Here is a 57,671-nt window from a genome sequence, read left to right as displayed (position 1 = left end):
TGAAAAAATTATCACCTATCATATCAGAAAATTTGCAGAAGTCCCATGCTCATAAATTTGTTATAACTTGACACAAAATTGTGTTCCTGTTGAAATGAGAGTCATAATAAATAAAAGGAGAAATTTATCTATGGCGAAAGTAGTTAATACCGATAAAGCCCCTGCAGCTATTGGTCCTTATGTGCAAGGTATTGATTTGGGCAATATGTTATTTGCATCAGGTCAAATCCCAATTAATCCAGCAACTGGTGAGATACCAACTTGTGTGAAAGAACAAGCTAAGCAAAGTTTAGCTAATGTTAAAGCAATTGTTACTGAGGCGGGTTATCAAGTTAAAAATATCGTTAAAACAACTATTTTTTTAGCTGATATGAATGATTTTGCTGATGTTAATAGTGTCTATGAAGCATTTTTTACCGAAAATCAAGCAAGCTTTCCAGCGCGTTCTTGTGTGCAAGTAGCTCGAATTCCGAAAGATGCTAAAGTTGAAATAGAAGTTATTGCTGTTAAATAAGTTTGCCAAAGTGATTAGCACCAATAGGTGCTAATGAAGCAAAAAAGTTGAGGAAAGGTTTTTTTGTGGCTTTTTTTGCTAAATATCCCTATTTTTTGTCACCAATTATGACGTTTTTCTATCTGAATCAGACTGTTAAACAGTCGATTTTATTTGCCTAAAATTATTTATATTTAAACTGTTATTTTGTGATTGATTGCCAATTAAGTTGGTGCAATAATCTACAATTATACATTGCTATTTATTGGTTAATTAGGTAGGAAAAATGTTTGAAAAAGTAGAGTCGTATGCTGGTGATCCAATTTTGTCATTAGTCGCAGAATTTAATAATGACAATCGTCAAGATAAGACTAATTTGAGTATTGGTTATTATTATGATGAAAACAGTCATGTTCCACAATTATCATGTATTAAAACGGCTCGTGATTATATTTATCAACATCAACAAGGTGCACAACTTTATTTACCAATGAGTGGTTTACCTAGTTATTGCCAAGCAATTCAATCACTGCTTTTTGGTGAAGATAATCCTGCTATTCTAACTAAAAGAATTGCGACTATTCAAACGCTAGGTGGATCAGGAGCCCTTAAAGTTGGTGCTGATTTTCTTTATCACTATTTTCCTAATTCTCAAGTATGGGTTAGTGATCCAACTTGGGAAAATCATATTGCTATTTTTAGTGGTGCAGGCTTTAAAGTAAATAAATATCCTTATTTTGACCCAGCAACTTGTGGTGTAAAATTTGACGCTATGCTAGATACATTAAATAGCTTGCCGGCTAAAAGTATCGTGCTATTACATCCTTGTTGTCATAATCCTACTGGCGTCGATTTAACACAGCAGCAGTGGGATAAAGTGATTGAAGTTTTACAAAATCGTGATCTTATCCCATTTATGGATATTGCTTATCAAGGTTTTGGTGAAAGTATCGAAAGCGATAGTTATGCAATCAAAAAAGTCGCTGAGAAAGGATTATGTGGTTTGATTAGTAATTCTTTTTCCAAAACGTTTTCACTGTATGGAGAACGGGTAGGTGGATTATCCGTATTATGTGATGATAACCAAGCGGCCAACCGAGTGTTTGGCCAATTACAAGCAACCGTTCGTCGAAATTATTCCAGTCCAGCTGCGTATGGTGCGCAACTGGTCTCATATGTATTAAATAATACGGAACTTAAAGCTTTATGGTTTAATGAAGTTCAAACCATGCGCAACCGTATTGTAACCATGCGTTCAACGCTAGTCGATTTATTAAAAACAGCCGTACCGACACAAAATTTTGATTATTTAGTTAAACAAAGAGGTATGTTTAGTTATACAGGTTTTTCTAAAGAGCAAGTCACACAGCTAAAAGATGATTTCGCCGTTTATTTGGTGGGCAGCGGAAGAATGTGTGTGGCGGGATTAAATCACCATAATATACATCGTGTAGCAGAAGCATTTGCCACAATAAAATCATAATGTGACTAACTAGAGGAGAATCACATGTTACGTAAAGTATTTATTTTAATGGTAAGTATTGCGATGACAACAATGGTAGTTGGTTGTAACACGTTTAAAGGTGTCGGTAAAGATGTTCAATCTGGCGGTAAAGCAATTACTAATACTGCTGAAAATGTTAGTGAAAAGATGTAAATAGTAGCTGGAGTTACTTATAAATATTTTATAAGTAAACAATAAATAATGATGTATCGTATTTTTAATATTTTCTTTATATTTTTACTTGTAGGGTGTGGTTCGTTGAATTTTCGAACTGCACCTTTAACAATGGAAAATTGCCAGTATCAAAATCGTTCTGGTATTGAATTTAAGCTAAACCAGCTTGAACCCAATCTTACAGAATATCCCCATATTTATCTCTCACAAAGTCGAGCGAGTAATCATTTACCAATAATTTATGTTGGTTTAAAAGGCAAATTAACCGGTCAAACTTTTGAGCGCGATTATCCAAAAGAGACATTTTGGCGGAGTCCTAATATATTTGAACGAGCATCAATGTATGATGATGGTTATGACGATTTGTATATCAGTGTTAAACAGAAAGAAGCTCGTGATCGTAAGGCAAAATTTGTGGTCAAAGAAGCGGTATTAGAAAACTGTCAGATTATCTATATTTCCATTGATTCTTTAGCTAAAGACAGGGATAATCCTTCATTAATTCAATCTGAGGATTTATCTATTTTAAATTAAGGATATTTGTATGTCTGATAACTTAACTCTCAAAGGATTAGGTGGTTGGCTCATTGTTGTTGCGATAAGATTATTTTTGAGTTGTATCACTAGTTTATTTTTGATTCTTTTTAGTAGTATTACCTTTATAAAATTGGCTAATCTTACTAATTCTATTTTTTATATTGAAAATCTTAATTGGATTTATCCATTAGAAATCGGTATGAATTTGATTATTATCTTTTTTAATATCTACTTACTTTATCTCTTTTTCACTAAAAATTATAAATTTCCATCTTTGATGATTTGTTTTGAACTGTTAGTTATTGTATTTATGCTTTTAGATCAGTTTATTACTCATCAATTTACCTCATTTAAAATTGAAAGCCGTGATTTGTTTCATATAGCCAAAAACATTATTTTGAGCATTATTTGCATTTCCTATATGCTTAATTCAAAGCGAGTTTATAACACGTTTGTTAATGGACATCGTAGAGAGGAAAATTATAACAATGTTATTAGTTAATTTATTTTTTTAAGGAATTAAAATGTCATTAAATTTAGAACCATCTTTAAACGGAAAAGTAAAAAAAGCGGTTATCCCTGTTGCTGGTCTTGGTACAAGGATGTTACCTGCAACCAAAGCGATTCCTAAAGAGATGTTACCCGTGGTTGATAAACCACTTATTCAATATGTAGTCAAAGAGTGTATTGCAGCAGGAATAACTGAAATTATTTTTGTTACACATTCGTCTAAAAATTCGATTGAAAACCATTTTGATACCAGCTTCGAGCTTGAAGCCATGTTAGAAGCCCGAGTTAAACGTCAACTCTTGCAAGAAGTGCAAGGAATACTACCAAAACATGTCACTATCACAAGTGTTCGCCAAGGTTTAGCTAAAGGGCTTGGTCATGCGGTGCTTTGTGCTTATCCCTTAGTTGGTGATGAACCTTTTGCTGTTGTATTACCTGATGTAATTATTGATGAGTATGATAGTGATCTTACTCAAGATAATTTAGCGGCGATGATTCATAATTATCATGATACTAAGCATAGCCAAATCATGGTTGAGCCAGTTCCGAAAGATCTTGTTTCATCTTATGGTATTGTTGACTGCCGTGGTGAGGAGCTATCAGCTGGTAATGTAACACAAATGTATAGTGTAGTTGAAAAACCGTCAATTGAAGATGCGCCATCTAACCAATCTGTGGTAGGCCGTTATGTGTTGTCTGAAAAAATTTGGCCTTTATTAGCCAAAACACCATTAGGTGCTGGTGGTGAAATTCAATTAACTGACGCAATTGCGATGTTACTTGCAGAAGATCCTGTTGATGCATATTGCATTAAAGGCCGAAGCCATGATTGTGGAAATAAATTAGGTTATGTCCAAACTTTTGTTCAATATGCAATGCGTCATAAAAGCTTAGGTGATGATGTTAAAGCGTGGTTAAAAACGATTTAATTTTTTGCCTAATCAACTGATATAAAAAAGACGCCAATCGGCGTCTTTTGCTATTTGTTTAGAATTCATCGGAAGTGTATTTTTTATCATTAAACTTCTGACTGTTCATTATCCAAGGTCACGTTAGGATCGTTGTAGATATCCATATTCATTAATCCAACCTCGTGATCCGTTGCTATTGCTGCGGTCATTGCTCCAGATACGTTAGCTAAAGTTCTCGCCATATCAATAATTGGATCGACGGCTAGCACCATGCCGATTAAAGGGAAGTATTCTGCCATCCCCATACCTGATAGCACGACTGTTGCTGCAACAGTTGCGGTACCGGGAATACCAGCGATACCAATCGAACCAATAACCACCACAATCACTAGCATAATATAAAATTGGATATCAGTATTAATGCCTACCATATGGGCTACCATTACGGCAAGCAGCGCAGGGAAAAATCCAGCACAACCGTTCATTCCCATTGTACTGCCTAATGATCCTACCAGATTAGCAGTACCGCTATTTACCCCCATTCTGACGGTCAATGTTGATATTGTCATAGGTAATGTACCAACTGATGAACGGCTGGTAAAAGCTAGTAACCATGTACCAAGCGCTTTTTTAATAAATATGATTGGTGAAACTCCATGCACCATCACAATCACGATATGTACTGCAAGCATTAATATGGTTGCAAGGTAAATCGCTAATACAAAGCTTGAAACTTCAATAATTGCAGGTATGCCATTTGAAATAATGGTACGAGCAAGTAAGGCAATTACCGCATAAGGCATATATTTGATGACCGTCATGGCAATTGACATGATGATTTTATAAAGCGCTTCAATAAAAGTTTTAAAAAGAGCTATAGGTTGTGGATTCTTTTTTTCCATGCGGTTAGCGGCAAGCCCCATTAATGCCGAAAAGATAACTAAACCTACGATATTCTCTTTTACCATAGAAGCAATAATATTACTTGGAATAAGATTGACAAATGTATCAATAATATTAGTGTATTGTTTGGCAACCGCAGTTTTGGTTGAGGTTGAACTTAGTTCACCTAATGATAATACATTAGCTAAGATAATCCCGATAATACAGGCAATTGCTGTAGTGAACAGTAGCCAAAAAATACCTCTAAATGCGATTTGTGGTAAATTTTCTTTACCAGAAAAATCAATAATCACTTTTACAATTGAGACGAAAATGAGTGGGATAACCAGCATGCGTATAAAAGCGATAAAGGCTCGGCCGAATAAACCATACCATGTTGCGGTTTCTTGCATCCAAACTGTTGAGTCAGTAGGAAAACCGGCTACGGCTTGGATACCTAAACCAAGAACGGCACCAAGTATCAATCCGACTAACATTCGAATGGAAAAATTAACTTTTTTTGTTTGTAGTGGCCGCATGATAGCGAAAAAGCAAAGCAGTAATAAGCCAATGCCGATTAAGGTTTGATAATGAGTGATAGATAAGAACTTTTCGAAAAAAGTGCCCTGAAATATGGCATCTGACATGTTTACCCCCAGCGTTTGGATAAAATTAAATTAATTTTGAATAATCTGTTTTTGGGTTGGATTAACCATTTAAATTAACCCAACTGCCCATTCTGAATGTTAATAACTAAGCAAATATTTATTATGCTTAAACTCTATTTAGCGATACCTCCGGCGATATTTAAAATATCCCACGGTCTTGAAAAAGGTGGCGCATATAAAAAGTCCATCATCGCTAATTCATCAATTTTCATATTTGCCCAAATGGCTGTGGCTAAACTATTGGTTCTTAGTGCAGCGCCATTCCCTCCTGCTATTTGTCCACCTAATAAAATACGAGTTTCGGCGTGATAAATGAGTTTAGCGATGATGCCAGTTTGCCCTGCAACATAGTTACTATGATTTTTATCTTTAACTATCACTGTTTTGTAGGGGATACCTGCTTTGATAGCTTGCTGTTCGGTGAGTCCTGTTCGGCCAGCTTCAATATCAAACACTTTTAATGCTGATGTACCAAGAGTACCTGGAAATTGGTTATTTCCACCAGCTAAATTGTCACCAACCACCTTACCGAGTTTGTTGGCGCCAGTAGCTAATGGTATATAAGTCATTGATTGACTAACTCGATGATATAGTGCGACACAGTCGCCCGCGGCATAAATATCAGCAATATTAGTTTTGCCATAACTATCAATGACAATAGCGCCATTGCTAAGTGTTTCAAGCTCTAAATCTTTATATACTTTGCTATTAGGTTTTACCCCTGTAGCTATAATGACAATATCCGCCGCATATTTAGCTTTATCGGTAATAACATGGGTAACTTTTTGTACACCTTCAAAACCTTGTACTCGTTCTTGTAGGTGTAAATCACAATGTTGTTTTAGGTTTTCTTCAATTATCTCGGTAAGTTCCGGATCGAAGGCGTCGACCAATACTCTTTCATCTAATTGAATTAATTTTACATTTTTGTTTAATGCCACTAAAGATTCAGTTACTTCAAGCCCTATGTAGCCAGCACCAATGACTACAACATTGGTATTTTGTGGATTCGTTAAGGCATTTTTTATTGCCAGACCATCATATATATCACGCAAAGTGAAAATATTTTCCAGTTGGTGATTTTCTAAAGGTGGAATTATTGGTGCTGCTCCAACCGCAATAAGTAATTTGTCATAATCATCATCAAAACAGTTATTGGTGTTAAGATCTTTGACTGTAATTTTTTTTAATTTTGCATCAATAGCGATAACTTCATGTAACGTTTTGATTTCAATCCCATCTTTTGCAAATTGATTTGGTGTTCTGGATATCATTTCGTTTTCATCTTGAAAATGATTGCCAATAAAGTAAGGTAATCCACAAGCACCAAATGAAACAATATCTGATTTTTCATAGATGCGAATTGTCGCATTGGGATCCTTTCTTCTGGCTTTAGCCGCGGCACTTGCACCAGCAGCTTGAGCGCCAATGATGATTATTTTCATCGAGTATTCTCCTTTGAGCGCAAATAATTTTTAATTATCATCCTAACACAGGTTAATCACACTAGTTAGATTAGTTGGTTATTTAGCTTTAATATTAATCAATTTAAAGTTGTGCCGATAAGATTTGATTTTTGTTAAAAATAAATCTTAATCAGTTAAAATTTTTTGAGGAAAGGGGTTTTTTCAACTATATTTTTGATTAATTTAACCTGTAATGGTGTATCGTTTAGGGCTGGGATATAATAAAACTGTTTACCGCCAGCATTTAAGAATATTTCTCGATTTTGTTCGTCAATTTCATAAATAGTTTCAATACAATCTGCCGAAAAACCTGGACAGATAACCTGCACATGTTCAGTACCGGTTTTAGCCAAGTTTGCTAATATATCGCTGGTGTTGGGTTCAACCCATTTCCCTTTACCAAATTTTGATTGATAAGCCATTTTTATGGGTAAGTTGATGCCATTTTCTTGGCATTTGTTTGTCAACAATTTAGCGGTTAACTGGCATCTTTGCACATAGTCGTCTTGGCGGTTATCAATATAGCGTTCAGGAATACCATGATAGGAAAGGAGCAATACATCCGGTTGCCCTTGGGCTGAAAACGCTTGCTGAACTTGCCAATAAAGTGCATCAATATAACTTGGGTGGTCGGCATAATCACGAATATAGCTAAGGTTAATTTTGATATTATTGTCAGCAATAAGTTGCTTTACTTTAGCTAATACCGCTTGAGTTGTGGTGGTCGAATATTGCGGAAATAACGGTAATAAAGTGACTTTTTCACATGATTTTAAATTATTTAGTGCCGACAGTAAGTTCGGTTCCCCATAGGTCATGGCTAATTCGCATTGCATGTCAGGTAATGCGGGTTGTAATTGATTGATCAAGCGTTTACTGTAATGGAGTAATGGTGATTCACCCTCTATCCATATCTTTTGATAATGGTTGATGATATAGGGGACACGTTTAGGCAGTACTAGGTATTTTAAAATTGGATACCAAATAAAAGCAGGCAGGTCGACAACATGGCGATCGAGTAAAAACTCGGTCAAGTAACAACGAATCGCCATTGGTGTTACGGCACTTGGTGTGCCTAAATTAACTAGCAATAACCCCTGTTTTTTATTCACAAGCCATCCTTATGATTTTTCAAGATAGTGATGGATAACCTCAAGAAGGCGGTTTAGCGCGCCTTGGTTATTTTTTAAAATTTGATAGGCATTTTCGCCAATTTGCTGACAACGACTTTCATCATTTAATAAGCTGTTAATGGTGGAATAGAGCGAATCAGCAGAACTATCACATACCAGCATGCCATTAGCCTCAATTAACTGTTCACCAATAACTTTAAAGTTAAAAAAATGTGTACCGCTAATAATTGGAATATGGTGTAGAGCCGGTTCCAGTGGGTTATGTCCGCCATGCTCAATTAAACTACCGCCAACAAAAGCAATATTAGCCAAACCATAAAGTTCCAGTAATTCTCCCATGGTATCACCCAAAATCACTTGTGTCTGATCTGTAGGGGGTTGTTTGCTACTGCGTGTAATATAATTCAAGCCATTATCGGTAATTAGCTTTTCAACGGTTTTAAAACGTTCAGGGTGACGAGGGACTAAAATAAGTAATAAGTTGCCATGATTTTTAAGAAGCTGTTGAAATGCTGATAAAATGATTTCATCTTCGCCTGAATGCGTGCTGGCAGCGATTAGTACTGGTCGATGTAATTGCCATTGCTGTTTTAACTGCGCAAGATTCTGTTGTTGCTTAGCCGTGAGTTCAATATCAAACTTAATACTACCCGTTACCGCTAAATGATCTGCCGGTAGACCCAATGAGATAAATCTATCACCGTCTTGTCTATTTTGGGCGGCAACAGTGCTGATTTTAGCTAATAGTTTACTAATAGCATGTCCTAGTTTATGGTATCTTTTGGCTGAACGTTCAGATAAGCGGGCATTAGCAATGATCAATGGAATTTTTTTGCTATCACATTGGCTAATTAAGTTTGGCCAAAGCTCTGTTTCCATAATTATGACTAATTTGGGCTGAACTGTTTTTAGAAAGCGATGTATTGCACAAGGCAGATCATAAGGCAAGTAGACATGACTAACACTCTCTTTGAGTATTGATTTAACTTGTTTAGAGCCAGTGGGGGTCATGGTCGTCACCGTAATCGGTAACTGTGGATATTCGCTTTGCAGCGCTTTAATCAATGGAATTGCGGCTAACGTTTCGCCGACAGAAACCGCATGTACTAAAATTCCACCTGATTTGACTTTATTTTTGCAAAATCCATAACGTTCCAACCAGCGTTTACGATAATCTGGCGCTTTACGGCTGCGCCAAAGTAATCTCAGCCAGACTAGTGGCTGAATTAGATAAAGTAAAATCGTATATATAATACTCATGATCATTCATTAGTAAGATTAAAAAAATGTTGTCGGTAATAAATTAATTCGGCGATAGAGTCGCGAATATCATCTAAAGCTTGGTGAGAACTCTGTTTACTGATATCTTTTAATATTTCTGGTTTCCAGCGTCTGGCTAATTCTTTAATCGTACTAACATCTAGATAACGATAATGAAAATATTTTTCTAAATTTGGCATGTAATTAAATAGAAAACGGCGATCTTGACCAATGGTATTACCACAGATTGGTGAACTGTTTTCTGGCACCCATTGTTTTAAAAATTCAATGGTTTGTTGTTCAGCTTGTTGTTCGCAAATGGTACTTTGACGCACACGATCAATTAATCCGGATTTGCCATGCGTTCTTTGATTCCAATCATCCATAAGCGCAAGTTGTTCATCTGATTGATGGATAGCAATGACTGGGCCTTCAGCGAGGATATTTAAATTAGAATCAGTTACGATGGTAGCGATTTCGATAATCCGATCGCTATTTGGATCAAGACCTGTCATTTCAAGGTCAATCCAGATAAGATTATTACTGTTTATATTTGATTGTGTAGTCATAATTTGCGGTATTAATTTTCTTTTTAATGCCGAGTAGTGTAGCATAAGTACCAAACTGTTTGAGCAAAAAATTAGTTACTGTGGCGAAAAATCAACTCTCAAAAAATCAAAAAAGGCGTATGGCCGCTAAGCATCAACAGCGTTTAGAAACTAAGTTAGATGACAATCTGGCTAATTTTTCTGCGCCTCGTGATGGCGTGGTAGTGAGTCGCTTTGGCAAATCAGCGGATGTTGAAGATAATGCTGGCAAAATCTACCGATGTAGTATTCGTCGTACTTTACCATCATTAGTGACCGGCGATAAAGTATTGTGGCGTGAAAGTTTAGAACCGAATACTAATGGTATTATAGAAGCCGTGCATCCTCGTCATTCCGAGTTAGTACGACCTGATTTTTATGATGGCGTTAAACCTGTTGCCGCCAATGTCGATCAAATTGTTATTATTTCTGCGGTATTACCTGAATTATCATTTAATATCATCGATCGTTATTTAGTTGCATGTGAAGCGACTAAAATTACCCCAATTATCGTATTAAATAAAATTGATTTGCTTGATGAACAAAAAAAACAAGAGATTGAACAACAGTTTCTTATTTACAGCAAAATTGGTTATCAAGTTTTATATGTCTCTTGCCAATCACAGCAGGGTATAGAACCTTTACAAAAGGTACTGGATGACAAAATATCTATATTGGTTGGCCAATCTGGTGTGGGTAAATCGAGTATTATCAATTTGCTATTACCTCATGACCAAGCTACGCTAACTGGTGAAGTGTCTGAAATATCGGGGCTTGGCCAACATACCACAACTTCAACTCGGCTTTACCATTTACCTAATGGCGGTGATATTATTGATTCGCCGGGAATTCGGGAGTTTGGTTTATGGCATTTAGAACCTGAGGAAGTTATTGCCGGTTTTGTCGAATTTGATGATTATTTAGGTGGTTGCCAATTTAGGGATTGCAATCACTTAGATACACCAGGGTGTCTATTGCAAAAAGCGGTATCAGAAGGAGTAATCGCACCATCAAGATTAGATAATTATCATCGAATTTTGCAATCAATGCGTGAGGTTAAAGCGAAAACCAATAAGAGTTATAAATAGCCATTGATAATTAACAGATTTTTATTTTTGATATGTTGCCGAATATTGCTCACAAGTTGTGTTGTGAGCAATAAGATAAACTATCGCTATTTAGTGATTTTTTAATGCGAAACCAATAGCAATATAGGCAAAACCTTGGAAAACTAGATCGATACCTAAAAACATTCCTAATACCCAAACACTATCATATGGCCAACCAGCAATTAGCATTAGCCCTAAAATGATGTTAATAATTCCCGAAAAGACTACCCATCCCCAACGAGGGATATTGCGATTACTCATCGCAGCAAAAATTTGGCTAAATCCACTAATAGTCAATAATAATGAAATCAGTAAAGTTAGTGCTGATGAAACGGCAATCGGTTGGAAAAAAGCCATCCCACCAATAAAGATATATAAAATCCCCATGATTGCCCATAAGGCAGTTTGGCCCAAACCTTTGATATTAAATGCGTGTACAACTTGGATGATGCCGGCGATTAACAGCAATGAACCAATAAAATAAACAGAAAAAACGGTAGCTATGAATTGATAACCCAATGCCAAGCAACCGAGAACAATCAAAATCACACCAATTACAATAAACCAATTCGCTTTATGTTTAACATATTGAATAGTGTTTTCATTAGTTGTCATATTAATTTCCTATTTTTGTTGTTAATGTAAAGAATTAAACAAATACTATCTTGCAAGGTTAACTTTTACTTATATTATTTTAAAAAAGGGCAGGGTATATAGGTGATACAAAATACTTAGTGAAAATCAGAGACTATATTTTCACTAAGTATAATATTTAACCAATATAATAAAACGAATTTCGCACTTAAATTTTATCTTTCAGTGCTTCATCTAAAGTTGAATAAAACATTAATTTGTTTGGAATTGGTACAATTTTTGCTCGGGCTAAAGTTTTTAATGGTTGAAATTGTAATTCACAAATTGAGAGCTCCACCTTCGCAGGTAATTCATCAATGAAGTGAATAAGCGCATTTAAGCCACCAGCATCAAGAATAGGTACTGCATCCCACTGTAGAACAATGTTTTGATAACCATTAATTTTTTGGTATAACTCTAAAAAGGTACGCTCAGCAGCGGCAAAGAACAATGGACCACTAATACGCAGTACTAATGTTTTCTCATTTCCTTGATTTAATTCGACTAAACGAGTCATTCTTGCAATACGACGCATAAATAAGATAGAAGCTAATACAATACCAATTGTTATAGCAATAACCATATCGAATAATACAGTCAGTGACATGCAAATAAGCATGATTATAATATCATCTTTAGGTGCGCGTTTAATGATATAAATAACTCGCTGTACGGCACTCATATTCCATGCAACAATTAATAATAATGCTGCCATTGCTGATAATGGAATAAAGGATAATAGTGGCGCAAAACAGATGAGTGCCAATAAAACAATTAACGCATGCAATACCGCAGCAATGGGTGAAGTCGCTCCAGCTTTTACATTTGCTGCTGAACGTGCAATAGCGGCTGTTGCTGAAATTCCACCAAAAAATGGGGCGATAATATTACCTAGACCTTGGCCAATCAATTCACTATTCGAATGATGTTTAGTATGTGTCATTTCATCTAAAACTACGGCACAAAGTAGTGATTCAATAGCACATAACATTGCCATAGTGATTGAGATTGGAATTAATGCACTGAATGTTGTCCAATCCCAAGTAAAACCAGCATGTTCCCATGGTAAGATAAATTCTGGTAAAACTGGCGGAATACCATGACCAGTAGTATTATCTGCCAATGTATACGTGAATCGTGAACCAATTGTTTCTATTTGATAGCCAAATTGATTGAAGATTAGCATTATTAATATACCTGCGACTAATGCTGGTAAATGGCCAGAAATTTTCATTCGAAATTTTGGCCAAACAATTAGCACAATAAGTGTTATTAATCCTACTGATGTATCGGCGATATTAATCGTTGGCAACGTCTTCACTAGTTCAATAACTTTATTGATGTAGTTTTCCGGCATATGTTCCAGTGTTAAACCAAAAAAGTCTTTAATTTGCATTGTTGCAATTGTTATTGCAATACCAGAGGTAAAACCTAATACCACAGGTAGAGGAATATATTCTATTAAGCGGCCTAACCTAATTATGCCCATTAATATTAAAAATATGCCTGAAAGTAAGGTAGCAATTAATAGACCTGATAAACCAAATTGTATCGAAACCGGATATAAAATTACCACAAAAGCTGCTGTTGGGCCGGAAACACTAAAACGAGAACCACCTGTCAGTGCTATCACGAAACCAGCGATAATCGCAGTATATAAGCCATGTTGAGGTGCAACACCACTTGCTATAGCTAACGCCATAGCAAGCGGAATAGCAATAATGCCAACAGTTATTCCAGCAATCAAATCTTTAAGAAAACGAGTCGTATTATAAGGGGTGTTAATGCATGCCGAAATAAATGCACTACTAATTTTAGTACCAGAAAGGCCATATAATTTCATTATGTTTTAAATCAATTAAATGAGTTGGAAAAAATACATAATAAGATAATCCTTTTTTCAAAAATTAAAAGAGTGTTATTAAAATAATTGCATTATTTTCAGTTAAATAATGTTATTAATGAGATAAAATAAGCTTATAAGTATTGGCCTGTTATTTTGCTCTTATATTATTAATTATAGATAGGGGTAATTATGTCTTTTATAAAAAAAAATTTTTCTATTACTCAACCAGCAAATCAGATATTAACCATTATGCTTACGCTTTTTACGCCATTGAGTTTTTCTGGAATGATGATTTCTGGTTCAAAGACTGCATATCAATATGATGCAAGACAATCTCTTACTCCTGCTCCTAGTGGTTATCAAGCGTTTTATATTGATCATATTGGTCGTCATGGTTCCCGTTATATCAGCAAAGCTAAATATGAAGATATTGCTTATAAAATTTTGGTATTGGCGGAAAAAAATAATCAATTAACTGAAAAAGGGAAATTATTATTAACGCAAATTACTACTATTAGAGAACTTAATAAAGATCATTATGGTGAACTTAGTGATCTTGGGCGAAAAGATATAAGTTTAATTAGTCAACGGATGTTAAAGAATAATCCAACAGTGTTTAAAGGTCAAAAAATAGCGGTTATTTCATCAACCTCTCCACGGGCTAAAGAAACGGCTGAAATCTTTATTAATACATTCAAAACCAAATATTCCAAGCTAAACGTTAATCAACAACTAGAAGATCAGCAAACGTTGTTACGTTTTTTTGAATATTCGCCTGCTTATGCTAAATATAAGAAAAATAGAATAATTAAAAATACACTAAAATCTTTAGAAAATGATACTAAATCAGTAGAGATGAGTGAAAATATCGCAAGTTTGATCTTCACATCTGATTTTATTCATCAATTAAATAATGGTATCTCGCTATCAGAAAATTCTTTAGTTAAAACGCAAAATTTTGTGCTTTCTGTTTATCAGCTTTATCAAGAATTATTATCCTTTTCACCACTAGTATTAGCTGATAATCATCTTGATTTTAGCGGTTACTTCACACAAGATCAGCTATTATGGTTTAACACTGTCGTCACAGCAAAAAATTATTTACAAATTGGTCCTGCTTTTGATAGTAATGGCATCCAAATTAAGATTGCTGCACCACTATTATTAGATATGTTAAAAACAGCTGATAGTGCGATAGCTAATAAGGATATTGATGCCAATTTGCGATTTGCTCATGCCGAAACTGTATCACCATTAGCAACATTGATGGAAATTGAAGGTACCAATATGGTAGCTAATCCAGTAACTGATTATCCTTCCGTTTGGCAAGCCGATAAAATTATTCCAATGGCAGCAAATATTCAATGGATATTTTATAGAAGTGAACAAGCTGATCAGCCTATATTAGTTAAAGTAATGTTAAATGAGCGAGAAGTCCATTTACCTTTAAAAACCAACAATTATCCTTACTACAAATGGGACGAATTGAAGCAGTTCTATGAAAATAAATTAAATAATTGGGGCCTTACCAACCAAGAAGTAGTATTAAAATGGCTAAATAAAATCAAATAAATGAGTTATATTTACTTAAAAAATTTAGAATATCTTTCCTTTAAGACCGCATAGTTAAACTTGTAGCCAAAATGTTACTGGGCCGTCATTAATCAGTGATACTTGCATATCGGCTGCAAATTGCCCTGTTTGTGTTTCAATATGCTGTTGGCACTGTTGGACAAAAAATTGGTAAAGCTCATTGGCCATATCTGGCGAAGCCCCTTTTGTAAAACTTGGACGCATACCTTTTTGAGTATCAGCGGCTAGTGTAAACTGAGAAACAACCAATAGTTTGCCATTTATTTGCTGAACATTGAGGTTCATCTTGCCATCATCATCACTGAAGATACGATAACCAAGTACTTTTTCCCGCAAACGTATCGCTTTTTGCTCATTATCACCTTGCTCAATACCAAGTAAAACAAGTAATCCCTGATCTATTTGACCAATAATTTGATTATCAACAGAAACTGATGCTTGTTTTACACGTTGAATTAGGGCAATCATAATTGATACTACTCCAGTTTAGGTGAGTACTTTAACAGTACTTTTCTTTGTTTATTAAAGTCAGTTAGGGTGGCTGCAAACTCAGCGCCAAATAGCACTATACACCACGAGCAATAGATCCAAACCAACATAATAGGAATTGAAGAAACTACGCCATAAATTAGTTGATAAGTTGGGAAAGAAGTAACATACAGCGCAAAAGCACGTTTACCAATTTCAAATAATATTGCGGCAACTAAAGCACCAATTGCCGCTTCTTTAAACGGTATTGATTCGGTAGGAATAATGCTATAAAGCAACCAGAATCCAACAACCGATATGATAAATGGTAAGGTACTTAGTAGTACATCACCGCTGGCTGCATCGGATAACCATTTTAGTGAAAATATATAAGAGCTTACAGCAACACTTGAACCAACTAAAATAGGACCTAAAGTCAAAATAGTCCAATACATAGTTAAGTTATACATGAACGAACGTTTCCGCTTAGTTCGCCAGATACGATTAAGTGCATTATTAATAGAGTTAATAAGTAATAGTGATGTCACTATTAAGCCGATAATTCCGACCAAGGTCATTTTTCTGGTATTGGCGATAAATTGCTCAAGATAATTTTGGATAGTATCACTAGCAGTTGGAACGAGATTACTATAAATGAGTTGCTTTAATGATTGACTCACCTCGTCAAACATAGGAAAGGCTGAGAGTAATGCAAAAATTACCGTTATCAGGGGGACTAATGCAAGTATAGTTGTGTAAGCTAGTTCTGCTGCTGAAGTAGTTAATCTATCATGATTTATTCGAGCCCACAACATTACTAAAAATGACTGCATATGCTTAAGTATATTCATAATATACCTTCATTTAGTTAGAAAGAATGCAATTATTGATCCCATTACCTTTTAATGTGTTTAATATTTTTTGTGCATCAGTTTTATTTGTATATGGGCCAACAGTAACTCGATATAACTGTTGACTGGAGGTTATATTACCACTAATACCGGTCATAGCTAGAGATGCTTTTAATGTGTCTGCATTTGTTTTTTCTTTAAATGCACCGCACTGTAGTAACCATTTATTATTTTCAGTATTGGTTGATGTAGTTGGTGTTGTAGAAGAATTATTGATAAAACTATCTAATATTTGTTGCCTTTCACTTGCAGTGGAATTAGTATCACTACTCGCATTCGGTGTTTCTAATTCTTTAAGATAGGTCCAACGTTCTTGTGGTTGTTCAGGTAAAGTTGCTACCGGCGACTCAGTTTTTACTTTTGGTCGCTCAATAGGTTTTTCTGGGTGATTTGTTGATAGTAAATATAAAATAGCAGAAAACAAAACAATAATGATAACTGCAAGAACTATCATTAACGATGGTAATATTCGTGACTTATTCTTTTTAGCTTTTGATTTTGATTGGCCCTTTTTTCTTACATAATCACGTTGAACCACAATATGCTCTCTTTTCTTTCATTCATATAAATTGAAATAACAGTATATAAATAAAAAAAGTGGCTTACACCACTTTTTTTCAATTTTCTTTAACTCTATTGTCAACAGATTAGAACATTAAGCTAGTGCTTTAATCTGTTTAATTAAATTCGCTTTATGACGTGCAGCTTTGTTTCTGTGGATTAGACCACGAGCCGCTTGACGGTCAACAACTGCTTGCATGTCTTTGAATGCTACTTCAGCTGTTTGTTTATCACCAGCTGCAACAGCTGCGTAAACTTTTTTAACATAAGTACGCATCATTGAACGGTTACTAGCATTATGTTTACGACGTTTTTCGGATTGAACCGCACGCTTTTTAGCTGATTTGATATTAGCCAAAGTCAACTCCCAAGTTTAAATAAAAATACATATTAATAAGGCGGGGAAATATGCCTGATTTTCTTTCCATTGTCAATGCTGTTACATAAAAAAATTTACTATAAAAAGTACAAAGCACAAATTTCGAGTAATGTTTACTATATAACCGATATTGATTGTAACCTAATTAGAAATTTTATGTTAGAATAGCAAAAATTTTATTGTTTTTATATTTATAAGAGGAAGTCTCATGTCTATCATTAGAATGCAAGATCTTGATCTAAAAGGGAAACGTTTATTTATTCGCTCAGATCTTAATGTGCCTGTTAAAAATGGTAAGGTTACTTCAGATGCGCGAATCAAAGCATCATTACCTACTATTGAAGAAGCCATTAAAAAAGGTGCTAAAGTAATGGTTACTTCTCATATTGGCCGACCAACTGAAGGCGAATATAACCCAGAGTTCTCTTTACAACCTGTGGTTGATTACTTAAAAGAACATGTTTCTTTCCCTGTTCGTTTAGTTAAAGATTACCTTGATGGTGTTGATGTTAACGAAGGTGAACTTGTCGTTCTTGAAAACGTACGTTTTAACGTCGGTGAAGGTAAAGATGATGAAACTTTATCGAAAAAATATGCGGCTCTTTGCGACATTTATGTAATGGATGCGTTTGGTACCGCTCACCGTGCTCAAGCTTCAACTCACGGTGCTGGTAAGTTTGCGCCAGTTGCTTGTGCAGGTCCATTATTGGCAGCTGAACTTGATGCATTAGGTAAAGCACTTGATAATCCAGCCCGTCCGATGGTTGCGATTGTTGCTGGTTCTAAAGTATCAACTAAATTAACAGTTCTTGATTCTTTATCAAAAATCGCTGATCAAATTATTGTTGGTGGTGGTATCGCTAATACCTTTATCGCAGCTGAAGGCTATAATGTAGGTAAATCACTTTATGAAGCTGATTTAATTCCTGAAGCGAAAAAATTAATGGCTAATTGTCATATTCCAGTTCCAACTGACGTTCGTGTAGCAACAGAATTTAGCGAAACAGCAACGGCAACTGAAAAATCAGTTAAAGATGTGAAAGAAAATGAACAAATCCTTGATTTAGGTGATGAGTCAGCAGAAGCGTTAGCTGATATTATCAAAAAAGCAAAAACCATTTTATGGAATGGCCCTGTCGGTGTGTTTGAGTTCCCTAATTTCCGTCGTGGTACTGAAATTGTTGCTAAAGCAATTGCTGATAGCCAAGGATTCTCAATCGCTGGTGGTGGTGATACATTAGCTGCAATTGACCTATTTGGTATTGAAGATAAAATTTCTTATATTTCTACTGGTGGTGGTGCATTCCTTGAGTTTGTTGAAGGTAAAAAACTACCAGCTGTTGCAATGTTAGAAGAGAGAGCAAAAGCTTAATATTCTATTTTGATAAGAAGGATGAGCCAATTACTCATCCTTTACTTTTTATATAAATAAATCTATAGGAATTAAAATGGCTACAAAGATTTCTGATGTCGTTAAACCTGGTGTTGTTACTGGTGATGATGTACAAAAAGTTTTTCAAATCGCGCGTGAGAATAATTTTGCTTTACCTGCTGTTAACTGTGTTGATACAAATACAATTAACGCAGTAATTGAAACTGCAGCTAAAGTTGGTTCAGCTGTAATTGTTCAATTTTCTAATGGCGGTGCTCAATTTATCGCTGGTAAAGGCTTAAAATTAGATGGACAAGAAGCTGCTGTTTTAGGTGCGGTTTCAGGTGCTAAACATGTTCACCTAATGGCCGAAAAATATGGTGTGCCAGTTATTCTTCATACTGACCACTGTGCTAAAAAACTTCTTCCATGGGTTGATGGATTACTTGACGCTGGTGAAGCTCACTTTGCTAAAACAGGTAAACCTTTATTCTCTTCTCATATGATCGATCTTTCCGAAGAAACATTAAAAGATAATATTGATATCTGTTGTCAATATCTTGCTCGTATGTCTGCGATGAAAATGACATTAGAGTTAGAATTAGGTTGTACTGGTGGTGAAGAAGACGGCGTAGATAATAGTCATATGGATAGTTCTGCATTGTATACACAACCAGAAGATGTTGCTTATGCTTATGAACGTTTAAGCGAAATTAGCCCACGTTTTACTATTGCTGCATCATTCGGTAATGTTCACGGTGTTTACAAACCAGGTAACGTGAAATTAACGCCAAAAATTTTAGATAATTCTCAAAAATATGTATCTGAGAAATTCAATTTACCAGCTAAATCATTAAACTTCGTTTTCCATGGTGGTTCAGGTTCAACACAAGAAGAAATTGCTGAAGCAGTTAGCTATGGTGTTGTTAAAATGAATATCGATACTGATACTCAATGGGCAAACTGGGCTGGTATTTTAGATTACTACAAAGCAAACGAAGCTTATCTTCAAGGTCAATTAGGTAACCCTGAAGGTGTTGATGCGCCGAATAAAAAATATTACGATCCACGTGTATGGTTACGTAAAGGACAAGAATCTTTAGTTGCTCGTTTAGAACTTGCATTTAAAGAACTTAACGCTATTGACGTACTGTAAAATTTTCTAATATTTTTTATTGTATATAAAGAAGCAGAGCAATAAACTCTGCTTTTGTTTTATCCTTCAACAAATAAATGTTGCATTTTTGTATTAGTTATAGGATAATTTCGCCCTCATTTAACTTAGGGGAGCTGTCTATTTATTAATAGCTATTATTAATAGAAGCGTTTGCACCCGAGAAAAGGAAACTAAAATGGCAAAAAAAGTACAAGCCTACATCAAGTTGCAAGTTGCAGCTGGTGCAGCAAATCCTAGTCCACCAGTTGGTCCAGCACTTGGTCAACACGGTGTGAATATTATGGAATTCTGTAAAGCATTTAACGCTAAAACAGAAAGCATGGAAAAAGGTTTACCTATTCCTGTAGTTATTACTGTATATTCTGACCGTTCATTCACTTTTGTAACTAAGACTCCTCCTGCTGCAGTATTATTAAAGAAAGCGGCTAAAATCAAGTCTGGTTCTGGTGAACCGAATAAGAAAAAAGTCGGTAAAGTAACTAGCGCTCAAATTCGCGAAATCGCTGAATTAAAAGCTGCTGATATGAATGGTGCAACCATTGAAACGATGATGCGTTCTATCGAAGGAACTGCACGTTCAATGGGCTTGGAAGTGGAGGGTTAATTCATGGCTAAATTATCTAAGAAAGCTAAACTTATCCGCGAAAAAGTAAACGCAACTAAACTATATGATATCAATGAAGCAGTCGCTTTATTGAAAGAACTTGCTACAGCTAAATTCACTGAAAGCGTTGATGTTGCTGTTAATTTAGGTATCGACTCACGTAAATCAGATCAGAATGTACGTGGCGCTATCGTTCTTCCACATGGTACAGGACGTAGTGTTCGTGTTGCTGTATTTACTCAAGGTGCAAACGCTGATGCTGCTAAAGAAGCTGGTGCTGAATTAGTTGGTATGGATGATCTAGCAGATCAAATCAAGAAAGGCGAAATGAACTTTGACGTAGTTATCGCATCTCCAGACGCAATGCGTGTTGTTGGTCAATTAGGTCAAATTTTAGGACCTCGTGGCTTAATGCCAAACCCTAAAGTTGGTACTGTAACACCTAACGTTGCTGAAGCGGTTAAAAATGCTAAAGCAGGTCAAATCCGTTACCGTAATGATAAAAATGGTATTATCCATACTACTATCGGTAAAGCTGATTTTGATGCAGATAAACTTAAAGAGAATTTAGAAGCATTACTTGTTGCTTTAAAACGTGCAAAACCAGCATCTTCAAAAGGTGTATTTGTGAAGAAAGTTAGTCTTTCTACTACAATGGGCGCTGGTGTTGCTATCGATCAAGCAACTTTAAATGCATCTGTTTAATTAACAATTAAACAAAGAATCGGTTGGTGTCTGGCCTTAACCAGACCCCGTCCAAGACCGTAGGTGTAATTGATATTTAATTACTTAATTTTCCTACGTAGACGGTGACAGAACCTGATAAGATATAATACAGGAATTCTGCTCATCGTGATTGTGCTAGCTACATTTGTAGTTAGTTAAAGTAATTCTAGGCTTTGCCTAGTTTAATCCAGGAGCAATACCAATGGCACTAAATCTTCAAAATAAACAAGAAATTGTTGCTGAAGTTAATGAAATAGCCAAAGGTGCGCTATCTGCAGTTGTTGCTGATTCTCGTGGCGTAACTGTAGAAAAAATGACTGCATTACGTAAATCTGCTCGTGAAGCTGGTGTTTATATGCGTGTTGTTCGTAACACCTTATTACGCCGTGTTGTTGAGGGAACTCAATACGAGTGCTTAAAAGATACGTTTGTTGGTCCAACTCTAATTGCGTTTTCAAATGAGCACCCAGGTGCTGCAGCGCGTATTTTTAAAGCGTTTGCAAAAGAAAATGATAATTTTGAGATTAAAGCCGCAGCCTTTGAAGGTGAGTTGATTACTGCAGCGAACATTGATCGCTTAGCAACATTACCTACTTATGAAGAAGCATTAGCTCGCTTGATGTCAACCATGAAAGAAGCCGCAGCTGGCAAATTGGTTCGTACTCTTGCAGCGGTTCGCGATCAAAAACAAGCTGCTTAATAGCAGTATGATTGTGAATTTTATTAATTAAAAAAATGTAAATTTGGGAAACTATATTATGTCTATCACTAAAGAACAAATTTTAGATGCAGTTGCTGAAATGTCTGTAATGGATGTTGTTGAACTTGTATCTATGATGGAAGAAAAATTTGGCGTTTCTGCAGCAGCAGCTGTAGCAGTTGCTGCAGCGGGTCCAGCTGAAGCAGCAGAAGAAAAATCTGAATTTGATGTAATCTTAAAAGATGTTGGCGCTAACAAAGTAGCTGTTATCAAAGCAGTTCGTGGTGCAACTGGTTTAGGCTTAAAAGAAGCTAAAGACCTTGTTGAATCAGCTCCAGCAACTGTTAAAGAAGGTGTTAGTAAAGCTGACGCAGATGAACTTAAAAAGGCACTTGAAGAATCTGGTGCAGTTGTCGAACTTAAGTAAGTTTATCGATAACAAGCTAACTGGCTGGGGGTTTTATACCTCCAGCCTTTTTGCGCTGTAATAAGTCAAAGAATTTTATTTGAAGATTATCAATAATAAGTAATAAAGAAATAATATATATATTAAGCCTAATCATTTGATATTTATAGATATTTTCGATGAGGTGTCAGGCGTTATTATTTCGTAGTACCCTGATGAATATTTAATCATGCTAAAATAGCAGATAAGCAAGTTGAGGAACTAATGGTTTACTCTTATACCGAGAAAAAACGAATTCGTAAGAATTTTGGTAAGCGTCCACAAGTCTTGGATATACCGTATCTTCTTTCTATTCAACTTGATTCGTTCCAGAAGTTTATTGAGCAAGACCCTGAAGGTCAATATGGTTTAGAAGCCGCTTTTCGTTCAATATTTCCGATAAAAAGTTATAGTGGTAGCGCTGAGTTACAATACGTGAGCTTTAAGATGGGCGAACCTGTATTTGATGTAAAAGAATGTCAAATTAGAGGGATCACTTACTCAGCACCATTGCGCGTTAAATTACGTTTAGTTATTTATGATAAAGATGCGCCAGAAGGAACAGTTAAAGATATTAAAGAGCAAGACGTCTATATGGGCGAAATTCCTTTAATGACTGACAATGGTACGTTTGTGATTAACGGTACAGAACGTGTTATCGTTTCACAATTACACCGTAGTCCAGGTGTGTTCTTTGATAGTGATAAAGGTAAAACACACTCTTCTGGTAAAGTTTTATATAATGCTCGGATTATTCCTTATCGTGGCTCTTGGCTTGATTTCGAATTTGATCCAAAAGATAATCTTTTTGCTCGTATTGACCGTCGTCGTAAACTTCCTGCAACAATCATTTTGCGTGCGTTAGGTTATGAAACTGAAGAAATTTTAGATATGTTCTTCGAAAAAACTATTTTCGAAGTGGGCAAATCAAAATTAAAAATGGATCTTGTACCAGAGCGTTTACGTGGTGAAACAGCGTTATTTGATATTGAATCAAAAGGCAAAGTTTACGCAGAGAAAGGTCGTCGTATTACAGCTCGTCATATTCGTGAGCTTGAAAAAGATAAAGTAACTAAGATCGATGTTCCAGTTGAATATATTGTTAATAAAGTATTAGCGAAAGATTATGTGAATCAAGAAACTGGTGAAGTTGTTGCTTTTGCTAATACACCAATTTCATTAGAACTATTGCTTGAATTAACTAATGCAGGCTATAAGAAAATTGAAACATTATTCACTAATGATTTAGATCATGGTGCATTTATTTCTGAAACCTTAAATGTTGACTCTACTCGAGATCGACTAGGTGCATTAGTTGAAATTTATCGAATGATGCGTCCTGGTGAGCCACCAACAAAAGAAGCAGCTGAAGCTTTATTTGATAACTTATTCTTCTCTGATGAGCGTTATGACTTATCAGCAGTAGGTCGTATGAAGTTTAATCGTTCTTTAGGACGTGACGATATTGAAGGCGAAAGTGTCTTAACTAAAACTGATATCGTTGATGTAATGAAGAAATTGATCAGCATTCGTAATGGTCATGGTGAAGTCGATGATATCGATCACTTAGGTAACCGTCGTATCCGTAGTGTTGGTGAAATGGCTGAAAACCAATTCCGTATTGGTTTAGTTCGTGTAGAACGTGCGGTAAAAGAACGCTTATCACTAGGCGATCTTGAATCATTAATGCCACAAGATATGATTAATGCTAAACCAATTTCAGCGGCTATCCGCGAATTCTTTGGTTCAAGCCAATTATCTCAGTTTATGGATCAAAACAATCCATTATCTGAAATTACGCATAAACGTCGTATTTCAGCATTAGGTCCTGGTGGTTTAACCCGTGAACGTGCCGGATTCGAAGTACGTGACGTACATCCTACCCATTATGGTCGTGTATGTCCGATTGAAACACCGGAAGGTCCAAACATCGGTTTGATTAACTCATTAGCGGTATATTCTCGTACTAATGAGTATGGATTCCTTGAGACTCCATATCGCCGAGTGGTTGATGGTGTGGTAACTGATGAAATTAACTATTTATCAGCAATCGACGAAAGTGAATTTGTTATTGCTCAGGCTAACTCAAATCTTGATGACGATGGTCGTTTTAAAGAAGATTTAGTGACTTGTCGTTTAAATGGTGAGTCTGGTTTATATAGCCCTGAACAAGTCCATTATATGGACGTATCAACACAACAAATCGTATCGGTTGGTGCTTCATTAATTCCATTCTTAGAACATGATGATGCTAACCGTGCATTGATGGGTGCAAACATGCAACGTCAAGCGGTACCAACGTTAAAAGCAGAAAAACCATTTGTTGGTACTGGTATGGAACGTGCAGTAGCTGTTGACTCTGGTGTAACTGCAGTTGCTCGTCGTGGTGGTACAGTACAATATGTTGATGCTTCACGCATTGTAATTAATGTTAACGATGATGAAATGTATGCTGGCGAAACAGGGATTGATATTTATAATTTAACTAAATATACCCGTTCAAACCAAAATACTTGTATTAACCAAATTCCATGTGTGGAATTAGGTGAAAAAGTTGAACGTGGTGATGTCCTTGCTGACGGTCCATCAACTGACTTAGGTGAGTTAGCTTTAGGTCAAAACATGCGTGTGGCATTCATGCCATGGAATGGTTATAACTTTGAGGATTCTATTTTAGTTTCTGAAAAAGTGGTACAAGATGACCGTTTCACTTCGATTCATATTCAAGAATTATCTTGTGTATCTCGTGATACTAAACTAGGTGCAGAAGAAATTACCGCAGATATTCCAAATGTGGGTGAAGCGGCTCTTTCTAAACTAGATGAATCAGGTATTGTTTATATTGGTGCTGAAGTTAAAGGTGGTGATATTCTGGTTGGTAAAGTAACACCAAAAGGTGAAACACAATTAACACCAGAGGAAAAATTACTACGCGCTATTTTTGGTGAAAAAGCATCAGACGTTAAGGATACTTCACTTCGTGTACCAAATGGTGTTTCAGGTACAGTTATTGATGTTCAAGTCTTTACTCGTGATGGTGTACAAAAAGATAAACGTGCACTTGAAATTGAAGAGATGCAACTTAAACAAGTTCGCAAAGACTTAACAGAAGAACTTAAAATCCTTGAAGCAGCGTTATTTGCTCGTATTCGTGATGTATTAATTTCTGGCGGTATTAAAGCCGACAAATTAGATGCCTTACCACGTGAAAAATGGTTAACTATTGGTATTGCTAATGAGAGCAAACAAGCGCAATTAGAGCAACTTGCTGAACAGCATGATGAAATTAAAGCTGAGTTTAACAAAAAACTTGAAGCTAAACGTATGAAGATCACTCAAGGTGATGATTTACAACCTGGTGTTCTCAAAATCGTTAAAGTCTACTTAGCTGTTAAACGTCAAATTCAGCCTGGTGATAAGATGGCTGGTCGTCATGGTAACAAAGGGGTTATCTCTAAAATCAACCCAATTGAAGATATGCCATATGATGATAAAGGTCGCCCAGTAGATATCGTATTGAATCCTCTAGGTGTTCCTTCTCGTATGAATATCGGTCAGATTTTAGAAACTCACTTGGGTATGGCGGCGAAAGGTATTGGTCAGAAGATCGATGCAATGTTAAAAGAACAGCAAGAGTTAGCTAAATTACGTGATTTCATCCAAAAAGCTTATGACCTTGGTTTAGGTGCAGCGCAAAAAGTCAATGTTGCTGAATTTACCGATCAAGAAGTGATGACATTGGCGCAAAATTTACGTAATGGTATGCCACTTGCAACACCAGTATTTGATGGTGCAAAAGAGCAAGAAATTAAAGCATTACTTGAACTTGGTGATTTACCAACTTCAGGTCAAATTACCTTGTTTGATGGTCGTACCGGTGAGCAATTTGAACGTCCAGTAACTGTAGGTTATATGTACATGTTGAAATTGAATCACTTAGTTGATGATAAGATGCATGCTCGTTCTACAGGCTCATATAGTTTGGTTACACAGCAACCGTTGGGAGGTAAAGCTCAATTTGGTGGTCAACGTTTCGGTGAGATGGAAGTGTGGGCACTTGAAGCATATGGTGCAGCTTATACCTTACAAGAAATGTTAACTGTTAAATCAGATGATGTGAACGGTCGTACTAAGATGTATAAAAATATTGTAGATGGTGATCATCGTATGGAACCTGCGATCCCAGAATCATTTAATGTATTGTTAAAAGAGATTCGTTCGTTAGGTATTAATATCGAGTTAGATGAAGAGTAATCTTAGCTAGCTAAAATGATTTCTATTTATAAGGGATAACTTATCAGTAATGATAAGTTATCTAATTGATTTAACTCCATAGGAGTCAATTGTGAAAGACTTACTAAAGTTTCTAAAAGCACAAACAAAAACTGAAGATTTTGATGCTATCAAGATTGGCCTTGCTTCTCCTGATATGATTCGCTCATGGTCTTTTGGTGAAGTTAAAAAACCTGAAACAATCAACTATCGTACGTTCAAACCTGAACGTGATGGCTTGTTTTGTGCGCGTATTTTCGGACCAGTTAAAGATTATGAATGTTTGTGTGGAAAATATAAACGTTTAAAACACCGTGGTGTTATTTGTGAAAAATGTGGGGTAGAAGTTACTCAAGCTAAAGTACGTCGTGAACGTATGGGGCACATTGAGCTTGCATCACCTACTGCACATATCTGGTTTTTAAAATCATTACCATCACGTATCGGTTTATTACTCGATATGCCACTTCGTGATATTGAACGGGTACTTTATTTTGAATCATTTATGGTTCTTGATGGTGGTATGACAAACCTTGAGCGCGGACAAATTTTAACTGAAGAACAGTATTTAGATGCGTTAGAAGAGTTTGGTGATGAGTTTGATGCACGTATGGGTGCAGAAGCTATTCAAGAATTATTACGTAATATTGATGTTCAATCTGAATGTGAAGTATTACGTGATGAACTATCAACCACTAATTCTGAAACAAAACGTAAAAAGTTAACTAAAAGAATTAAGATCATTGAAGCATTTATTCAATCAGAAAATAAACCTGAATGGATGATCTTAAATGTGTTACCTGTGTTGCCACCAGATTTACGTCCATTAGTACCATTAGATGGCGGTCGTTTTGCAACATCAGACTTAAATGATTTATATCGTCGTGTAATCAACCGAAATAATCGTTTAAAACGTTTATTAGATTTAGCTGCACCAGATATTATTGTACGTAACGAAAAACGTATGTTACAAGAATCTGTAGACGCATTGTTAGATAATGGTCGTCGTGGTCGTGCAATCACTGGTTCAAATAAACGTCCACTAAAATCACTTGCCGATATGATTAAAGGTAAGCAAGGTCGTTTCCGTCAAAACCTATTAGGTAAACGTGTAGACTATTCAGGCCGTTCAGTAATTACTGTAGGTCCATACTTACGTTTACATCAATGTGGTTTACCGAAGAAAATGGCTCTTGAACTATTTAAACCATTTATTTACGGTAAATTAGAGCGTCGTGGTTATGCAACAACGATTAAAGCTGCTAAGAAGATGGTTGAACGTGAAGATGCAATTGTTTGGGATATCTTAGATGAAGTTATCCGTGAACATCCGGTATTATTAAACCGTGCACCAACACTTCACAGACTAGGTATTCAGGCATTTGAACCTATCCTAATTGAAGGTAAAGCGATCCAATTGCACCCATTAGTTTGTGCGGCATTCAATGCTGACTTCGATGGTGACCAAATGGCGGTTCACGTTCCATTAACGTTAGAAGCGCAATTAGAAGCGCGTGCGTTAATGATGTCAACCAACAATATTCTTTCACCAGCAAGTGGTGAGCCTATTATCGTTCCATCTCAGGACGTGGTATTAGGTCTTTACTACATGACTCGTGATAAAGTCAATGCTAAAGGTGAAGGCATGGTATTAACCGGCCCTAAAGAAGCAGAAAAACTGTATCGTTTAGGTCTAGTTGAATTACATGCTAAAGTTAAAGTACGTATAACTGAAAGCCATCGTAACAGTATTGGTGAATGGGAAGATACAACTTCTGTAATTGATACTACTGTTGGTCGTGCTATCTTATGGTTAATTATGCCTAAAGGCATGAGTTTCTCAGTTATCAATCAGCCGCTTGGTAAAAAAGCGATTTCACGAATTTTAAATATTTGTTATCGCCAATTAGGCATGAAAGAAACTGTTATTTTAGCTGACCAGGTTATGTATACCGGCTTTGCTTATGCAGCTCGTTCTGGTGTATCGGTTGGTATTGATGATATGGAAATTCCTGCTAAGAAATTACAAATTATCAATGAAGCTGAAATCGAAGTTGCAGAAATTCAAGAACAGTTCCAATCAGGTTTAGTAACTGCAGGTGAACGTTATAACAAAGTTATCGATATTTGGGCAGCAGCTAATGAGCGTGTTGCTAAAGCGATGATGGATAACCTATCAACTGAAAAAGTTATTAACCGTGAAGGTAAAGAAGAAGTTCAATCTTCATTTAACAGCATCTATATGATGGCCGACTCTGGTGCTCGTGGTTCTGCAGCTCAGATTCGTCAGTTAGCTGGTATGCGTGGTTTGATGGCAAAACCAGATGGTTCGATCATCGAAACACCAATCACCGCAAACTTCCGTGAAGGGTTAAACGTACTTCAATACTTTATCTCGACCCATGGTGCGCGTAAAGGTCTTGCTGATACCGCATTGAAAACAGCGAACTCAGGTTACTTAACTCGTCGTTTAGTTGATGTGGCTCAAGATTTAGTTGTTATTGAAGATGACTGTGGCACGTTAGAAGGTGTGGTAATGACACCTGTGATCGAAGGTGGTGATGTTAAAGAACCATTACGTGAACGTGTCTTAGGTCGTGTAACAGCTGAAGATGTATTGAAACCAGGTAGTGCAGATATTTTAATCCCACGCAATACATTACTTGATGAAAATTATTGTGATCTACTTGAACAAGAATCTGTAGATAGTGTTAAAGTTCGTTCAGTAGTTTCGTGTGATACTGATTTTGGTGTTTGTGCGAAATGTTATGGACGTGACTTAGCTCGTGGTCACTTAGTCAACAAAGGTGAAGCAATCGGTGTTATCGCCGCTCAGTCAATCGGTGAGCCAGGTACACAGTTAACCATGCGTACGTTCCATATTGGTGGTGCGGCATCGCGAGCAGCAGCAGAATCTAGTGTTCAAGTTAAAAACAAAGGTAGTATTAAACTAACTAATGCTAAATTTGTGACTAACCCAGATCAGAAACTAGTTATTACTTCACGTAATGCTGAATTAACTATTATTGATGAATTAGGTCGAATGAAAGAAACTTATAAAGTTCCTTATGGCTCGATTCTAACTAAAGGTAATGGTGCAACGGTTGATGCAGGTGAAACACTAGCTAACTGGGATCCGCATACCATGCCGGTTATTTCGGAAGCGAAAGGTTTTGTTCGTTTTGTTGATATGATCGATGGTCAAACTATTACTCGTCAAACTGATGAGTTAACTGGTTTATCCTCTATCGTGATCTTAGATGTAGCAGAACGTACTGGTGTTGGTAAAGATCTACGTCCAGCAATTAAAATTGTTGATGCTAAAGGTAATGATATCTTTGTGGCAGGTACAGAAATGCTTGCGCAGTACTTCTTACCAGGTAAAGCATTAGTACAATTAGAAGATGGTGCGGAAATTAATGTTGGTGATACACTTGCACGTATTCCACAAGCATCTGTAGGTACTAAAGATATCACCGGTGGTTTACCACGAGTTGCTGATTTATTTGAAGCTCGTAAACCTAAAGAGCCGGCAATTCTTGCTGAAATTGATGGTATTATCTCATTCGGTAAAGAAACTAAAGGTAAACGTCGCTTAATTATTACTCCACTAGATGGTAGTGAACCATATGAAGAGATGATTCCAAAATGGCGTCAACTTAACGTATTCGAAGGCGAACAAGTTGGCCGTGGTGATGTGATTTCTGATGGTCCTGAATCAGCACATGATATTTTACGTCTACGAGGTGTTAATGCAGTAACTCGTTACATTGTGAATGAAGTTCAAGAAGTTTATCGTTTACAAGGTGTAAAAATTAACGATAAACATATTGAAGTTATTGTTCGTCAAATGTTACGTAAAGCAACTGTTATTCATCCTGGTGGTTCTCGTTTACTTGATGGTGAACAACTTGAAGTTTCACGCTTGAAGATTATTAATCGTGAGCTTGAAGCACAAGGTAAAGAACCAATTGTTTACTTGCATGATTTACTTGGTATTACTAAAGCATCACTTACTACTGAGTCATTTATTTCTGCGGCATCGTTCCAAGAAACGACTCGCGTATTAACTGAAGCAGCAGTTGCAGGTAAAAATGATGAACTTCGTGGCCTGAAAGAAAACGTTATTGTTGGTCGCTTAATTCCAGCTGGTACTGGTTATGCATATCATAAAGAACGTTTGCGTAAACGCGCAATGCCATCTGATGATGTAATTCAACCAACAACTGTTTCAGCTGAGGAAGCTACAGCTAACTTAGCGGAATTATTGAATTCAGCAGAAGAAAATCAATAGATTTTAGATAAATCGACTAAAGTAGCACGTGTTATCACGTGCTATTTTTTTGTCGAGTGTATGGTATATGAAAGGAGTATTAGATGTATATTGTCATGAATCGGTTTAAAATTAAGTTAGGTAGTGAAGACTCTTTTATTGAAATATGGCGTAATCGTGATAGCCATTTAAAAGAGATGAAAGGTTTTAATCGTTTTTATTTCCTTAAAGGTAAAACTTATGAAGATTACACATTGTTTTCATCATATGCTGAATGGGAATCAAAACAAGATTTTGAAAATTGGGTTAATTCTGCTCATTTCAAACATACTCACCGTAATACCGATAGCCGCCCAAATAACGCAGATATCTATTTTGAACCTGCTCAACTTGAATGTTTTGAAGTCATTATCTAAGTAATTTTTAAACTAAAAAATCAAATTTTAAAATAAGCATTGTGAGCAATACCAATAAAAAATTACCGATGATAATTCTTCGCAAATTGCATAAAAAAAGATATAATCAAATAAAATTACATGGGCATTATTAAAGAACCCGATCAGTCCATGTAAATTAAATCTACTATCTAAAAGTCTCTTCTTTGTATTTTATAGTTCATAATTATTTTTATAAAAAGTTGTAAAAATATATTCCTTAATTAAGCATTATAAGTTTGTTTAGTAACAAAATTTTTAGGCTACTGGTTAGTATTTTCTAATTATCATTGCTTTTTTAAGCTATTTGAAAGTTTAACTATTTACAGGGGCTCGTCATGAAATCCAAATTACTATTGCTTATTCTTATTTTAATTATTGTTGGTGGATTTTTCTTTTTTAAAGACTATAACAGTATTCAAACTCAAGACGAAAAAGTAGCGGCTTCTTGGTCAGAAGTTGTTAATCAGTATAAACGTCGAGCAGATTTAGTTCCGAATCTAGTCAATACAGTAAAAGGATATGCAACTCATGAAAAAGACGTTTTTACTCAGGTAACAGATGCAAGAGCGAAAGTGGGTTCTATCCAAATTAATGCAGATCAACTTAGTGATCCCGCTTTATTCTCAAAATTTCAACAAGCCCAATCAGAATTAAGTTCCGCATTAAGTCGTTTAATTGCTGTTAGTGAAAATTACCCAGAACTTAAAGCAAATACACTTTATCAAGATTTAATGAGCCAACTTGAAGGTACTGAAAATCGGATAACGGTTGCTAGAGGTCGATATATAGAAACAGTACAATCATTTAATACTTATATTCGTCAATTACCAACTAAATGGATTGCAAATATTATAGGGGTAAAACCAAAACAACAGTTTACGGTTGAAAATGAACAACAAATTTCTAATCCACCAGCAATCAATTTTGGACAATAAGCATAATGAAAAAATATTATCTGCTCTTTTGTTTACTGTTTTTCAGTTGTGTAAGTTATGCATTAACTGAAATTCCCTCTTTTGACCGGTGGGTTATTGATACCTCAAATACTTTATTACCTTCACAAATAGATGATTTGGAATCAAATTTGATTGCTTTTGAAAAGACGAGAACTGATGGTGCACAGATTGCGGTATTAATGATCGCCAAACTTGATAATGAGACGGTTGAACAGTATGCCGATCGGGTATTTATTCAGTGGAAAATAGGTAACAAAGAGCGAGATAATGGCATTTTATTATTAATTATTAAAGATGATAAATTGATGCGAATTGAAGTCGGTTATGGTTTTGAAGGCACCATTACCGACTTGATTGCTAGCCATATCATCCGCGAACAATTAGCACCACAATTTAGACAAAATAACTATTATCAAGGGATACATGATGCACTTTCAGTATTAATCAATCATTTGAATGATCCGCAACAGGTACCTGCGACCAACAGTGATCCTGATCTCAAAACGGTACTTGCTGGTGATTTTGGTGCCAACTTATTTAACTATGGGTTAGCATCCTTTTTTATCTGTTTCACTATTGCTAGCTTATTTTCGATTAGTTCCACTAAACGTAGTGCTAGCCGAAGTTTAGGTACTGGTTTACTAAATGGTATATCAGTTGGTGGTTTTACTTTGTTCAATGGTTATTCATTACATATTGTCTTACCTCTAATATTTTTAGCATTTGTTGCCAGTGCGATTTTAAGTGGAATTTTAACCATGAGTGGTGGTAGCGGGCGTGGTGGTCGAGGCGGCGGTTTCGGAGGGGGTAATGGTGGTGGATTTGGCGGAGGTTCATTCGGCGGATTTGGTGGCGGAGGCGGTGGCCGTAGTGGCGGTGGTGGTGCATCTGGCAGCTGGTAAACATTCTTAAAAAGTACCAAAAGAAATTGGCAATTTACTTTTTTAACAACAATTCTACCTAGGTTTATAGCCTCAATAACAAAAATAACTATCTTTGCTTGAAAAAATTTTGAGGAAAGGGGTTTTTTATATCAAAAAAATTTATTAATGATACTTTTAAGCAATAGTTTGTTTAAATTTAAAATCAATTTAGTTAATCTTCAATCATATCCTACATAATAATCCTTGTTTACAACAGCTTTCAGCTAGCCTGACAATAAATTTCCTTTTGCAATAGGAAAAAGTCTCTCTCCACATTGATAATTATTTCCTTTAGGCTAAGTCATCTTAAAAAGAAAAAAGAGAATTAGAATGACTATGCCACAAATACAATTCCGTATGATCGAAGATGATTTAGATCCCGAAGTTGTGACTGCGCAAACGATAGAAATCATTAATCGTTGGTTAACGGATCATCAAATAACCCAAAATGATGTGCAAAAAGCGATGTTGTTATCACATGTTAAAGCAATGGTTGAAAGAGCAAAAACGCGTGAAAAACTACCTGAGGTTGATCCTTCTCTATTTGATGAGCTCTCAGAGCAGTCCTTAGTGCTAGCACGTAAAACTGTACAATTATTCAATAGTCTACCAATGGAAGAGGCTTATTTACTGGCTGTTCATTATGAAGTAGCTATAGCAAATTAAACGAATTACTAAATTTAAAAAACAATAATTGATAGGAGAATAATTATGGCAGAAGTAATCATTGTCATCGGCGATAGAATGGGCAAAGGACAAAAAATTGCAGAGGGAATTAATTCTATTGAAGGGTGTCGTGCAATTGTTATTCCAGGTATGGCTGCTGATATGAAATTGGGTGACGTAATGAATAATGAGAATGCAGATCTAGGACTTTCGTTTTGTGGCAGTGGCGGTGCAGGCGCTATAACGGCACAAAATAAATATGGCTATTCTCAACGACACGGTATGCGTTCAATTGAAGAGGGTGAAACAGCCATTAATGACGGTTGTAAAGTACTAGGATTTGGTTTTATGGATACGGTAGAACTAGGCCAACGTATAGCCCAAGCATTTTTGAAAAAATATCCTCGTTCTTAAATAGGTTAGAAATATGAAAAAAACTGAGCAGATACAAGTAAGAGTAACTGGGCAAGGAGATTCGAAGCAGCGTGCGTTCGCTATAGCGCTAAATCAAGTGCAAAAGCAGGTACTTAAAAATACTAATAATGTTATGTTACGAATTGAACCGCTTGATATTAGTGTTGTTTCTGCTATTGAAAAGATAACTACAGAACGCTTTTTATTTATCTTTTTACCTAGAAAAAAGACATTTTATGACATCACACTCGATGTCTCAGTAAATGTTACGTTTATCGATCTGAACGATATTAAATTTATCTCTAAATAACGTAAAAGGAAAGTCATGGAAATTCTAATTATAGCATTGAAGTCCATTGTAATTGGTGGACTGTGTGGATTTGGAGTAGGCGCTGGTGCAGCTCGAATGTTTCATGCTCCAACTTATCAAGGTATGGGCGCCTTTCGTACCTTAGGTGAACTTAATTCTTGTGAGGGTGATCCTGCTGCACATTTTTCATTTGGCTTAGGATTCTTTTTTAATGCCTGGGCTTCGTCTGTTGCTGCTGGTTCATTTACCCAAGATGTTGATCATCGCATCATTCCAAACTGGGGTGCTGCACTATTGATGATAAAAAACCGAAATTTAGCACAAACGTTACATGATCCTAAGAAAATGGCCTTTGCTTGTGCATTTATCGGTGTGATTGTTGTGTTATTTTTAAATACAACCACCTCGGTTATTCCTGATTCTTTAAAAATTACTGCAACTAAAGTTTTAGTTCCAGCCGCAAATTTACTGGTCGCAACTGTGATGCCGGTTATTTTCTGGTTGGCAGCTTTAGATGCCGGTAGAAGAAGTGGTTTTTGGGGCACTTTGTTTGGTGGGCTAGCGCAATTAATTATGGGTAATGCAGTACCAGGTTTAGTGTTAGGTATTTTGATTGGTAAAGGAGTGGATGACAGTGGTTGGAATCGAGTGATGAAAATCATGTTAGTTGCGGTAATTGTTTTATTTGTCATGAGCGGATATTTCCGTGGATTTGATATGAAAATGATTAATTCATTCCGAGATGGTTTGTCTTATTGGTTTAAATAATATAGGGAACAACAGATTATGAATACTCAAACAACCATTAATAAAAGTTTTTGGTATGCCGATTGGTCATTCCCTATTCTTTGTGGATTACTCTCTGCAGGTATTTTTGCTGGAACGCATACTTTTTATGTATATGGGATTGGTGCTTTTAATGAAATAGCCTTTGTTGCAATGCTTAAATCAGGTATGACGACAGGCGATTATGGTGCAGTAGCAGCATTTGGTGCCAGTTTTTTATTTGCACGTGTCATTGAAGGATCGCTAGTTGGAATTCTCGATATTGGTGGCGCCTTACAAACAGGTATAGGTTTAGGTGTGCCAGCGTTGTTATTGGCTGGTGGCTATACATTGCCAATTGAAAACTTTTTTGTGGCGTTATTAACTGGTTTATTACTCGGTATGGCAATAGGTTTACTTATCATCCTTATCCGTAAATTTACGGTTAATAGTGGTGGTGGATCAACCTTTGGTGCTGATGTCATGATGGGTGCGGGAAATGCATCTGGTCGTTTTCTTGGTCCAATGATTATTTTATCAGCTATGGTTGCATCTATTCCTATTGGTATAGGGTCCTTGCTTGGTGCACTATTATTTTATGTATGGAAAAAACCTATTACTGGTGGTGCAATCCTAGGTGCCATGATTTTTGGTGGTATCTTCCCAATTATATAATGTTATGTCCCCTCTATCATGACTATGGTCGAGGGGTTGGATTAAATTATGTATGATTTAATTATAAAAAATGCCAAACTCATCGATAATTCAATAACTGATATTGCCATTCAACATGGCAAAATTGTGGAAATTGGCAAAAATATAATCGCAACATCAAATCAAGTGTTGGATCTAAAAAACCAACACTATGTAAGTGCCGGCTGGATAGATTCCCATACTCATTGCTTCGCACTCTCACCAATTTACCACGATGAACCCGATCTGATTGGTATTGAGGCTGGCGTGACGGCAGTGGTTGATGCTGGTAGTGTTGGAGCACTTGATATTGACGAGTTTTATGAATTAGCGATGCAGGCTAAAACTCATGTTTATTCTTTTTTAAATATCTCAAAAATTGGCTTAATAAGGCAGAGTGAGCTTGCTGATATGCAAGATATCGATGTGCCGTTATTTGACCAAACTTTAGTTAAATATCCTAATTTTATTATTGGAATAAAAGTTAGGATCAGTCGTAGCGTTGTTGGTGAAAATGGTATTTTACCGTTAATCAAAGCGAAAGAGATGCAGAAAAAGACGGGTTTGCCACTAATGATTCATGTAGGAAATAATCCGCCTGAACTTGATGAAATTGCTGATTTATTAACTAAAGGCGATATTATTACTCATTGTTTTAATGGTAAGCCAAACCAAATATTTGATAAGCAGAATAATCTGCGTGATTCAATTAAACGCGCCATTGAACGTGGGGTGATTTTAGATATTGGTCATGGTGGTGAAAGTTTCAGTTTTTCGGTAGCTGAGCGAGCTAAATGTTTAGATGTTTATCCAAACACTATCAGCTCTGATATATATTCTAAAAATCGTTTGCAAGGTCCTGTATTTAGCTTAGCAAATGTGATGAATAAATTTATCTGTCTAGGTTATAGCAAAACTAGAATTATTGATAGTGTCACTAAAAATGCGGCCCAAATTTTGCATTTAAACAATAAAGGGGAAATAGCTATTGGCTATGATGCCGATTTGACTATTTTTGATATAAAACAGCAAACCGTCTCTTTAACTGATTCAGAAGGTGAGCAGAGGGAATGCCATGAACAGTTTGTTCCTTTAGCCGCTATCGCAACAAATACAACCAAAAAAGTTACACACATTGAAATAACACAAGAAGGTAGTAAAAATGAGCTCAGAATCTCAAACTGAAAAAGAAATATACAGTAAATACCACTTGAAAAAAGTGATTAATGCTTCGGGGCGAATGACTATTTTAGGTGTTTCAACACCTAGAGCAGAAGTGGTTGATACTGTATCCCTCGGATTAAATGAATATTTTGAAATAAAAGATTTAGTCGATAAAACTGGTCAATACATTGCTAAATTACTCAATGTCGAAAACGCTGTGGTCGTATCATGTGCCTCGGCTGGCATTGCGCAAGCTGTCGCAGGTTTAATCGTTAAAGATGATCGTGATTTATTATTTAATTTACATAGTTCTGATAAATGGATAGCAAAGGAAATTATTGTGCCAAAAGGACATAACGTAAATTTTGGTGCTCCTATTGGTACTATGGTCGCTTTAGGTGGTGGAATTGTGGTTGAAGCGGGTTATGCAAATGAGTGTAAACCAGAGCACATTGAATCATTAATTAATTCTGATACCGCGGCTATTTTATATGTCAAATCACATCACTGTGTGCAAAAAAGTATGCTATCAGTTGCGCAAGCTGTAACGGTGGCCAAAAAATATAATATTCCATTAATTGTTGATGCCGCAGCAGAAGAGGATTTACAAACCTATTATCAACAAGGTGCTGATTTAGTTATTTATAGTGGTGCAAAAGCAATTGAAGGGCCAACTAGTGGCTTAGTTATTGGCCGTCATCAAGCCATTGAGTGGCTTAAACTTCAATCTCAAGGTATTGGTCGACCAATGAAGGTTGGTAAAGAGGGTATTTTAGGCTTGACCAAGGCTATTGAGTTATATATTAACGATCCTAAACAAGAAACTGGGCAAGAAATGGTTGTCAAAATGACACCATTTATCGAAAAGTTAAATTCTATTAATGGTATATCGGCAAAAGTTGTCTGGGATGGTGCTGGCCGAGATATTGCTCGTGCAGAAATATCATTTGATGCAAAGGTTATTGGTAAAAGTGCTGTTGAAATGATAGACCTGATGAAGCAAGGTGAGATTGCAGTCTATTTTCGGGAATATAAAGCCAATGAGGGTAAAGTAGATGCAGATGTTCGTAGTGTAACGGCGGAACAGCTTGATATTGTCTATAACAAAATTATAAAAATTATCCAAGGAGTTAAATAATGCAATTGACACCAAATTATTTTAACGATCGCGTTTGTTTAAACGTATTAGCCAATTCAATTGATAATGCTAGTGCTATTTATGAAGCTGCACAAACTTATGTTGTTGTGGGAGTGTTATCTAAAAATTATCCAGATAATCAGCAAGCAATAGCAGATATGAAAAAATATGCGTTAGCCATTGATAATGCTATTTCAGTTGGTCTAGGAGCGGGTGATCCTAATCAATCTACTATGGTGTCAGAAATATCTGCAGTTCTACAGCCTCAACATGTTAATCAAGTTTTTACAGGGGTGGCAACAAGTCGTGCTTTATTAGGACAAAAAGAAACGGTAATCAATGGTCTTGTATCACCAACAGGGAAAGTAGGATTAGTTAATATAGCTACAGGTCCACTAAGCTCAACATCACCTGCTGCTATCGTACCGGTTGAAACCGCTATTGCTTTATTAAAAGATATGGGAGGAAGCTCAATTAAATATTTTCCTATGGGCGGGTTAAAGCATATAGATGAATATGAGTATGTGGCTAAATGCTGTGCTGAACATAATTTCTATCTAGAACCTACTGGTGGTATTGATTTAGACAATTATGAAACAATTTTAAAAATTGCCTTAAATGCCGGTGTGAAAAAAGTTATTCCACATATTTATACCTCAATTATTGATAAAACAACTGGGGCGACAAGAACTGAAGATGTTAAACAACTATTAGCGATTACGCAAAAATTAGCAGGATGAGTAATGGCATCTAAATTGCTATTCCCTTATCAAAGATTAGCGTATATTTTTGATACCATAAAAAACGAATTGCTACCTCAAAAAGAGCTAGCAAATCGTTTTACAGTATCAATCAGAACGATTCGATCTGATATTGTTGCGCTTAACGATGTATTAAATAAGTATGGTGCGCAAGTTGATTATATTAAAAACGTTGGTTATCACCTTATCATAACAGATCCTAATCTGTATGCAACCATTCCGGTTGTTCAGCAAATAGAACGGGTTCCTCGAACTAATAAAGAGCGCGTTTCCGCTTTATTGATTGCATTTTTAACTCAATCAAAGTCGGTAAAATTGGATGATATTGCAGGTGAATGGTTTTTGAGCCGTAATACATTACAAAATGATGTTATTGAAGTTAAGCAATATTTAGATAAATACCATTTATCGCTGGATAATCGTCCTTATTCAGGTATGCGATTAGTTGGTGAGGAATCGGCTATTCGAGCATGTTTAACTGATATTTTATGGCAACATCATATCACAGGGGACACTATCAATGTTAATCGGTTAATTCAGACGATATTATCTGATATTGATTTAGATTATCTGGAAAGTGTACTACAAAATCAGTTTGAACGTTTTGAATTAAAATTAACCTCGGAAGGGCAAGGATATTTGCTCTATTGTTGTGCCGTTTCAATCACCAGAATTACGCAAGGGTATGAATTAGTTGAATATCAAGTCGATAATATTGATTCGACAGTTATTGGTGCTGCGCGTGAGGTTTCTGAAGGCTTCTCCTATTTTTTAGGTAGTACCCTTTCTGATGCTGAATTCAACTATTTATGTGTGCAGATTATGTCGCGCACTATTATGGAATCACCTAATCAAGCTAAAAGTTTAGAGTTATTTGAACATATCTTATCTTATATCAATGATTCTTATCACTATAATTTGAAACAAGATATGAAGCTACGTCAAGATATGTTAATTCATATTTCATCGTTGCTATCTCGTATAAAATATCAAATTCATACTTCTAATCCGTTATTACATGAAATTAAACAATATTATCCTTTTGCTTATGATATTACTTTATCGGCATTAGCGAATATTCCTAAGTTTACTGATGTGAAAATGACTGAAGACGAAATCAGCTATTTAGCAATTCATATAGGGGTAGCCTTAGAGCGCAATTATAGTGCAGGATATAAAAGATTAGTGCAAATTTTATTAGTCAGTGAATTAGGTAACGCCACTTTACGTATGATTGAATCAAAAATTAAACGCGATTTTCCTCATATTTTAATTAATCGAACGATTTCTTATAGAGAGTATGAACAGTTAACGCATATTGAAGAAGATTTTGTGGTGTCTACGGTTCGCTTAAACGAGAAAGATAAGCAAATAGTGAAAATAGCACCATTTCCAACGCCTTATCAACTAGAACAATTAGGGCGTTTATCAATGGTTGATCGCACTATGCCATATATTATTGAGCGTTTTTTTAATGAAAAATTTTTCCTAATTATTGACAAACCGATGACGCAAAGTGAACTGTTCCAAATAGTTTGTCAGCGGCTGGAAGAATCTGGATATGTGGGACAGGACTTTTATCCATCGGTAGTAGAACGAGAAAGTATTGTATCGACTTTAATCGGTGAAAATATTGCTATTCCTCATTCAGTTGGTTTGTTGGCCAAAAAGACAGTAGTGACCACTATTTTGGCTCCTCAAGGTATTGAATGGAATAAAAATGAAATTGCGCATGTTATTTTCTTATTAGCAATTAGCAAAGATGAATACGAAGATGCGATGCGAATTTATAACTTAGTCGTCAATTTTGTTAAAGAAAGATCGACTAAACGGTTGTTAAATAGTCGTAATTTCGATGATTTTCAAGCTATTGTAAAAGATAGTTTTGGGCGTTTATCGTAATAAACTCGATTTAATTTGCAATTAAGAAAGGGATTCAACTAAGCGTGTAACACAAGTTATTTAGCGATTAAATAAATAACAATTTTGAGCGCTAAAAAACCTTGTTCCTCAAAATTTTTTGTTAAGAAATAAGTAAAATAATAATTATAAATATTTAAGAAATAATCAACAATTAAATCAAATTATCATGTGCTTGCCCATTGACGAAATGGTGATTTAAAGGTATTATGCGCGCCTTATGGCTTTGTGTGGTTTTTAGCTGCACTTAATAATTTTTAAGGTAGGCATGCATATCTTATGCAAAATAAATTACCATTAACAATTGACCCAATCAAAGCAGCACAAAAAAGACTTGATTATGTTGGATATTATCCAGCTCAAAGTGCAACAAGGATTGAAAGTCCAAAAAGTGATATCGAATGTCATTTGTCTTTTGATTTTGATGAGCAAAGACTTTGTGTTATCACCATTGATGCAAAAATGACGCTAGAACAAATTTGCCAGCGTTGTTTTAAACCTTTTATCACTGAAGTTCATGTGATGAATAAATTTAGTCCTGTTAAGAGCGATGCTCAAGCAGAGAAATTACCGGAACATTATGAGCCCGTTTTAGTTAACGAGTTTGGTGAAGTAGATATATTAGCGTTAATTGAAGACGAAATTATTCTCTCATTACCAATTGCGCCGGTGCATGATAGTAAACACTGCGAAGTGTCAGAGGCAGATATGGTGTTTGGTGAAATTCCTGCTGAGAATGAAAAACCAAATCCATTTGCAATTTTAGTTAGTTTAAAGAATAAGGGGTAAATCCATGGCTGTTCAACAGAATCGTAAAACTCGTGCAAAACGTGGTATGCGTCGTTCTCATGATGCATTAACTGTTGCTAATATCTCAGTTGATGAATCAGGTAAAACTCATTTACGTCATCACGTAACCGCTGATGGTTATTATCGCGGCCGAAAAGTAATTTCTAAATAATTAATTAGTAATTAGAAATCTTCAGGTGACATTTTGGATAATCTAACCATTGCGTTAGATGCTATGAGCGGGGACTTTGGTCCTCGTATTGTTGTTCCTGCTGCAATTCAAGCATTACATCATTATCCAAATCTTTCTATCTTCCTTGTTGGTGACATAAAGGAAGTTAGATTTTTTTTGTCTAAAGAAAATGCCAAGCTAGTTACCCAGTACCAAGAAACAGGTCGCTTGATGGTGACAGAATCAACATCTATCATTACTAACGATATGAAACCTTCTTATGCAATTAGGCATAGCCAGGGTTCGTCAATGAGAATTGCATTAGAATTAGTAAAAAATAATAAAGCTCAAGCTTGTGTTAGCGCTGGTAATACTGGTGCGCTGATGGGGTTATCTAAGTTGTTGTTGCATTCTTTAACAGGCATTGATCGACCAGCATTAGTTGCCACCATTCCTGCATTAAATAATCAAAATACTGTGGTTCTTGATTTGGGGGCAAATGCTGAATGTGATAGTGATATGCTGGTTCAATTTGCTATAATGGGTGAAATACTAGCAAAATCGGTTCTTCATATTGAAAATCCTCGTGTTGCTTTGCTTAATATTGGTGAAGAAGACATTAAAGGATTGGATAAAATTCGTGCTGCAGCATCTGTTTTGAAGGCTAATCATCAAATTAATTATATCGGTTATTTAGAAGGTAATGAGCTATTAACTGGTAAAACCGATGTATTAGTTTGTGACGGCTTTGTTGGTAATGTGACTTTGAAAACGGTAGAAGGGTTAATTAAAATTTTTCTATCTTCGTTCAAAATGCTTTTAGGACACAACTCATTAGTTATGAAATTTTTGAGTAAATGGCTGCAAAGAAAAATAGTAAAAAATTTTGGCTATTTAGACCCTGGGCGATATAATGGCGCTTGTTTACTTGGTCTTCAAAGTATTGTGATTAAAAGTCACGGTAGTGCCAATCAAAAATCATTTTTTGCAGCAATTGAGCAAGCTATTTTAGCTATCGAAACCAATATACCAGAGAAGATTGCCAATAGCCTTTCTTCTGCACTACCCAAGAGCGAATAATTCGATGTATACAAAAATATTAGGAACAGGAAGTTATCTTCCAAAACAAATAAGAACCAATACCGATCTTGAAAAAATGGTGGATACTAGCGACGAATGGATAACTACTCGTACAGGTATTAAAGAAAGACGGATAGCTGCACCTGATGAAACTGTTACTAGTATGGCCTATGAAGCCGCGATTAAAGCTATTGAAATGGCGGATATTGATAAACAAGAAATTGGTTTAATTATTGTTGCAACAGCAACATCAGCTAATGCTTTTCCTAGTTCAGCTACAGAATTACAAGCTAAATTAGATCTCGGTGATGTGGTTGCCTTTGATGTGTCGGCAGCTTGTTCTGGATTTATTTATGCATTAGATATTGCTGATAAATATGTAAAAAGTGGTGTAATAAAATATGCCTTAGTTGTTGGTTCTGATATGTTAACCCGCGGTGTTGATCCAAATGATCGCGGTACAATTATCATTTTCGGTGATGGTGCTGGAGCTGTTGTGGTTGGTGCTTCTGAAGATCCTGGTCTTATTGCCTCTCATTTACATGCCGACGGCCGATATGGCGAATTATTAAAATACCCATATGTTGATCGCCGTTCTCTTAATGACCCTGTCTATATGACAATGCAAGGTAATGACGTATTCAAAATTGCAGTCAAAGAACTTTCTAATCTAGTTGATGAACTTTTAACCGAAAATGCCTTTAATAAATCTGATTTAGATTGGTTAGTGCCACATCAAGCTAATTTACGTATTATTTCAGCTACAGCCAAACGTCTTGATATGGATATGAGTAAGGTGATTGTTACGCTGGATAAACAAGGTAATACTTCTGCTGCATCAGTACCTTGTGCATTAGATACAGGTGTACGAGATGGACGTATTAAACGTGGGCAACTAATTTTATTAGAAGCTTTCGGTGGCGGCTTTGTTTGGGGCTCAGCACTCGTTAGATTTTAATTTTATAAATTATTTAGGTAATCAAGGATTTCAAAATGACCAAATTTGCAATGGTATTTCCAGGACAAGGCTCACAAGCTGTTGGTATGTTAAAAGATCTTGCTGAAAATTATTCAGTTGTGAAATCAACTTTCGATGAAGCATCACAAGTATTAGGTTATGATTTATGGACTTTAGTGCAAGATGGTCCAGCTGAAGAATTAAATAAAACTTGGCAAACACAACCGGCATTACTTGCTGCATCGGTTGCGATTTACCGAGTTTGGCAAAGTATTAATGGTCCTCAACCAGAATTTATGGCTGGTCACAGTTTGGGTGAATATTCAGCATTAGTATGTGCTGGTGTGATAGATTTTAAAGACGCTATTAAATTAGTAGAGTTACGTGGTAAATTAATGCAAGAGGCAGTGCCAAGTGGTACTGGTGCAATGTTTGCTATTATTGGTTTAGATAACGATTCAATTCGAAAAGCATGTGAAGAAGCTGCTCAAGGTCAAGTTGTCGCGCCAGTTAATTTTAATTCACCAGGCCAAGTTGTTATTGCTGGTAATAAAGAAGCGGTTGAACGTGCTGGTGCGCTTTGTAAAGAAGCCGGAGCTAAACGTGCTTTACCATTGGCGGTAAGTGTTCCTTCACATTGTGCATTAATGAAACCAGCCGCTGATAAACTAGCGACAACTTTAAATAACATGACGTTTAATGCACCTCAATTTGCTGTGATTAATAACGTTGATGTTAAAGTTGAATCATCTGCAGAAAATATTAAAGCGGCATTAATAGCCCAGTTATATAGCCCAGTTCGTTGGACTGAAACGGTTGAAGAAATGGCAAAACAAGGTGTAACACTATTAGTTGAGATGGGCCCAGGTAAAGTTTTAACTGGCTTAACTAAACGAATTGTTGATTCATTATCAGCTTGTGCTGTTAATGATAAAGCGTCATTAGATGTTGCAATTGAAAATACTAAATAGAATACAAAAGGGGTAGTTATGAACCTATCAGGAAAAATTGCTTTAGTAACTGGTGCAAGCCGTGGAATTGGAAAGGCCATTGCGGAAAAATTAGTTGCATGTGGTGCAACAGTGATTGGTACTGCAACGACAGAAAAAGGCGCACAGGCCATAAGTGAATATTTAGGCTCTAACGGAAAAGGTTTAGCACTAAATGTAACTGACGAAGCATCTATCGAATCAGTTATTAATGCAATTAAAACGGAGTTTGGCGATATTGATATTTTAGTTAATAACGCAGGTATTACCCGTGATAATTTATTAATGCGAATGAAAGAAGATGAATGGCAAGACATTTTAGATACTAACTTAACATCAGTTTTTCGTTTATCAAAGGCATTAATGCGTACTATGATGAAAAAACGTTATGGCCGAATTATTACTATAGGTTCAGTTGTAGGAACTATGGGTAACGCAGGTCAGGCTAATTATTCTGCAGCAAAAGCAGGATTAATCGGATTTAGTAAATCTTTAGCACGTGAAGTTGCATCTCGAGGAATTACTGTTAACGTGGTAGCGCCAGGGTTTATTGCAACTGATATGACAGAAGCACTAACGGATGAGCAAAAAGCGTTAACATTAGCGCAAGTACCAGCAGGACGTTTAGGTGAACCAGCTGAGATTGCTAATGCGGTGGCTTTTTTGGCTTCTGATGACGCATCTTACATCACAGGTGAAACTTTACATGTCAATGGTGGCATGTATATGGTGTAATTGATCAGAATAGTGTAAAATAAACCAATAATTTGATGTTTTGAACAAAAAATAAGCAATTGGGTTGAAAAATGATTGGCATCTTTTTCAACATTTTATAAACTTACATTCACCGCCACTTTCGGCGATATTTATAGGAAAAAAAAGAGTATGAGCACTATTGAAGAGCGAGTTAAGAAAATTATTGTTGAGCAACTTGGTGTGAAAGAGGACGAAGTTAAGAATGAATCTTCTTTCGTTGAAGATCTTGGCGCTGACTCTCTTGACACAGTTGAATTAGTTATGGCTTTAGAAGAAGAATTTGATACAGAAATTCCTGATGAAGAAGCTGAAAAAATTACAACTGTACAATCAGCAATTGATTATATTACTGCAAATCAATAAGGTTAGCAGAGTTTTCACAATAGGCGGTCAAATGATCGCCTAGTTTTTTATTTATGTCTCTATTTTATAGAGTTAATTTGACGTAAAATTTTGAAAACTCATAATAAAATTTTCAATGATTCAAATTTCATTTCAATCCTTTTCTGGAGGACAATGTGTCTAAACGCAGAGTTGTTGTTACTGGAATGGGCATGATATCTCCATTAGGTAATACAGTTGAGTCTACTTGGCAAGCATTATTAGCAGGTCAAAGTGGCGTAGAACTTATAGAACACTTTGATACAGCCCCTTTTGCAACGCGCTTCGCCGCAATGGTTAAAGACTTTAATGGCGAAGATTATAATATTTCACGTAAAGATGCTCGTAAAATGGATTATTTTATCCAATATGGTATTGCTGCAGGTATGCAAGCAATGCAAGATGCTGGCATTGAAGTTACTGAAGAAAACGCAGAACGCATCGGTTGTGCTATCGGTTCAGGTATTGGTGGACTAGGATTAATTGAAGAAAATCATAGTGCATTAGTCAATGGTGGACCGCGTAAAATTAGCCCATTTTTTGTGCCATCAACAATAGTCAATATGATTGCTGGTCATTTATCAATTATCTACGGATTAAAGGGGCCAAGTATTACTATTGCTACCGCTTGTTCATCGGGCGTGCATAATATTGGTCATGCTGCACGTATGATTGCTTATGGTGATGCCGATGCAATGTTAGCCGGCGGTGGTGAAAAAGCCAGTACACCATTGGGTATTGGTGGTTTTGGTGCTGCTCGTGCATTATCAACTAACAATGATAATCCTAAAGCTGCAAGTCGCCCATGGGATAAAGACCGTGATGGTTTTGTGCTTGGTGATGGTGCCGGTATCATGTTCTTAGAAGAATATGAACATGCTAAAAAACGTGGCGCTAAAATTTATGCTGAGATCGTTGGTTTTGGTATGAGTGGCGATGCTTATCATATGACTTCACCTCCAGAAAATGGTAGTGGCGCAGCATTAGCTATGAAATGTGCTATTCGAGATGCAGGTATAACAGCGGAACAAGTTGGATATATTAATGCGCATGGTACGTCAACTCCAGCTGGCGATAAAGCTGAAACGCAGGCAGTTAAAAGTATTTTTCAAGAAAACGCTAATAAAGTAATGGTAAGTTCAACTAAATCAATGATTGGGCATTTATTAGGTGCTGCTGGTGCTGTTGAATCTATCTTTACGGTGCTTGCATTACGTGATCAAGCTGTTCCACCAACAATTAATCTTGATAACCCTGATGAGGGTTGTGATCTGGATTATGTTCCACATACAGCTCGTCAAGTGAAAAACTTAGAATATGCGCTTTGTAATTCATTTGGTTTTGGTGGTACTAACGGTTCAGTTTTATTTAAAAAGATCTAATCTTTTTTTCCCATCACAATTTGGTGATGGGAATCACACCTTTTATTGTTTTCTCCCATAAACGATAAGTTTTCCTCAGCGATAATCGTAGTTATACCTATGGATAAATTTTGATATTAATTTGTATTATCTAAAAATCTTTATTTAGTTAGTATCAGTTTAAAAAGTTCATATCTGTGTCAAAGAAGCTAACCAACTGTTAATACTAACTAATTTAATATTACTATTTAGGTATATCACTAAAAATGGCAAAATATCGTGATGGATAAAGCGATTAACTATTAAAAATTTTTAATATAAATAACGAGTTTTATTTGTCCGTTATGGGATTTCCCGATAAATAAAGACAATAAGAATATTCATATGGTTTATGCTATAATTGAGGCTAATTTTCGGAGTAATTATTTTTGGTAAATATGACTGAACCTAAGTTTATTCATCTTCACTTACATAGCGATTTTTCAATGATTGATGGCATTGCTAAAGTAGGTGCTTTAGTTAATGAAGTCAGCAAGTTGCAAATGCCTGCTTTTGCTATTACTGATTTTACCAATCTGTGTGGACTGGTGAAGTTTTATGGTTCAGCAATGGGTAAGGGCATCAAACCGATTATTGGTGCCGATTTAGCTGTTAAAAATTCACAATTAAGTGATGAGGTTTATCGGTTAACATTATTAGCTGCAAATAATGAAGGCTACCAAAATCTTACTTTATTAATTTCTAAAGCTTACCAGCGTGGCTATATTGGAGATTTACCAGTTGTTGATCAAGAATGGTTAACATTGCATCGCAATGGTTTAATCATATTAGCTGGTCGTGAAAGTAATATTGGTATTGGTATTATTCGTGATAATCAGGCGATTATTGATGATGCAATTAACTTTTATCAAGAAAATTTTAATCAACACTTTTATTTTGAATTGGTTCGCACAAATCGCCTTAATGAAGAATTATTTATTCATAGTGCTATTAAGCTAGCAGAACAACATGCCTTACCTGTTGTGGCGACTAATGATGTACGATTTTTGAAATCTTCGGATTTTGAAGCACATGAAATTCGCGTCGCTATTCATGATGGTAATACACTTGAAGATCCTAATAGACCGAAAAATTATTCAGCTGAACAATATTTGCGTACTGAACAAGAGATGTGCGATTTATTTTCAGATATTCCAGAGGCATTAGAAAATAGTGTAGAAATAGCTAAGCGATGCAATGTTACTATAAGGCTTGGTGAATATTTCCTACCACAATTTCCTACTGGTGATATGTCGACGGAAGATTTTTTGGTACATAAATCTCGAGAAGGTTTAGAAGAGAGATTAGAATTTCTTTTTCCTGATCCCGAAGAACGAAAACAAAAACGTCCAGAATATGATGAACGATTAGAAACAGAATTAAACGTAATAAATCAGATGGGTTTCCCGGGTTACTTTTTGATCGTAATGGAATTTATTCAATGGTCAAAAGATAACGATATTCCCGTTGGCCCTGGACGTGGTTCAGGAGCAGGTTCATTAGTTGCATATGCTTTAAAAATAACTGATTTAGATCCATTAGCATTTGATTTACTTTTTGAACGTTTTTTAAATCCAGAACGGGTTTCAATGCCGGATTTTGATGTCGACTTTTGTATGGAAAAGCGTGATATGGTTATTGATCACGTTGCTGATATGTATGGTCGAGATGCTGTATCGCAAATTATTACCTTTGGTACTATGGCTGCTAAAGCGGTTATCCGTGATGTAGGGCGAGTACTTGGCCATCCTTATGGATTTGTCGATCGTATCTCAAAATTAATTCCTCTTGATCCTGGTATGACCTTAGCTAAGGCGTTTGAAGCTGAACCACAACTACAAGAGCTTTATGATAATAACGAAGAAGTTAAGTCGCTTATTGATATCGCAAGACAGTTGGAAGGTGTTACTCGAAATGCAGGTAAACATGCTGGAGGTGTTGTAATATCGCCAACTAAGATTACTGATTTTTCTCCTATTTATTGTGATCCAGAAGGCCACCATCCAGTAACGCAATTTGATAAAAATGATGTTGAATATGCTGGACTAGTTAAATTTGACTTCTTAGGATTACGTACCTTAACCATTATTGACTGGGCGATTAAAATGATTAATGAGCGCCAGTTAAGGGATGGTAAGGCCTCAGTTGATATTACTCGTATTCCATTAGATGATGAAGAATCTTTCCAATTATTATTAAAAGCTGAAACTACCGCGGTCTTCCAATTGGAATCGCGTGGTATGAAAGATTTGATCAGGCGGTTAAAACCAGACTGCTTTGAAGATATGATCGCGTTAGTTGCTTTATTTCGACCGGGGCCGTTACAGTCAGGGATGGTAGATAATTTTATTGACCGTAAGCATGGACGAGAAGAAGTATCATATCCAGATATCAATCATCAACACGAATCTCTTAAACCAATATTAGAACCAACCTATGGCATAATTTTATATCAAGAACAAGTTATGCAAATTGCCCAAACACTATCTGGTTATACGCTAGGTGGTGCAGACTTGTTACGACGAGCGATGGGTAAGAAAAAACCAGAAGAGATGGCTAAGCAGCGTTCTGTTTTTAAAGAAGGTGCGGAAAAGCAAGGCGTTGATGGTGAGCTTTCAATGCATATTTTTGACCTGGTTGAAAAATTTGCTGGCTATGGTTTTAATAAATCTCACTCCGCAGCTTATGCACTGGTTTCATATCAAACATTATGGTTAAAAACTCATTATCCGGCTGAATTTATGGCTGCTGTAATGACAGCTGATATGGACAATACAGATAAAATTGTTGGTTTAGTTGACGAATGTCTACGAATGGGGTTGCAAGTTAATCCTCCAGATATTAACAGTGGTCTTTACCATTTTCATGTCAATGATAAAGGTGAAATTGTTTATGGAATTGGTGCCATAAAAGGGGTAGGTGAAGGGCCGATTGAAGCAATTGTAGAGGCGCGTAATAGCGGCGGATATTTTAAAAATATCTTTGAGCTTTGTGCTCGAACTGATATGAAAAAAATTAACCGACGTGTCTTAGAGAAATTAACTATGGCAGGGGCTTTTGATAAATTGGGCCCACATAGAGCAGCTATTTTACATAGTATTAATGATGCCATGCAAGCAGCAGATCAATATGCTAAAGCACAGAATATTGGTCAAGAAGATATGTTCGGAGTCCTTGCTGAAGAACCAGAACAAGTTGAACATGCATATGCTGCTGTACCTGAATTACCAGCACAAGTTTTACTTGATGGTGAACGTGAAGCATTAGGACTTTATTTAACCGGCCATCCGGTTACTCAATATTTAAAAGAACTCAATCGATATTCAGGGGGCCTTCGTATTAGCGAGGCAGCACCTACTGGATGGGGCAAAATGGCTACTTTTGCCGGTATTGTTGTTGATGCCAGAGTTCGAATTACCAAAAAAGGTAATAAAATTGGATTATTTACTTTAGATGATAGGTCAGGACGAATTGATGGCATGCTTTTTTCTGAAGCATTAGATAAATTTGGTCATTTACTGGTAAAAGATAAAATTCTAATTGTTTCAGGGCAAGTAAGTCATGATGATTTCAATGGTGGTTTTAAATTATCTGTTCGTGATATTGTTGATTTAAAAGATGCTCGGGCTAAATATGTTAAATGGTTAGCTATTACATTAACTGATATTGAGGTTAATCGGGCAATCCTACAACGACTACAGCAAATTATAGAACCTTATCGACACGGTAGTGTACCAATTAATTTATATTATCAAAGAGAAGACTCTATCGTACGCCTACAATTTGGTACCACTTGGCGTATAGTACCTGAAGATGCACTAATAATAGAACTAAAAACATTACTAGGTAATGAGCGTGTAAATTTTGAATTTGATTAATTAAGTTATATTAATCGAATAAGTAATAAAAATCTGGGCTATTTAGAAATAAAGATTTAAATAAATATTAAAGGTGCTATTTAACCTGTTTAAGTCTATTAATAATAAATATTGATGACTTCAATGACAATTACATAGTAGAATTGGTTTAATTTTATTTTAATAAATAGTCAGTATACTAAATTTAGTAACGTATTTTTAATAAAATACAAATAATACAAGAGGCAATCACAAGCGTTATGAACAATTTTTTGGAATTTGAAAAGCCGATAGCGGAATTAGAAGCAAAAATTAATTCCTTAAAGAATATTGATTCGCAACAAGTTGAATTAGATATTAATTTAGATAAAGAAATTAAGCAATTGAATCAGAAAAGTCGTGAATTGACTAAAAAAATATTTTCTAATCTATCGCCTTGGGATGTGGCTCAATTAGCTAGGCACCCTAATCGCCCTTACACATTAGACTATATCAATGAAATTTTTACTGATTTTGATGAGTTGGCTGGTGATAGAGCCTATGCTGATGATAAGGCAATTGTTGGTGGCATAGCGCGTATAGATGATCGCCCAGTTATGGTTATTGGGCACCAAAAAGGTCGTGAAACCAAACAGAAAATCTATCGTAACTTTGGTATGCCTGCTCCAGAAGGTTACCGTAAAGCATTGAGATTAATGCAAATGGCTGAGCGATTTAAGTTACCAATTATTACATTTATTGATACTCCAGGAGCCTATCCTGGAATTGGTGCAGAGGAAAGAGGACAAGCTGAAGCAATTGCCCGTAACCTACGTGAAATGTCACGATTAAATGTACCAACAATTTGTACTGTCATTGGTGAAGGAGGATCGGGTGGCGCACTTGCAATTGGTGTCGCAGACAAAGTTAATATGCTACAGTATAGTACTTACTCTGTTATTTCTCCGGAAGGATGTGCATCAATTTTATGGAAAAGTGCTGATAAAGCGCCAGTAGCAGCAGAAGCAATGAATATGACTGCTGACAAATTGATAAAATTGAATCTGATCGATTCTATCGTACCAGAACCTCTTGGTGGCGCTCATCGTGACTATACTGCTACTGCTACTTCACTTAAAGCACAATTATTAGCTGACCTGGATGAATTAGAAGGTTTAGCATTACCAGAACTGCTCGAAAGAAGATTCCAACGTCTTATGAACTACGGTTATGTACGATAATTTAGGGATCGAATATAAATATGAATAAACCGACCGGATTGCAACGCATTATTAATGCGACAAGATATTCTTTGAAGGGATTTAAGTCTGCAATAAAATATGAAGTCGCATTTCGTCAAGAATTAATTATATTAATTCTCGCTTATATAACAGTAATGCTAATCGATTTTTCTATTTATGAACGCATTTTATTATTGGGTTCAATTGGTGTTGTGATGATTGTTGAATTACTTAATAGTGCTATTGAATGCGTGGTTGATCGTATTGGTAGTGAAAGGCATGAATTATCAGGGCGGGCAAAAGATTATGGTTCTGCAGCAGTTTTTCTTTCCCTGTTACTAACTATAATTTTATGGATTTATTTGTTTGCTTGTCATTTCTTTCCTTGATTTTTATTATTTAATTGTTGTTTAAATATTATTTATTAAAAATGCGAGAGGTTCTCGCATTTTTGGTTTATAACTATTAGAAATTATTCTGGAACTAATTCTTTAATAAGATAATTCCCCATTTTTTCTGTATCAAGGGTGTTTTTCAACCACGGCATAATGGTTTGCATTTGTTGCTGTAATTTCCATGGCGGATTAATAACTATCATACCGGAAGCCGTCATACCTTTCTGGTTATTATCAGGTTTGATTGCAAATTCGAATTGAGAAATTTTCTTAATACCTAAGTTAACAATTTCATCTATCATCTTTTGCGTTTGAGTTCGAGAAACAACCGGATACCAAATTAAATAAATGCCAGTTGCGAAACGTTTATATGCTTCAACTAACGCTTTCGGAATTTTGTGGTAATCATCTTTTATCTCATATGATGGATCTATCAAAATAATACCACGTCTAGACTCTGGCGGTAATTTTGATTTTAATTGAGCAAACCCATCTTCTCTTAATACCTTAGCTCGCTTATCTTTACTGAATTCTTGTCGCAATAATGGATAATCTGTAGGATGAAGTTCAGTAAGATTGATCTTGTCTTGTTCTCTTAATAATTGTTTAGCAATTAAAGGGGATCCTAAATAATATTTCAACTTATCAAAAGGGTTATAACGTTTTAAAACCGATAAATAGATGTTTAGTAACTCAGGCGTTTCTGATTGTTGCCAAATTAAATTGATACCTGATAAATATTCCCCTGTTTTTTCAGCATGTTCACTTTGTAGTAAATAACGACCGGCGCCAGAATGTGTATCTAAGTATAAAAATGGTTTTTCTTTTTCTTTTAATGAGTTAATACATAATGTTAATACAATATGTTTTAATACATCGGCATGATTGCCTGCGTGATAGCTATGGCGATAGCTTAACATGTTTTGTTTAACCTCTTTTGTTCATTTTTTTGCATATAAAATGTCGTCAATGCAAGACTCAAAAGACAAGGAATCTCCATCAACTCTTCAATAAGATCTTTGCGCTCGGGATCCAAAACTAACCATTGGTAACCTAAACGACGGTGTTCAGCCGTGTCAGCAATACCTAAAAACAGAAAGGCAAAAAATAGATGCCAGACCGGAATTGTGTCATATTTATATCGACGAGTTATCTCGTGACGAATGGTTGGCAAAAATATAGTCAGTAATGGAATTGTCATGATAATACTAGCTATAATTTTATAATAAAAGCGAGGAACATCGGGGAAAAAATCTCGCCCCCAGCTAATCCCTCGACCAAATAGCATAAACCACCAAAATATTGTCCAAATCCAAAATTTATACAGGTTTGAATGATTTTTAACTCTTTTCGCATAAAAATAGCTATAACCACACATAAATAATAAAAATAATGATTGGAAATGTTCGATTAAGCTTACTGTTAGTTTGCCATATAACGGCAGAAAAAAATTACCTAAGATATATAAGAGAAAGCTTAAAATTACAATAAATATAGAACTTTTGTAAAAGTGGGTATCAAAATTAGGCATAGTTTATTTTAAAATTAACTAAAGTTTTTAAGTTTTAGTATAGTACCGCATTTACGACATTGATAACTAGTTTTATTATTTATAATTTTGTTATGCCGTATTGGTGATAAATGATGCTCTTGGCAGTCACAAAAATATATATATCCATTGCGTTTAATTTTGAAATTATGGGTCACTTTTGGTTCTTTTTTCATTATTTTAGACATGACATATTGCCATTCTTTGCCATGCGGTTTTACTTTACCAAAATATTGAAAAGTAATGAGATGAGCTAATTCATGAGGCACAACTTCATTAATAAAATCTTCCTTATTCTCATAGAGCATTGTGCTATTAAGTTGTATTTCCCAATGGGTTAATAATGCGCAGCCAGCAATACTACCTTTAGGTTTGTAACTGATTTTAGGCTCTTTATAATTGGTTTTTAATATTTGATTGGCTTGAATTAAGTGGGTTCTTAAACAAGCCAATACTTGATTATGTAGATAAATTGGTATGTGTTTATAATCCTGCTGCATCGCGAAGAATAGCTGCCTTATCGGTTTTTTCCCAAGGGAAGATATCTCGACCAAAATGGCCATAGCTGGCCGTTTTTTGATAAATTGGCTGGATAAGATCAAGCATTTGAATTAGTCCATAAGGACGTAAATCAAAAAATTCTTTTATTAATGATATAATTTTGTCATGAGCAATTTTTTCAGTACCAAAAGTATTAACATAAATAGAAGTTGGATGAGCAACACCGATAGCGTAAGAAATTTGTAATTCACATCTATCAGCAAGTCCTGCGGCTACAATATTTTTGGCAACATATCTTGCTGCATAAGCTGCTGAGCGGTCTACTTTTGAAGGATCTTTGCCAGAAAATGCACCACCACCATGACGTGCGGCACCGCCATAGGTATCAACAATAATTTTTCGACCAGTTAAACCACAATCTCCCATAGGACCACCAATAACAAAGCGTCCAGTAGGGTTGATAAAATATTTTGTTCTTGAAGTTAACCATTCGTTTGGTAACGTTGGTTTAATGATCTCTTCCATAACCGCTTCATGCAACGCTTTTTGTTCAATGCCTTCTGAATGTTGGGTCGATAAAACTACAGTATCGACTCCTTGGATTTTTCCATCTTGGTAAATCAATGTGACTTGGCTTTTGGCATCAGGCCTTAACCATGGGAGAGTACCATTTTTTCTTACTTCAGCTTGACGACGCATAAGATCATGAGCATAACTAATTGCCGCTGGCATTAAATTAGGCATTTCATTGGTAGCATAACCAAACATAATACCTTGGTCACCAGCACCTTGCTCCAGTGGATTTTGACGATCAACACCTTGATTAATATCCGGCGATTGCTTACCAATTGCATTGAGAACTGCACAAGAGTTGGCATCAAAGCCCATTTCTGAACTAGTATAACCAATATCATTAATGGTTTTTCTGGTTAATTCTTCAATATCAACCCATGCAGAAGTTGTAATTTCTCCACCAACTAATGCCATACCGGTTTTTATGTAAGTTTCGCAAGCAACTCGTGCTTTAGGATCTTGTTCTAAAATAGCATCTAATACTGCATCAGATATTTGATCGGCTATTTTATCTGGATGACCTTCTGATACAGATTCTGAAGTAAATAGAAATTCTGACATGTTTTACCTTCTTTAACTTATTTAGTGCAATTCTCTAAATATAAAATAACTATTAAAGTTGCTTGTGTTTAGCAGTTTTACCATCTAGACGTCCATTTTAATGATTTATTCTGAAAAAAGCCAGTACTACCACAAACAAAATTACTTGCATAAAATTTTAATCAATTTAGGATATGCTCGTTTATTTTTTTAACCTTCATTAACTATATATGAATATTGTAAAACAATCTCCCACGGTATTAGTTTTTGATTCGGGTATCGGTGGATTATCTATTTATAATGAAATCTATAGTAAAATGCCGAATCTACATTATATTTATGCCTTTGATAATGAAGGATTTCCCTATGGCGATAAATCATCTGAATATTTAATTGCTAGAGTGAATCGTATTATTGCTACCATTTTACAATCATACTCTATTGATTTAGCGGTGATTGCATGTAATACCGCTAGCACTATTTGTTTACCAAGTTTACGGACAAACTTTCCTTTTCCAATTGTCGGTGTTGTACCTGCAATTAAGCCTGCCAGCAAAGTTACTAAAAATAAATGTATAGGGTTATTAGCAACCAAAGCAACAATACAAAGAGCATATACCAGTAATTTAATTCAGGAGTTTGCTCCAGATTGTGATGTTAAATTGCTTGGTTTATCTGAATTAGCCCATATAGCAGAAAATAAATTACAAGGTATTGCTGTTGATATGCAGCAACTGGAGAAGTTATTGCAGCCATGGCTAAATTTATCTACTGTCCCCGATACTATTGTACTTGGCTGTACTCATTATCCGTTTATTAAAGATGAGTTAAGAATACTTTTTCCTAATACAACTTTTATCGATTCAGGATATGCAATTGCATCAAGAGTTAATACATTACTTAATGATCAGTATGATCTAAATAGCTTAAATAAACTATCTACTTTAGATAATATTGTGATAAGTACATTGCATAATCAGCAAGTTGAAAAATTAACTAAAAAATTTACTGAATATAATCTTAATAAATATCATTGTATTAGCGTTAATGCTGATTAAAGCTTATTCGAACAAATAAATAATTGCAATTTTTCACTTGCCAAAAAAAAAGAAGTGCCTATAATGCGCATCCACTGACACGGCGTCAGCGACAAGCAGACAAAGGTCGTGT

55 protein-coding genes are annotated in these 57,671 nt (G+C 35.7%); 40 read left to right on the top strand and 15 right to left on the bottom strand.

The window, feature by feature from the left end; all coding sequences use genetic code 11:
• The first annotated feature begins 130 nt into the window (after nt 1–130).
• The 6 genes from H3U96_RS07990 to galU all read left to right on the top strand — a co-directional run bounded on the left by H3U96_RS07990 (nt 131) and on the right by galU (nt 4,147).
• Complete coding sequence (locus H3U96_RS07990; protein WP_086320882.1) at nt 131–514, top strand: RidA family protein; 384 nt, start codon at nt 131–133, stop codon at nt 512–514.
• Nucleotides 515–779: 265 nt separating this feature from the next.
• Nucleotides 780–1,976, top strand: coding sequence for an amino acid aminotransferase (locus H3U96_RS07985; RefSeq protein WP_086360335.1), 1,197 nt, complete (start codon nt 780–782; stop codon nt 1,974–1,976).
• 24 nt (nt 1,977–2,000) lie between these two features.
• A complete protein-coding gene (locus tag H3U96_RS07980) occupies nt 2,001–2,150 on the top strand; it encodes an entericidin A/B family lipoprotein (RefSeq protein ID WP_065578372.1) in 150 nt (49 codons plus the stop codon).
• Nucleotides 2,151–2,255: 105 nt separating this feature from the next.
• Nucleotides 2,256–2,705 carry a hypothetical protein gene (locus H3U96_RS07975; protein WP_198196234.1) on the top strand — a complete coding sequence of 150 codons (450 nt, stop codon included), beginning with the start codon at nt 2,256–2,258 and terminating at the stop codon, nt 2,703–2,705.
• 10 nt (nt 2,706–2,715) lie between these two features.
• Nucleotides 2,716–3,210: a DUF2569 domain-containing protein gene (locus H3U96_RS07970; RefSeq protein WP_034901705.1), complete on the top strand. Its 495-nt coding sequence runs from the start codon at nt 2,716–2,718 to the stop codon at nt 3,208–3,210.
• Nucleotides 3,211–3,232: 22 nt separating this feature from the next.
• On the top strand, nt 3,233–4,147 hold the full coding sequence (gene galU / locus H3U96_RS07965) for a UTP--glucose-1-phosphate uridylyltransferase GalU (protein WP_065651698.1): 915 nt from the start codon (nt 3,233–3,235) through the stop codon (nt 4,145–4,147).
• An 89-nt stretch (nt 4,148–4,236) separates the two neighbouring features.
• Here galU and H3U96_RS07960 read toward each other — a convergent pair whose 3' ends face one another.
• The 5 genes from H3U96_RS07960 to orn all read right to left on the bottom strand — a co-directional run bounded on the left by H3U96_RS07960 (nt 4,237) and on the right by orn (nt 10,107).
• Nucleotides 4,237–5,658: a cation:dicarboxylate symporter family transporter gene (locus H3U96_RS07960; RefSeq protein WP_198196232.1), complete on the bottom strand. Its 1,422-nt coding sequence runs from the start codon at nt 5,656–5,658 to the stop codon at nt 4,237–4,239.
• Between the two features lie 134 nt (nt 5,659–5,792).
• Nucleotides 5,793–7,124 (bottom strand): CoA-disulfide reductase, encoded by a 1,332-nt coding sequence (locus H3U96_RS07955; protein WP_198196230.1) that lies wholly within the window; start codon nt 7,122–7,124, stop codon nt 5,793–5,795.
• Between the two features lie 155 nt (nt 7,125–7,279).
• A complete protein-coding gene (gene hemH / locus H3U96_RS07950; RefSeq protein ID WP_198196227.1) occupies nt 7,280–8,257 on the bottom strand; it encodes a ferrochelatase in 978 nt (325 codons plus the stop codon).
• A gap of 9 nt (nt 8,258–8,266) precedes the next feature.
• Nucleotides 8,267–9,538 carry a lipid IV(A) 3-deoxy-D-manno-octulosonic acid transferase gene (waaA, locus tag H3U96_RS07945; protein ID WP_232347768.1) on the bottom strand — a complete coding sequence of 424 codons (1,272 nt, stop codon included), beginning with the start codon at nt 9,536–9,538 and terminating at the stop codon, nt 8,267–8,269.
• A gap of 2 nt (nt 9,539–9,540) precedes the next feature.
• Nucleotides 9,541–10,107, bottom strand: a complete 567-nt coding sequence (gene orn / locus H3U96_RS07940; protein WP_198196225.1) for an oligoribonuclease — start codon at nt 10,105–10,107, stop codon at nt 9,541–9,543.
• An 80-nt stretch (nt 10,108–10,187) separates the two neighbouring features.
• On the opposite strand from orn, the gene rsgA reads away from it, so the two are divergent.
• Nucleotides 10,188–11,213, top strand: a complete 1,026-nt coding sequence (gene rsgA / locus H3U96_RS07935) for a small ribosomal subunit biogenesis GTPase RsgA (RefSeq protein WP_198196260.1) — start codon at nt 10,188–10,190, stop codon at nt 11,211–11,213.
• A 90-nt stretch (nt 11,214–11,303) separates the two neighbouring features.
• On the opposite strand, the gene H3U96_RS07930 is transcribed toward rsgA, so the two are convergent.
• Nucleotides 11,304–11,849, bottom strand: a complete 546-nt coding sequence (locus H3U96_RS07930) for an HdeD family acid-resistance protein (RefSeq protein ID WP_086360329.1) — start codon at nt 11,847–11,849, stop codon at nt 11,304–11,306.
• Between the two features lie 187 nt (nt 11,850–12,036).
• Entirely contained in the window at nt 12,037–13,710 is a 1,674-nt protein-coding gene (gene dauA, locus H3U96_RS07925; protein ID WP_086360328.1) for a C4-dicarboxylic acid transporter DauA, read from the bottom strand.
• 192 nt (nt 13,711–13,902) lie between these two features.
• Here dauA and H3U96_RS07920 point away from each other — a divergent pair, with 192 nt between their 5' ends.
• Entirely contained in the window at nt 13,903–15,285 is a 1,383-nt protein-coding gene (locus H3U96_RS07920; protein WP_198196223.1) for a histidine-type phosphatase, read from the top strand.
• 54 nt (nt 15,286–15,339) lie between these two features.
• On the opposite strand, the gene dtd is transcribed toward H3U96_RS07920, so the two are convergent.
• The 4 genes from dtd to rpsT all read right to left on the bottom strand — a co-directional run bounded on the left by dtd (nt 15,340) and on the right by rpsT (nt 17,604).
• Nucleotides 15,340–15,774 (bottom strand): D-aminoacyl-tRNA deacylase, encoded by a 435-nt coding sequence (gene dtd / locus H3U96_RS07915; protein WP_086360326.1) that lies wholly within the window; start codon nt 15,772–15,774, stop codon nt 15,340–15,342.
• Nucleotides 15,775–15,782: 8 nt separating this feature from the next.
• Nucleotides 15,783–16,625, bottom strand: coding sequence for a virulence factor BrkB family protein (locus H3U96_RS07910; RefSeq protein WP_086360325.1), 843 nt, complete (start codon nt 16,623–16,625; stop codon nt 15,783–15,785).
• 13 nt (nt 16,626–16,638) lie between these two features.
• The gene (locus H3U96_RS07905) at nt 16,639–17,223 is read right to left on the bottom strand and encodes an SPOR domain-containing protein (RefSeq protein ID WP_086360324.1); all 585 of its coding nucleotides are present in this window, start codon (nt 17,221–17,223) and stop codon (nt 16,639–16,641) included.
• A gap of 117 nt (nt 17,224–17,340) precedes the next feature.
• Nucleotides 17,341–17,604, bottom strand: a complete 264-nt coding sequence (gene rpsT / locus H3U96_RS07900; RefSeq protein WP_034901681.1) for a 30S ribosomal protein S20 — start codon at nt 17,602–17,604, stop codon at nt 17,341–17,343.
• Between the two features lie 229 nt (nt 17,605–17,833).
• Here rpsT and pgk point away from each other — a divergent pair, with 229 nt between their 5' ends.
• The 31 genes from pgk to H3U96_RS07745 all read left to right on the top strand — a co-directional run bounded on the left by pgk (nt 17,834) and on the right by H3U96_RS07745 (nt 53,332).
• Nucleotides 17,834–18,997, top strand: a complete 1,164-nt coding sequence (gene pgk, locus H3U96_RS07895; protein WP_065578363.1) for a phosphoglycerate kinase — start codon at nt 17,834–17,836, stop codon at nt 18,995–18,997.
• A 76-nt stretch (nt 18,998–19,073) separates the two neighbouring features.
• Nucleotides 19,074–20,153, top strand: a complete 1,080-nt coding sequence (gene fbaA / locus H3U96_RS07890) for a class II fructose-bisphosphate aldolase (RefSeq protein WP_065578362.1) — start codon at nt 19,074–19,076, stop codon at nt 20,151–20,153.
• A gap of 196 nt (nt 20,154–20,349) precedes the next feature.
• Nucleotides 20,350–20,778: a 50S ribosomal protein L11 gene (rplK, locus tag H3U96_RS07885; protein ID WP_034884321.1), complete on the top strand. Its 429-nt coding sequence runs from the start codon at nt 20,350–20,352 to the stop codon at nt 20,776–20,778.
• A gap of 3 nt (nt 20,779–20,781) precedes the next feature.
• The gene (rplA, locus tag H3U96_RS07880; protein WP_034901675.1) at nt 20,782–21,483 is read left to right on the top strand and encodes a 50S ribosomal protein L1; all 702 of its coding nucleotides are present in this window, start codon (nt 20,782–20,784) and stop codon (nt 21,481–21,483) included.
• Nucleotides 21,484–21,706: 223 nt separating this feature from the next.
• Complete coding sequence (gene rplJ / locus H3U96_RS07875; RefSeq protein WP_034901673.1) at nt 21,707–22,204, top strand: 50S ribosomal protein L10; 498 nt, start codon at nt 21,707–21,709, stop codon at nt 22,202–22,204.
• Nucleotides 22,205–22,262: 58 nt separating this feature from the next.
• Entirely contained in the window at nt 22,263–22,631 is a 369-nt protein-coding gene (gene rplL / locus H3U96_RS07870; protein ID WP_034901671.1) for a 50S ribosomal protein L7/L12, read from the top strand.
• Nucleotides 22,632–22,874: 243 nt separating this feature from the next.
• The gene (gene rpoB / locus H3U96_RS07865) at nt 22,875–26,903 is read left to right on the top strand and encodes a DNA-directed RNA polymerase subunit beta (protein WP_086320893.1); all 4,029 of its coding nucleotides are present in this window, start codon (nt 22,875–22,877) and stop codon (nt 26,901–26,903) included.
• 91 nt (nt 26,904–26,994) lie between these two features.
• Nucleotides 26,995–31,215 carry a DNA-directed RNA polymerase subunit beta' gene (gene rpoC / locus H3U96_RS07860; RefSeq protein ID WP_086360322.1) on the top strand — a complete coding sequence of 1,407 codons (4,221 nt, stop codon included), beginning with the start codon at nt 26,995–26,997 and terminating at the stop codon, nt 31,213–31,215.
• 83 nt (nt 31,216–31,298) lie between these two features.
• Entirely contained in the window at nt 31,299–31,610 is a 312-nt protein-coding gene (locus H3U96_RS07855) for an antibiotic biosynthesis monooxygenase (RefSeq protein WP_065651685.1), read from the top strand.
• A gap of 356 nt (nt 31,611–31,966) precedes the next feature.
• Nucleotides 31,967–32,566: a LemA family protein gene (locus tag H3U96_RS07850; protein ID WP_086356814.1), complete on the top strand. Its 600-nt coding sequence runs from the start codon at nt 31,967–31,969 to the stop codon at nt 32,564–32,566.
• Nucleotides 32,567–32,571: 5 nt separating this feature from the next.
• The gene (locus H3U96_RS07845; protein ID WP_086360916.1) at nt 32,572–33,489 is read left to right on the top strand and encodes a YgcG family protein; all 918 of its coding nucleotides are present in this window, start codon (nt 32,572–32,574) and stop codon (nt 33,487–33,489) included.
• 351 nt (nt 33,490–33,840) lie between these two features.
• Entirely contained in the window at nt 33,841–34,176 is a 336-nt protein-coding gene (locus H3U96_RS07840; protein WP_198196221.1) for a PRD domain-containing protein, read from the top strand.
• 45 nt (nt 34,177–34,221) lie between these two features.
• A complete protein-coding gene (locus H3U96_RS07835; protein WP_034884881.1) occupies nt 34,222–34,590 on the top strand; it encodes an SFCGS family glycine-rich protein in 369 nt (122 codons plus the stop codon).
• Nucleotides 34,591–34,603: 13 nt separating this feature from the next.
• Nucleotides 34,604–34,900, top strand: coding sequence for a DUF4312 family protein (locus H3U96_RS07830; RefSeq protein ID WP_065578355.1), 297 nt, complete (start codon nt 34,604–34,606; stop codon nt 34,898–34,900).
• A 15-nt stretch (nt 34,901–34,915) separates the two neighbouring features.
• Complete coding sequence (locus H3U96_RS07825) at nt 34,916–35,668, top strand: DUF4311 domain-containing protein (RefSeq protein ID WP_086356811.1); 753 nt, start codon at nt 34,916–34,918, stop codon at nt 35,666–35,668.
• A gap of 18 nt (nt 35,669–35,686) precedes the next feature.
• Nucleotides 35,687–36,340 (top strand): DUF4310 family protein, encoded by a 654-nt coding sequence (locus tag H3U96_RS07820; RefSeq protein WP_065578353.1) that lies wholly within the window; start codon nt 35,687–35,689, stop codon nt 36,338–36,340.
• A 48-nt stretch (nt 36,341–36,388) separates the two neighbouring features.
• Entirely contained in the window at nt 36,389–37,543 is a 1,155-nt protein-coding gene (locus H3U96_RS07815) for an amidohydrolase/deacetylase family metallohydrolase (protein ID WP_086360915.1), read from the top strand.
• The gene (locus H3U96_RS07810) at nt 37,521–38,660 is read left to right on the top strand and encodes a DgaE family pyridoxal phosphate-dependent ammonia lyase (RefSeq protein WP_065578351.1); all 1,140 of its coding nucleotides are present in this window, start codon (nt 37,521–37,523) and stop codon (nt 38,658–38,660) included. Before H3U96_RS07815 ends, H3U96_RS07810 begins: the two co-directional genes overlap by 23 nt.
• Nucleotides 38,660–39,400 carry a KDGP aldolase family protein gene (locus tag H3U96_RS07805; protein ID WP_086360914.1) on the top strand — a complete coding sequence of 247 codons (741 nt, stop codon included), beginning with the start codon at nt 38,660–38,662 and terminating at the stop codon, nt 39,398–39,400. Before H3U96_RS07810 ends, H3U96_RS07805 begins: the two co-directional genes overlap by 1 nt.
• Nucleotides 39,401–39,403: 3 nt before the next feature.
• Complete coding sequence (locus H3U96_RS07800) at nt 39,404–41,323, top strand: transcription antiterminator (protein ID WP_198196213.1); 1,920 nt, start codon at nt 39,404–39,406, stop codon at nt 41,321–41,323.
• Nucleotides 41,324–41,620: 297 nt separating this feature from the next.
• Complete coding sequence (gene yceD / locus H3U96_RS07795) at nt 41,621–42,130, top strand: 23S rRNA accumulation protein YceD (RefSeq protein WP_065578348.1); 510 nt, start codon at nt 41,621–41,623, stop codon at nt 42,128–42,130.
• Nucleotides 42,131–42,134: 4 nt separating this feature from the next.
• Nucleotides 42,135–42,302 carry a 50S ribosomal protein L32 gene (rpmF, locus tag H3U96_RS07790; protein WP_025316508.1) on the top strand — a complete coding sequence of 56 codons (168 nt, stop codon included), beginning with the start codon at nt 42,135–42,137 and terminating at the stop codon, nt 42,300–42,302.
• A 33-nt stretch (nt 42,303–42,335) separates the two neighbouring features.
• Complete coding sequence (plsX, locus tag H3U96_RS07785) at nt 42,336–43,382, top strand: phosphate acyltransferase PlsX (RefSeq protein ID WP_081300049.1); 1,047 nt, start codon at nt 42,336–42,338, stop codon at nt 43,380–43,382.
• 4 nt (nt 43,383–43,386) lie between these two features.
• Complete coding sequence (locus tag H3U96_RS07780; RefSeq protein ID WP_086360912.1) at nt 43,387–44,340, top strand: beta-ketoacyl-ACP synthase III; 954 nt, start codon at nt 43,387–43,389, stop codon at nt 44,338–44,340.
• Nucleotides 44,341–44,375: 35 nt separating this feature from the next.
• The gene (fabD, locus tag H3U96_RS07775) at nt 44,376–45,311 is read left to right on the top strand and encodes an ACP S-malonyltransferase (protein ID WP_086360911.1); all 936 of its coding nucleotides are present in this window, start codon (nt 44,376–44,378) and stop codon (nt 45,309–45,311) included.
• 18 nt (nt 45,312–45,329) lie between these two features.
• Nucleotides 45,330–46,064 carry a 3-oxoacyl-ACP reductase FabG gene (gene fabG / locus H3U96_RS07770; protein ID WP_086360910.1) on the top strand — a complete coding sequence of 245 codons (735 nt, stop codon included), beginning with the start codon at nt 45,330–45,332 and terminating at the stop codon, nt 46,062–46,064.
• 150 nt (nt 46,065–46,214) lie between these two features.
• Nucleotides 46,215–46,448: an acyl carrier protein gene (gene acpP / locus H3U96_RS07765; RefSeq protein ID WP_025316503.1), complete on the top strand. Its 234-nt coding sequence runs from the start codon at nt 46,215–46,217 to the stop codon at nt 46,446–46,448.
• A 155-nt stretch (nt 46,449–46,603) separates the two neighbouring features.
• Nucleotides 46,604–47,848 carry a beta-ketoacyl-ACP synthase II gene (gene fabF, locus H3U96_RS07760; protein WP_065614599.1) on the top strand — a complete coding sequence of 415 codons (1,245 nt, stop codon included), beginning with the start codon at nt 46,604–46,606 and terminating at the stop codon, nt 47,846–47,848.
• Between the two features lie 416 nt (nt 47,849–48,264).
• Nucleotides 48,265–51,744: a DNA polymerase III subunit alpha gene (gene dnaE / locus H3U96_RS07755; protein WP_198196211.1), complete on the top strand. Its 3,480-nt coding sequence runs from the start codon at nt 48,265–48,267 to the stop codon at nt 51,742–51,744.
• A 239-nt stretch (nt 51,745–51,983) separates the two neighbouring features.
• Entirely contained in the window at nt 51,984–52,943 is a 960-nt protein-coding gene (gene accA / locus H3U96_RS07750; protein ID WP_065578342.1) for an acetyl-CoA carboxylase carboxyl transferase subunit alpha, read from the top strand.
• 20 nt (nt 52,944–52,963) lie between these two features.
• Nucleotides 52,964–53,332: a diacylglycerol kinase gene (locus H3U96_RS07745; protein ID WP_065578341.1), complete on the top strand. Its 369-nt coding sequence runs from the start codon at nt 52,964–52,966 to the stop codon at nt 53,330–53,332.
• Nucleotides 53,333–53,415: 83 nt separating this feature from the next.
• Here H3U96_RS07745 and H3U96_RS07740 read toward each other — a convergent pair whose 3' ends face one another.
• The 4 genes from H3U96_RS07740 to metK form a co-directional block, all read right to left on the bottom strand.
• Nucleotides 53,416–54,258, bottom strand: a complete 843-nt coding sequence (locus tag H3U96_RS07740) for a 23S rRNA (adenine(2030)-N(6))-methyltransferase RlmJ (protein WP_086360908.1) — start codon at nt 54,256–54,258, stop codon at nt 53,416–53,418.
• A complete protein-coding gene (locus H3U96_RS07735) occupies nt 54,252–54,626 on the bottom strand; it encodes a hypothetical protein (protein ID WP_086360907.1) in 375 nt (124 codons plus the stop codon). Before H3U96_RS07735 ends, H3U96_RS07740 begins: the two co-directional genes overlap by 7 nt.
• A 257-nt stretch (nt 54,627–54,883) precedes the next feature.
• Complete coding sequence (locus tag H3U96_RS07730; protein ID WP_065651676.1) at nt 54,884–55,387, bottom strand: SprT family zinc-dependent metalloprotease; 504 nt, start codon at nt 55,385–55,387, stop codon at nt 54,884–54,886.
• Nucleotides 55,371–56,522: a methionine adenosyltransferase gene (metK, locus tag H3U96_RS07725; protein ID WP_086360906.1), complete on the bottom strand. Its 1,152-nt coding sequence runs from the start codon at nt 56,520–56,522 to the stop codon at nt 55,371–55,373. The genes H3U96_RS07730 and metK overlap by 17 nt, the downstream gene beginning before the upstream one ends.
• A 209-nt stretch (nt 56,523–56,731) precedes the next feature.
• Here metK and murI point away from each other — a divergent pair, with 209 nt between their 5' ends.
• Entirely contained in the window at nt 56,732–57,559 is an 828-nt protein-coding gene (murI, locus tag H3U96_RS07720; protein WP_198196209.1) for a glutamate racemase, read from the top strand.
• Nucleotides 57,560–57,671: the final 112 nt, after the last annotated feature.

Source organism: Gilliamella sp. M0364 (genome assembly GCF_016100565.1).
GTDB lineage: Bacteria > Pseudomonadota > Gammaproteobacteria > Enterobacterales > Orbaceae > Gilliamella > Gilliamella apis.
The sequence above is the reverse complement of the archived record's forward strand: the minus strand, read 5'-3'. Positions and strand labels throughout refer to the sequence as shown.

What these genes read in the sequence shown, in the direction of transcription:
- rpmF (WP_025316508.1), top strand. Translation starts at nt 42,135, where the DNA reads ATGGCTGTTCAACAGAATCGTAAAACTCGTGCAAAACGTGGTATGCGT.
- H3U96_RS07800 (WP_198196213.1), top strand. Translation starts at nt 39,404, where the DNA reads ATGGCATCTAAATTGCTATTCCCTTATCAAAGATTAGCGTATATTTTT.
- H3U96_RS07840 (WP_198196221.1), top strand. Translation starts at nt 33,841, where the DNA reads ATGACTATGCCACAAATACAATTCCGTATGATCGAAGATGATTTAGAT.
- H3U96_RS07835 (WP_034884881.1), top strand. Translation starts at nt 34,222, where the DNA reads ATGGCAGAAGTAATCATTGTCATCGGCGATAGAATGGGCAAAGGACAA.
- H3U96_RS07815 (WP_086360915.1), top strand. Translation starts at nt 36,389, where the DNA reads ATGTATGATTTAATTATAAAAAATGCCAAACTCATCGATAATTCAATA.
- rplK (WP_034884321.1), top strand. Translation starts at nt 20,350, where the DNA reads ATGGCAAAAAAAGTACAAGCCTACATCAAGTTGCAAGTTGCAGCTGGT.
- H3U96_RS07855 (WP_065651685.1), top strand. Translation starts at nt 31,299, where the DNA reads ATGTATATTGTCATGAATCGGTTTAAAATTAAGTTAGGTAGTGAAGAC.
- H3U96_RS07920 (WP_198196223.1), top strand. Translation starts at nt 13,903, where the DNA reads ATGTCTTTTATAAAAAAAAATTTTTCTATTACTCAACCAGCAAATCAG.
- H3U96_RS07805 (WP_086360914.1), top strand. Translation starts at nt 38,660, where the DNA reads ATGCAATTGACACCAAATTATTTTAACGATCGCGTTTGTTTAAACGTA.
- H3U96_RS07850 (WP_086356814.1), top strand. Translation starts at nt 31,967, where the DNA reads ATGAAATCCAAATTACTATTGCTTATTCTTATTTTAATTATTGTTGGT.
- rpoB (WP_086320893.1), top strand. Translation starts at nt 22,875, where the DNA reads ATGGTTTACTCTTATACCGAGAAAAAACGAATTCGTAAGAATTTTGGT.
- H3U96_RS07745 (WP_065578341.1), top strand. Translation starts at nt 52,964, where the DNA reads ATGAATAAACCGACCGGATTGCAACGCATTATTAATGCGACAAGATAT.
- accA (WP_065578342.1), top strand. Translation starts at nt 51,984, where the DNA reads ATGAACAATTTTTTGGAATTTGAAAAGCCGATAGCGGAATTAGAAGCA.
- fbaA (WP_065578362.1), top strand. Translation starts at nt 19,074, where the DNA reads ATGGCTACAAAGATTTCTGATGTCGTTAAACCTGGTGTTGTTACTGGT.
- dtd (WP_086360326.1), bottom strand. Translation starts at nt 15,774, where the DNA reads ATGATTGCCCTAATTCAACGTGTAAAACAAGCATCAGTTTCTGTTGAT.
- murI (WP_198196209.1), top strand. Translation starts at nt 56,732, where the DNA reads ATGAATATTGTAAAACAATCTCCCACGGTATTAGTTTTTGATTCGGGT.
- H3U96_RS07735 (WP_086360907.1), bottom strand. Translation starts at nt 54,626, where the DNA reads ATGCTATTTGGTCGAGGGATTAGCTGGGGGCGAGATTTTTTCCCCGAT.
- H3U96_RS07830 (WP_065578355.1), top strand. Translation starts at nt 34,604, where the DNA reads ATGAAAAAAACTGAGCAGATACAAGTAAGAGTAACTGGGCAAGGAGAT.
- H3U96_RS07810 (WP_065578351.1), top strand. Translation starts at nt 37,521, where the DNA reads ATGAGCTCAGAATCTCAAACTGAAAAAGAAATATACAGTAAATACCAC.
- dnaE (WP_198196211.1), top strand. Translation starts at nt 48,265, where the DNA reads ATGACTGAACCTAAGTTTATTCATCTTCACTTACATAGCGATTTTTCA.
- H3U96_RS07955 (WP_198196230.1), bottom strand. Translation starts at nt 7,124, where the DNA reads ATGAAAATAATCATCATTGGCGCTCAAGCTGCTGGTGCAAGTGCCGCG.
- H3U96_RS07845 (WP_086360916.1), top strand. Translation starts at nt 32,572, where the DNA reads ATGAAAAAATATTATCTGCTCTTTTGTTTACTGTTTTTCAGTTGTGTA.
- yceD (WP_065578348.1), top strand. Translation starts at nt 41,621, where the DNA reads ATGCAAAATAAATTACCATTAACAATTGACCCAATCAAAGCAGCACAA.
- H3U96_RS07730 (WP_065651676.1), bottom strand. Translation starts at nt 55,387, where the DNA reads ATGCAGCAGGATTATAAACACATACCAATTTATCTACATAATCAAGTA.
- fabD (WP_086360911.1), top strand. Translation starts at nt 44,376, where the DNA reads ATGACCAAATTTGCAATGGTATTTCCAGGACAAGGCTCACAAGCTGTT.
- H3U96_RS07825 (WP_086356811.1), top strand. Translation starts at nt 34,916, where the DNA reads ATGGAAATTCTAATTATAGCATTGAAGTCCATTGTAATTGGTGGACTG.
- waaA (WP_232347768.1), bottom strand. Translation starts at nt 9,538, where the DNA reads ATGAGTATTATATATACGATTTTACTTTATCTAATTCAGCCACTAGTC.
- H3U96_RS07960 (WP_198196232.1), bottom strand. Translation starts at nt 5,658, where the DNA reads ATGTCAGATGCCATATTTCAGGGCACTTTTTTCGAAAAGTTCTTATCT.
- H3U96_RS07970 (WP_034901705.1), top strand. Translation starts at nt 2,716, where the DNA reads ATGTCTGATAACTTAACTCTCAAAGGATTAGGTGGTTGGCTCATTGTT.
- H3U96_RS07910 (WP_086360325.1), bottom strand. Translation starts at nt 16,625, where the DNA reads ATGAATATACTTAAGCATATGCAGTCATTTTTAGTAATGTTGTGGGCT.
- H3U96_RS07980 (WP_065578372.1), top strand. Translation starts at nt 2,001, where the DNA reads ATGTTACGTAAAGTATTTATTTTAATGGTAAGTATTGCGATGACAACA.
- galU (WP_065651698.1), top strand. Translation starts at nt 3,233, where the DNA reads ATGTCATTAAATTTAGAACCATCTTTAAACGGAAAAGTAAAAAAAGCG.
- dauA (WP_086360328.1), bottom strand. Translation starts at nt 13,710, where the DNA reads ATGAAATTATATGGCCTTTCTGGTACTAAAATTAGTAGTGCATTTATT.
- orn (WP_198196225.1), bottom strand. Translation starts at nt 10,107, where the DNA reads ATGACTACACAATCAAATATAAACAGTAATAATCTTATCTGGATTGAC.
- H3U96_RS07740 (WP_086360908.1), bottom strand. Translation starts at nt 54,258, where the DNA reads ATGTTAAGCTATCGCCATAGCTATCACGCAGGCAATCATGCCGATGTA.
- H3U96_RS07780 (WP_086360912.1), top strand. Translation starts at nt 43,387, where the DNA reads ATGTATACAAAAATATTAGGAACAGGAAGTTATCTTCCAAAACAAATA.
- H3U96_RS07985 (WP_086360335.1), top strand. Translation starts at nt 780, where the DNA reads ATGTTTGAAAAAGTAGAGTCGTATGCTGGTGATCCAATTTTGTCATTA.
- rplA (WP_034901675.1), top strand. Translation starts at nt 20,782, where the DNA reads ATGGCTAAATTATCTAAGAAAGCTAAACTTATCCGCGAAAAAGTAAAC.
- H3U96_RS07990 (WP_086320882.1), top strand. Translation starts at nt 131, where the DNA reads ATGGCGAAAGTAGTTAATACCGATAAAGCCCCTGCAGCTATTGGTCCT.
- fabG (WP_086360910.1), top strand. Translation starts at nt 45,330, where the DNA reads ATGAACCTATCAGGAAAAATTGCTTTAGTAACTGGTGCAAGCCGTGGA.
- acpP (WP_025316503.1), top strand. Translation starts at nt 46,215, where the DNA reads ATGAGCACTATTGAAGAGCGAGTTAAGAAAATTATTGTTGAGCAACTT.
- rplJ (WP_034901673.1), top strand. Translation starts at nt 21,707, where the DNA reads ATGGCACTAAATCTTCAAAATAAACAAGAAATTGTTGCTGAAGTTAAT.
- rplL (WP_034901671.1), top strand. Translation starts at nt 22,263, where the DNA reads ATGTCTATCACTAAAGAACAAATTTTAGATGCAGTTGCTGAAATGTCT.
- H3U96_RS07930 (WP_086360329.1), bottom strand. Translation starts at nt 11,849, where the DNA reads ATGACAACTAATGAAAACACTATTCAATATGTTAAACATAAAGCGAAT.
- metK (WP_086360906.1), bottom strand. Translation starts at nt 56,522, where the DNA reads ATGTCAGAATTTCTATTTACTTCAGAATCTGTATCAGAAGGTCATCCA.
- pgk (WP_065578363.1), top strand. Translation starts at nt 17,834, where the DNA reads ATGTCTATCATTAGAATGCAAGATCTTGATCTAAAAGGGAAACGTTTA.
- H3U96_RS07820 (WP_065578353.1), top strand. Translation starts at nt 35,687, where the DNA reads ATGAATACTCAAACAACCATTAATAAAAGTTTTTGGTATGCCGATTGG.